Genomic DNA, 49,759 nt, shown 5'->3' on the forward strand with positions numbered 1-49,759 from the left:
CAATAAAGCTACATTATTTTATTTACTTTTTATTGCTAAATTAAGCTTTTACTATTAATACTGAGTGATTAAGATACATCAATTTTTGTTGGTGCAAGATGTAAGTATAGCAAAATTGGGTATTGTAGGGTGTTCTAGACGGAAGTATTAACGTACCAAAAGCTTTAAGGATAGTGCGTTACGCTGTCGCTAACACACCCTACGCCTACTTAGGGCTTGCTGAATAAAACTCAAACCTATGACAGACAAGGTTTTTAAGCTTTTTTGTGTCAAACAAGTGCAAGGAAATAATGTTTATAGTCTCAAAAACCTTGCACTTTATTCCCTGATATCCCTAGGTAAATTAGAAACCAAAGGACGAAACTAATATTTTGCAAGCTGTGTGGCTTCTAGATTCGCGAAACTCTACTTTTTCAGCAAGCCCTACTTATTTCAAGCGCAAAGTCGCAGGCTTACGCCAACAAAAATCAAATATTATTCCTATACATTAATGAAAATCTTTCTTAGCAAGATATATTTGAATGAGGAAATTTTTGTCCCCTATTTTCTGTTACCCATAGCAATCATATTTAATTAGCGAACAGATAAATTCTGTGAAGACATGCAGAGTCTAATACCTACACCGTAGGTTCTGCAACATCTCTACAAGATGGTTTTTATGAATGATTTGGGATTGCTATACTCCCTGTTTAAAATAATAATTAAACAAACTTTTGACTGAACTCTTGGAGTAAATCTACTCTTCCTTTACGCAACATTGCTGGGTCTAATCTTTCAGTAGTGTTACAAGTCATCAAAACCACTAATCTTTGTCGCATTTGTACACCGGAATCATCAATAACACTCTGGTATAGGGTTCCATCAAGCAAACTCAAAATATGCTCTGTTTTATTACTATATTGTGCTACTTCACTAGCGCGATCTTGAGCTAAATTATCTGCTTCGTTGATAATCAGACAAATTCTTTCCAAGTAAGATGGTGGAACAAAGTTGGAAATAGCATCATGATCCAAGATGAAAATAACATAGCCCAAAGGTGCAAGGATTTCTTTGGCAACCGCTTGAGTCCAAGCTGTTTTCCCCGTCCCAGGTTCTCCGTGTACCAGAACAGCTAACTGGTTTTGATTAAGAATTGCTTGCTGTACTGAGTCAGTAAAACTTTGGATGTTTGCTCCAAAAGTTTTGATTGGGAATTGACTATGAATTTTTCCCACACGACTTTGGTATCCACTTAGCATCACGGCTAAGTTATAGGTTGCTTTATTGATTAGTGGCTGTATATCTTTCGCCATTAAAGTATATTGTCTTCGACCTCTGTCATAGGGATCGATTTGGAGCCAAACATCATGTTGAGACCAATAAGCGTACACGCTGTTGACAACATCTAAACGCTCCCAACCATTAAATTTTTCTACTGGGAAATAAAAGTCACGTTCTAAATAATATTGGGTAATAATATCCGGACAACCTAATAAATCTAAAACTCTGAATACAGCAATCTCTTGAAGACGGTTAAGGACATAGTCAATTGGAATACTGTTACGACTTACAAACTGAACGATGGGAGTTTCAGTGCTTAGAATGTCTTTGTAACGATAGTCCGGTGATAAAGGTTCCGGTGTAATGTAATTCCAAAACTTTTCAACTTCATAACGCGTATCTTCAGAGAAAACATTTAATAAGTTTGCCCACCAAGCATAATTATTTCTACCTAAGTTTTCTCCAACACGACTTGCTAAATTTAAACTTTTTTGAGTTAACTCTTGCGTGTCTTGATGAAATAATTGCCACAAAAAATCCCAATCAAATTCACGATTAAATGGTCTCCAACCACTAGCAAGTAGGCTAGGTTGATTTTTGTTGCGATAGTCGTCACTTTTACCAAAATAATCAAATCCCATATTTGAATTTATGCAGCAATCAAAAATTAAGGAATCAAGATTTACAGATGATAATCTATTTTTAAATTTAAATGTTATGTATCCGAGTATTTTTTATCAAATTTGAAATTACATCAAACAAATTTGAAAGATTACTCGAAAGATATTTACGTATAAAAATTTTGCTAAGTGCAGTTTACTATCGTTCGGTTGTGAATAAATAAGCCCTTAATATGGTAAAAATTTTATTACTTATATTGAAACTGTTACCGCTACGCGGAAGTAAAAAGTAAAAAGTAAAAAGTAAAAAGTAAAAAGTAAAAAGTAAAAAGTAAAAAGTAAAAAGTAAAAAGTAAAAAGTAAAAAGTAAAAAGTAAAAAGTAAAAAGTAAAAAGTCATTAGCGGATCAGTAGGTAGCAGTTCCGGATCCGTAGGTAGCGCAGCTATATCAAGAAACATAAAATATTCGTATTTGGCTCGTAGTAGCACTGTAGCGCTAAAGCGCTATTACAAACAAGTTATGATTTTTCTTATTAATCTACTTAGTAACTGGGTTGTAAAGTTCAAGTAACCTTACAATTAAAGACTTATATTTAAATATTATTGGGATTCAATATTTTTGAGATTCAATATTTGATCCACATAACATGTATTACAATGTAATGCAAAATACTGTAGGTGTCAAGGTACTAAACTATCTATCGATCAATAGTTAGGGAATTGGTTTTCATATATTTAATCTCCAACTATTTTATTTAGATTTCTTGTGACAAAACCGTTCGAGTAATAATTAATATTAAAATCTGACACAAAAAATTTGCATTATCTAACTAAACACAAGAATAGTATCGTAAATTAATAATTTTTAATCTTTTCTTAAACCAGTTACTACTTAGTTTGATCTGTAGTTTTTTTAGTAACTTTAGTAATTAGTTAGAGATTTTACAACAAAAACTACCTATTAATATTTTGCTTACGACTAATTTAAGGATTTGATTTAAGGATTTAGTTTAAGGATTGACATTAACTGTCCCTTTACATGCAAGTATTCCTTTACTCAAATTCAAATATTGAATATCTACATCGTCTCCTAAATCGATATCTTCTGTATGATTTTTTATTATATTTTCATCGGATTTAGTGATATGGATCGGCGATAATTGTAACTTCTGAGAACCCAACAAACTTAAACCAATAACAATATCTACCTGCTCGTAAATACTTTGTTTACATAAATTTCCATTGAGCAATATTTTCCTTTCTTCAATAATGATTTTTTGCCAATTAGTTAACTTGGATTTAGCAATATATTCTGGTAAAATTTGAGTCATTACATCGTTTAAAGCAGTGGATAATAATATTGATGAAAGAGAAGCGTTTAAGTCGCTTTCTTCAATTCTCAACTCACCAAACACTCGGACTGTTTCTAGTAGCTGTAGTGCTTGACCTTTGAGTACTGAGCCAATATTAATGCGAATATTTTCTGCTATCAGCTGGACTTCGGTCAGGTAAATACCTTGATAGACTGCGTCACTAGCAAGAATTGATACCCAGGGTATGCAACCAGAAAGTATTTCACCATCGTTGGCTTTTATTTCCACTTCTAGTTGGGATATTTGGCTTACTTGCGATCGCAGCCATAATTTAAGAGCTGTTGTGAGTACTTTGGTGAATACACGAATTTTTCTGGAGTTTTTTTTCTTTGAGGTATTACGTGACATTTGTTTACTCTAGCTTTATAAATATGAAGTTACGATTTAAATGTACTCAAGCAGAATCTAAATGTAGCAATTATTGCTATCAATAATTCATAAGCAGTATATACACTAATTTTATAGATAAAAAATATACCAGGTATCACATGGGGGTGAAAATACAGAAAATAATATCACAGTGGGGAATTGCTTCGCGAAGAAAAGCCGAAGAAATGATTAGGCATTCTCGCGTAAAAGTTAATAATGAGCTAGCACATATTGGGCAAAAAATAGACCCACAAATTGACATAATTGAAATTGATAATAATCCAGTATTACCTAAAAACAATCCGGAAAAAGTGTATTTATTGTTACATAAGCCAAAGGGTGTTGTAACAACATGTGATGACCCACAGGGAAGACAAACGGTTTTAGATTTATTACCACAAGAACTGAGAAAAGGAAAAGGAATTCATCCTGTTGGTCGTCTAGATGCTGATTCTACAGGAGCATTATTATTAACTAATGATGGTGAACTAACATTTCGACTGACTCATCCTCGTCACAGTGTCCCCAAGACCTATCGAGTTGTAGTAAAAGGATTTCCCCCAGAAGAAGTATTAGAAGAATGGCGTCAGGGTGTGCTTTTAGATGGAAGGAGAACTAGACCAGCAAAGGTGCGTCTGCTGAGAAAATTGGCTGCGACTAGTGAACTCGAAATTATTCTCAAGGAAGGAAGAAAACGCCAAATTCGCCTTATAGCGAAACAAATGGGATACCCAGTAATCAAGCTGCATCGTACCGCTATTGGTCAAATCAAATTAAATACATCAAAAAAAGAGAGTCTATCTCCAGGAAAATACCGTTATCTCAAAGATTTTGAAGTTAATTTTTTGTATCAATAATTTGTATCAATAATTTGTGCCAGTAATTTGTGCAAATCATTCCCGTATATCCCCATTAATGATTAAGGTATTCCAAGGAGTCAAACCAAAGATGAAGTGGTTTAAAAAGCAGGAAAAACAGCAGTCGAATATATCACTAGAAGAGCAAAGAGCAGAAAAATTAACGGAGATGGGTGCTCAACTACGCACTTGTCGTGAAGAAAAAGGTTTTTCGTTGGATGAAATTGTTGCAATGACAAGGATTTCACGTCGGTTATTGCAAGCAATAGAACAAGCGAATTTAGCGGAGCTTCCAGAACCAATTTATACTCAAGGTTTGATTAGAGAATTTGCTAATGTCCTTGGTTTTAATGGAGCAGAATTTGCTAGTACTTATCCTTTAGGTTCGAGTAAAATTACGATTAATTCACCCTGGGTTGTCAGACCAATTGGACAATTAAGTTCGGTACATCTTTATCTTATTTATATTTTCTTAATTTTATTTTCCATAAGTGGTCTATCTACTTTCTTAAATACTGCATCATTAAGTGCTAATAGTAATGTAAATGATTCGCAGTTGCAATTATCTCAAAATCCTGAAAAATCTCAGCTAAATTCTGAAAAGGATTCTTCTATATCTAAGGTTACGACTCAAAAGAAGAATCAAGCATCCCCAAAACAAGTACAAGTAGGAATCACTTTAAAAGAGAAATCTTGGATTAAAGTAGTTGCTGATGGGAAAGTTGAGTATGAAGGTAAGTTAGATAAAGGAGCCAAACGTAGTTGGAAAGCTAATAAGGAACTTACTGTTCGCGCTGGGAATGCGGGGGGAGTTTTGGTAAGTGTGAATCAACAGGTGGCGAAAACAATGGGGAAATCGGGAGCAATTGAAGAAGTGAAAGTTGCTACTTCTAGATAGTAATTAGATGGTTTGTTTGTAATGACGACTATAAATGTAAAAATTCATTCCTCACTTCTGTAATACCAAAGTTTGTTCGCTAAGATTTTTGTAGAGATGTAATGATATAGCAACCCTAAATCATTTGTGAACATTAATATTGTAGAGACGCGCCACGGCGCGTCTTTATCTGTTCACAAATCAAATATGATTGCTACAACACCGAGCAAGACCCATTGGGATATTTGGAGTAGTCAAAATTCTTTTTACAATAATTTTTACAATAAAAGTAAGGTAATAAAATTATTTATATGTATGATTTATGACTGCATTTTCCTGCCACCGCCCCAAGTTTGCTCCCGTTTGGGTTTTCTTGGTTACTTTTTTATTAATTATTTCTTTGTCCATTCCTTGGGTTAGTGCTCAGGAAGAAAACAAGCCAAAACCAAAAGAGTGGCAAATTAATGGTATTGTTGCAGCCTTAGATGATGGCTATGACCAAGTTAAGGAATATGCTTTGAGTGAATTAAATAAATATTACATTAAAAAGATAAATAAACCAGAAAAGATTATTAAGAAAATTGCTAATATCCTTAAGGATGAAAATGTGAAAGGCTACGTTCGTTCTGGTGCAGCAGAGGCGTTGGCTAAATTTGGGGAACCTGCAGCCAAATACATCCCTAATATCCTCAACTTGCTCAAGGATGAAAAGGTGGATTCTAGTGTTCGTTCTGGTGCAGCACAGGCGTTGGGGAAATTTGGGGAATCTACAGCCAAATACATCCCTGATATCGTCAATATCCTCAAAGATGAAAAGGTGTCTTCTAGTGTTCGTTCTGGTGCAGCAGAGGCGTTGGCTAAATTTGGGGAACCTGCAGCCAAATACATCCCCGATATCCTCAACTTGCTCAAGGATGAAAAGGTGGATTCTAGTGTTCGTTCTGGTGCAGCACAGGCGTTGGGGAAATTTGGGGAATCTGCAGCCAAATACATCCCCGATATCCTCAACTTGCTCAAAGATGAAAATGTGGATCTTCATTTTGTTCGTAATAGTGCAGCACGGGCTTTGAGCACATTTGGAGAACCTGAAGCCAAATATATTCCCGATATTCTCAATTTGCTCAAAGATGAAAAGGTGGATTCTTACGTTCGTTCTCTTGCAGCACAGGCGTTGGGAAAATTTGGGGAACTTGAATTAAAACAAGCTGTTGTTATCCTCAATAATCTTTACGATCCTAGTCATTCAGAATATAAACAATGGCGCTTTTTAACTTACTTCACTGGTGGTGGGACTAAAGAGGTAAAAACTTTACTGACATGGTTGGGTTATTCTCAAACAGTTCCTCAACAAATAAAGTATGATGAAGCAAAGGAAACACTAGAAATCTTCCTGGAAGTATGGAAACCTACCAAGGATCTGAGAAGACTAAGAAATGATTTGGCAGATAAGATTGGAAGAATTGCCAAAGATAAAAGTGTTACTTGGAAAGCCTTAGATATTTCTTTGTTGCAAAAACATCACGATAATTTAAAAACAGCAGGCTATAACGAAGCTGACACCATACAGCGCATCATTAATAATCTGCAGTTTTGGAAATGGTTCTTCATTGCCAAAGATATAATCCTGATTCACCTTGCGATTTGGCTTATCCTGACCCTTATTTACCCCACATTTACTCCAGTTCTTGCACCTTTGTTCTGGAACCCTTGGCTGAGACGAATTCTCGGTTTTGGTTATATTGGCTTACTGCTAACTTTGGTTCCTTGGTCCCGTGAGAGATTGTTACAACCATTTAAACCTTTGTTGTTAGGAGATGCAGGATTAGATAATTTTGTCGAGCAAGGTTATTTTGGCGAATCTTATGTGAAGGTTCCACCAGGTAGTATTCCAGTTTTAGATCAAAATCAGAACTTACTAGATAACACAATTACAGTAGTTGCAACGACAGAAAGTAATCCTGAGATATTCCGACCACTGTCTTTGATAAATGCTTTTAGCAAACGCAATACTTTTGCTTTCGTCACAATCATAAATATATTTTTGCGAAATAGACTTTGGCGAAAGCGATCACCACAAAAAACAAACTCATTAAATAAATATTCCCCAAAATATATTACGTCACAAGTTCAACCAATTACTCAAGCGATCCCAAGTCTCCAAGGACAAATAGTTTTAGAAGGGGAATCGGGTTTGGGTAAATCAATGTTTTTGCGACATTTAGCGAATAATTCCCGGCGTATTCTTGTTTACCTCCCCGCTCAAAAGTGTGATAAAGGGGTAATCAAGGCAATTTATGCCAAATTAAAGGAGCAAGTAAATGACTTCAAGTTCCTAAAAAACCTGATTTACAATGGTGCTTTAGATATCTGCATCGACGGACTCAACGAAGTTACAGCGGACACCAGAGCGAAAATCTCCCAGTTTGCAGAAAGCTATTTTCGGGGCAATATAATTATGACTACTCAGCCCCTCGACTGGATACCGCCTTCGACTGCGAAGAAATACGAATTGCAGCCTTTAGAACGCGAACAAATTGAGCAATTTTTGCTGTTGCGTGGTGAGACGATTGGGGAATGGCGATTGGGGACTGGCGAAGACAAAGGAATTAACGCATCATTTACACAATACGACCAAGCTTGTTCTAACTATCTTGCGGAAGCTTTCAACGAACAGCAATCACCGGAAGATTTAGCAGTAACCAAGCGCATCCTTTCTAATCCGATGGATTTAACTTTGGTTGCCCTGATGCTATCACAAGGACAGCAACCAAATTTATTTCGCCTGCAAGAACAACAATATCAACTGATGGCGGCTGAATATCAGCGAGAATACCAACGGGAATTTCCTTTAAAAAAGTTTTCTGAAGCTGTTTATCAAATGCGATTGTATGACGAAACCATCATACCCAGTGAGGAATTTGGATCTGAATTAGTATGCTTGGGAAATGAAAAATATAAGATGGTTATCAGTCGTCTGTGGGAAAATGACAAAGGGGAACCAGAAACAACCTGGTATTTTCGTCACGATAAAATTATGGAATTCTTCCTAGTACAAAACTTTCGCGGTGCAGGTGAAGCAATTCAAGAACGGATTCAAAAACATATTAACGACCCCAGATTTCGCGGTGTTTATTTATTATTAGCGAACTTACTTCCCTTAGATGATGCAGTAGAACTGCGAGAAAGAATTATCGACTATGCTGCTAACAGCAAAGACCATACATTAAGCGATAAATTTGTTCAGTTGTTACAGTTGCGCTTACCGCTAAAATGGACGCAAGGCGCAAAAGTAAAGTCATTATTACAACAACACGAACAAAAAACCCAGTATTTAGATTTAGTAGCAAAATTTTTAGAACAGGTCGATGCGACGGTCAAACGGGAGCAAAAACTATACCTGACCATTGAAAATATTGAAAGCAGTTTGAGTAATTATGCGCCGTTTCCTGTTGTGATCGCGATCGATACCCCGACAGATGAAGATATCAGTCATTTGGTAAAACTTTCCCAACAATTGAAAGCAGAATCGACAACAGAAACAGAAATAACAATAGAGCGATCGCCCAAAGCTGGCTTATTAATCTACAAAATTCCTCCAGATCCTGCAGCCAGAATGGAAATTGCTAAGGTGCGGTTACGGGATAATTTTCTCTTAATTCCCATTCCCATCACATCCGTGGAAAAAGCCTTAAGCGATAAAGAAAATTGTATTGGCTTGCTGGATGAGTATATTGATCGATATTTCCAACATGCTGACTTCTTTGACGATCGCAATGCCATTACCGACACATTATCATTTTTCGGTCGTACAGAAATCTTACAACGCTTGGGAGAAGAACTACTAAGACATCAAGCATTAGGGCTTTTTGGACTGCGTAAATCAGGTAAAACCTCAGTTTTGATCCAATTGGGTTTTATGCTGCGGGAATATCCCATTATCCATATTGATTTGCAAAGCTACGGCGGTTCTCGTTACGCTGTGGATTTATTTAACAAGATTATTGATGGTTTATCTAGCTTAGAAAGTGAAACTCCCTTTCCCCAATTTGCACCATTTCCTCGAGAACAACCTGCTGCTGAGTTAACAGCTGAATTTATTCAACGGGTGAATGAATATGTCAGTGTTATCCAGAACCAAACAAAATATCACAACCAAAAGAAATATAAACTACCCATCCTGTGCTTCTTAGATGAAGTAGAAAGAATTATTCCCACACCAGAAGACGATCGCGAAAAAGCTGAAGAATTCAATGCTTTTTTTGGAGCGCTGCGGGTATTATGTCAAGAAAAGAAAATGTCATTACTGGTTGCTGACGTACATCCCGATTGCAATCGGATTAATTCCTGGACACAAGCAGGAGTTGCAACAAATCCAGTTTTTAGCTTCTTCAAAGAAATCTTTTTACCACCTTTCTCAGAAGAAGAAACCCAAGACATGCTGGTAAACCTTGGTAAACTAATGGGTTTAGAGTTTGACACCGCAACACCCCAACAAATCCATTATCAAAGTGGTGGACATCCCTTCGTTTCTCGTCAAATCGCCCGTTTTCTCACACAAAAAATAAAAGATCAATATAGTTCAGTTAAGAATTCTTTTGAAACAAATAACACTGTAGAGACGCGACATGTTTCCCTACGGGAACGCTTTGCTAACGCGTCTCCACCAAAAAATTCAGGTTTATCTGAACCGTATTTGATTAAAAATAAGCAGGACTTACCTCATCAAAACAGTAATACGCTCATTGAATGGGGAATGGTAGAAAAATATTTAAAGAAAACCTTAACCCAAAGAGGTCAGTTAAAAAATTATCTAGAAAAAAGTATTTGGGAAGACTTAGAGAAACGCAACTTCCAAGTTGCTATTGCTGTGCTGCAATGTATCGCCTGTAACGAAGATTCACAGCGAAAAATAACACAAACAGCCTTATTTAACCAACTAAAAAGCAAATTTAAAACCAACCAGTTATTAAATGCTTGTAATTGGCTGATAAATGTTGGATTGTTATATGAGGAGGAAGTTGAAGAGCAAAAAGTTGAAGATTCAGAAGTTCAAAATCAAGAAGTTCAAACCCAAGAAGATAGAACCCAAGAAGTTCACATTCAAGAAATTCAAACCCAAGAAATTCAAAGTAACGAACTTTACCATATCCGAATTCGTCTCTTATCAAGGTGGATCTACATGCAGATGACAGAAGAGGAAATTGAGCAATGTACGATTCTGTAGGAGAACGTCCCTTTGATAATTACCGCACCCCCATAACAGAACCCTCCTACTTCTTTGGACGTAGTGAATTAATTCATACCATGCTCAAATTCCCCTTTCAGGTGCGGATACTCTTAGGTGGAAGACGTTTGGGTAAAACCAGCGCTTTACGTGCTATCGAATGGAACTTGCTCGATCCTAATAATAATCCCGATCGCAATCCCAATTCTAAATATTTTCGTCGTGCTTTCCCGGTATTAATCGATCTCAAGTTAGAACAACCCAAAGACTTAGATAATCTACGTTATATCCTGATCGCCAGACTCCGAGAAGCAATGGAACGCTGGCGAGAAATTCCTGTAACAAACATTAACCAAATGTACCCCGAGTTTCTCAATCAAGTTAAGGGTGCTGAAGTTACTTTGAATTTCCTCTCAAGTTTAAATATTAATTGTAATATTAATAATCCCGACACCGAAAAGCGGTTAAATAATGATAACTTTCGACTCGCTTTCTTAAAAACAAAAGAAGAACTACGAAAACAAAAAGAATTAAACTTTCAAGGCGTCTGCTTCCTGATTGATGGTGCTGAATTCATTGTCCGTCAAACTTGGGCTACTGATGCTTGGTCTTATCTACGGGGTTTAAAAGATACCGACATCGCCATCAAATCAGCTTTAGGTTTGTTGCTTTCCGGTTACCGAGACTTAAAAGAATATCAGCAGCGCGTCGGTTCGCCATTATTGAACATAGCAGAAATTGAATGGTTAACTACCTTAAGCGAAGAAGATACCAGAAAACTGATATGCGATCGCGTTTCGCACATGTCGCAGACTTATGAAGCCGAAAAAGAAAATATTTTTTTGAGTGAAGATGCGATCGCGCAAATTATTGAATGGTCTGGATGTCATCCCTACCTGATCCAACAATCGCTCAACATGATTTTTGACTCCAACCAGCAATGTGAACTTGAGCAGCAATGCTTAGACACTCATCTCATCAACAAATTATTACAGCATCACGATAAAGATTTCTCTTCCTGGTGGAACGCCGAACACCTCTCTGGTTGCTTTAGTGAAGACGAACGCAAAATTTACTGTACCTTAATCAAACAATGCCAAGCGACCCCCAAAGATTTAGCAAAAAATACAAGTTTCAGCCGATTCAAAGTGTCAGAAGCATTAGAAGTAATGGCTGGTACCGGTGTAATTCACCTACTAGATGATGAATCTTACATATTAGGTTCTCGTCTATTTCAGGAATGGGTGAAAGATTTAACTTCTAATACTTTAAGTCCTACTACATCTGAGTCAGACCCTGAAAAGCAAGCACAACAAGTTTTATTAGATAAACAATTATGTAAACAAAATCAAACTCAAATTAATTACCAGGATTTTCAAATCATAGTTGATAAAAATTATTATATTCGTGCTTCCTCAGAACAAGGGGAAGTTAAAAACCAATTATTATTAGATATCAATAAAATCAAACTGACATTAAAACTGATCGAACTCAATCAGACAGATACAGAACTGCTCAAAGCACTAGGTCACGAGCTTTACCAAGCACTGTTTCCCGATAAAATTAATGCTCGATTCCACGCTACATTAGCAAGCGCACAAACAAACCAAGAAAGCGTCCGCTTACGTCTAATATTTGAATCACCCGAATTAGCTTCCCTACCTTGGGAATTCCTCTACGACGAAGATACCAACACCTTTTTAGGAAACAACACCGAAACCGTTCTTTCTCGTTATATTGATATTCCCTTAAAAAAAAGCGATCTAAAAGCTGTTAGTTTACCTCTGAAAGTCCTATTAGTCATTTCCACTCCCACTGACTTAGCCACATTAGACATTGTTGGAGAAGAAAAACTAATTCAAGAAGCCTTAAAAACACACATAGAAACAAAAAACATTGAGTTAGATATTTTACAAACAGCAACGAGACGAGAAATCCAACAAAAGCTGAACGAGAAGCATTACGAGGTGTTTCACTTCATCGGTCATGGTGAATTTGAGAATAACAAAGGCTACATCGCCTTGATAGATGAAGCAGGAAAAGCGAAATATATGGACGATGAAAACTTCGCTAACTTCTTCTTAGGTAGTCATAATGTAGGATTAGTTATCCTAAATTCCTGTCAAGGGGCAAAAGTAGCTTCAAACCAAGCAATGAGAGGTACAGCACCAAACCTAGTGCGTCGGGGAATACCCGCAGTAATAGCAATGCAGTATTCTATTTTTGACAACACTGCCAAACTTTTCACAGACGAATTTTATCGTACTTTAGCACTGGGTTATCCCATAGATGCAGCAATCCAGAAAACTCGGAATGCAATTTCTATGGAATGTGGACTCGACAGACGGGACTTTGCAACACCAGTGCTTTACATGCGAGCCAAAGACGGAATTATTTTAAGTGGGTTTACAAGTCCCGAAAAACTTGATATTTCGTAGTCAAAAGTAATGCGATCGATTTGGTAGTGCTATGGGCTAGTATTTTGACCTAAACAATTTTTCCTAGATGTTTATCGAAAAACTCAGTCAGTTCCCGCCAAGAGTCTTCTGCTGCAGAGGAATTATAGGAAGAACGCTCTTCGCAGAAAAATCCATGGTCGGCATCAGAATAAACCTTCAATATATAATCTTTACCAGCTTCCTTACCAACTTCTTGGAAGCGGGACTCGATTTGTTTAACTCGTTCTAGGGGAATATATGGATCGACACCACCAAAAAACAAGTATGTGGGCACAGTGATATTCTTTACAGCCTCGATCCACTCATCAAGAACTACACCATAGAAAGGTGCAGCAGCAGCTATTTCAGATGATAACTTGCAAGCGGTAAGAAAAGTTAATCCACCACCCAAACAAAATCCAGTCACTCCAACCTTGTCGGGATAAACATCTGGTAGTGATTTGACATAAGCCAAAGCCGCTCCGATATCTTCCTCTACAGACTTATCAAAATCAAGACGCCACATCATCGCCTTAGCTGGTTCAAGTTCGTCGTAACCAAACTTATTATTTGGTAGTTCGCGATAGTACAGATCTGGAGCCAGCACTACATAACCTTCCTGAGCAATTCGGGCTGCTACATTTTGGATATGGGATGTTAAACCAAATGCTTCCATAAGGAGAATGATTGCTGGTTTGCGATCGCCTTCTGTAGGTGTACACAAAAATGCAGGCATTTTTCCGTCAGGAGTGGAAATCATTACTTCTGTTTGTTTGATTTGCATATTATCACTCCTATGAAAGCTTTTTAGCTGACGGACTTTCAGATTTTAGATTTTATCATGCTGTTTGCAGGCTGAGAAAAGAACTACTTTTAATTTTTCAATCTTTTTATTTTTCTGAATGTAGAAGAGCCGATGGGGGTCATGCAACCCCAGACAATGCACAATTAATCCACCCATACTGCAACACGAAATAAACATTAACTCACCATCGGCTAGAAAATTTCGCCTGTTGCTGCTAAGGAATGAGAATTTAATAAACTGCAACTCTGAAATTTGGAATGGTGCGTTACGCGATGCTAACAGCACACTACTTTTGTACTTTATTTAATCTACATTTCTAACCAACCTTACTTGCTGCTTTATTCGCTGGATATTGCGCCAAAACCTGTTTTACATACTTTCCTGTATATGACCTCTGATTTTTTGCAACATCTTCAGGTGTACCTGCAGCAATCACTTCACCACCTCGATCACCACCTTCTGGTCCAAGATCTATTAACCAGTCAGCACAACGAATGACATCCAAGTTGTGTTCGATGACCAAAACTGAGTTACCTTTATCTACTAGTCTTTGCAAAACGTCTAGTAATTTGTGTACGTCATAAAAAGATAGACCTGTGGTTGGTTCGTCAATCAGATAAAGTGTTTTACCTGTCGCGCGACGTGATAATTCGGTTGCAAGTTTCACCCGTTGTGCTTCACCACCCGATAAAGTTGTCGCAGGTTGTCCCAATCTCATGTATCCCAAACCAACATCAAGTAATGTTTGTAGTTTATTAACTGCTTTGGGAATATTTTGGAAGAATTCCAATGCTTCCTCAATTGTCATGTTGAGGACATCGGAAATAGATTTATCTTTATATTTAACTTGTAAGGTTTCGCGATTATATCTAGCACCTTTGCATACTTCACACTGCACGTAAACATCGGGTAAAAAGTTCATCTCAATTACGTTTACACCCTGTCCAGCGCAAGCTTCACAACGTCCACCTTTGACATTAAAAGAAAATTGTCCCGGCTTGTAACCCCTAGTTTTAGCTTCAATTGTTTCAGAAAAAACTTGGCGAATTGCATCAAAAACACCCGTGTAGGTTGCGGGGTTGGAACGGGGAGTTCTACCGATGGGGGATTGGTCAATTACAATGGCTTTATCAACAGCTTTAAGTCCTTGAACACTTTCTATATCTTTAGGAAATGGAACTCTTTTGGTGAGATGATGTTGCAGTGCGGGATAAAGTAACTCATTTACTAAGGTAGACTTCCCAGAACCAGAAACACCAGTGACAGCAACGAGTTTACCCAAGGGAATTCCCACTTCAATATTTTTCAAATTGTTGCGACTGGCATTTTTGAGAATTAAACTAATTCCATTTCCTTCCCGACGTCGAACTGGAGTTTCAATTACTGTTCGTCCCGATAAGTATGCCCCAGTTAGGGATTCTTCCGCATCTAATAATGATTGTAAATCGCCTTCGGCGGTAATTTTTCCACCATGAACCCCTGCACCCGGACCAATATCAACAATGTAATCTGCTGTACGGATAGTTTCTTCATCATGCTCGACTACGATTAAGGTATTACCTAAATCTTTCAATCTTTTCAGGGTTTGTAATAAGCGACCATTATCCCTTTGATGTAAACCAATACTTGGTTCGTCTAATACGTAGAGTACTCCAGTTAAACCAGAACCAATTTGTGTTGCTAACCTAATTCGCTGAGCTTCACCACCAGACAAGGTCATTGCTGGGCGATCCAGTGTCAGATAATCTAACCCAACATCGAGGAGAAACTTTAAGCGAGCGCGAACTTCACGTAACACCAGATCGGCGATTTGCATTTGACGCGGACTCAGTTTTAGATCGTCTACCCTTTGTTGACATTCTCGGATGGAAACACTAGTTAAATCTAGTATCCCGTATTGTCCCAACTGAACGGCCAACGCTTCTGGTTTTAAACGCTTCCCATGACAAACCGGACAGGGTTGATCAACTAAATACTGCTCTAATTTCTGCTTAACTATCTCCGTACCGCCCTCATACTGGCGCTGCAATATGGGAAGTACCCCTTTGAATATTCTTTGTGCTTTTTGTTCTTCTGTAGTTTTTTTCTCCTTTTCCCCGTGGAGAATTACACTTTGTTGTTCTTCATTTAACTTGTTCCACTGTGTTTGTAATTCAAACCCATATTCTTGTCCCAAACTGTAAAGCAATTCTAAATAATAAGAATTATCTTTTTCTGACCATGGAGCGATCGCAGCATAAACAGGTGCGTCTGGATCTGGGACTACCAATTCTCGGGAAAACCTCTTGAGAGTACCCAAACCATGACAGTTAGAACAAGCACCATAAGGTGAATTAAACGAGAATAAGCGCGGTGATAGTTCCTCCATCACTGCACCATGCTCGGGACAAGCAAAATTTTCTGAGAATACTAATTCTTGTTTTTCCTTATTTTTCTCTTCTGGCTTTGATGAGGGGTTGATATCAATGACTGCAATTCCATGAGATTGCTTCAAGCAAGTAGAAAGGGAATCAAACAAACGCTCATTAATACCATCTTTTTTCACCAAGCGATCGATAACTACTTCAATGGTATGGGTGTATTTTTTATCTAGCTCAATGGAATCAGACAATTCTCTGATTTCACCATCAACCCGAACTCGGACAAAACCTTGAGAAGCAAGACTTGAGAGTAATTTGCGGTGAGTACCTTTCTTACCCCGGACTACAGGTGACAAAATTTGGAAACGGGTGCGATCAGGTAAAGCCATTACTCGATCTACCATTTGATCTATGGTTTGTGGAGCAATAGAGCGACCGCAAATTGGACAATGGGGTTCCCCTGCTCTCCCGAATAACAATCGTAGATAGTCATAAATCTCTGTTACTGTTCCCACCGTTGAACGGGGGTTATGGGAAGTAGATTTTTGGTCGATAGAAATTGCCGGACTTAAACCCTCAATGGCTTCCACATCCGGTTTATCCATTTGTCCTAAAAACTGCCGTGCGTAAGCACTCAGGGATTCTACATAGCGACGCTGTCCTTCTGCAAAAATCGTATCAAATGCTAAAGAAGATTTACCAGAACCCGATACGCCTGTAAAAACAATCAGACTATCTCTTGGCAATTCTAGATCGATATCTTTGAGATTGTGTTGTCTCGCACCACGAATGCGGATAGTATTTTGACCGTTATGATGCAGATGGGGAAGATGTCCGTTCAAGGAAACAATAGGCTTAGTTTCTGACATATCAACAGAGTGAAGGAGCAGCGGAAAATAATCCTTAATAATACTACTGTTCAACCTTTAAATCCAGAACAATAGTACTACTAATTATATATATATTTATATCGTCATTGATATAGAACAATAAGTCCTGAAAAATCTTTGGGTTTTATATAATACTTTAAAAGACAAATAATATTAATCTACTCAAATAGAAACAATATCTAATAAGTTCGCATAAACTACTCTTAAACAGCAAAATTCAATAAAAATTCATATCATCAAAAATTTTAACAATGGGGTTAATCACGATAAATTCCTAGTTCTAAGATTTATTGCTTGATATATGACTAAGAAATAAATGTGATGATTTTGTAAATGAACTAAATTACCTTTACATTTTAGGATTTATATTGCCATCCTGGAATAGAGGTAGTCTAAAGCACATTAGTTATTTATCTGTTCAGAGTTTTTATTGATATTTTATCCGAGTCAAGGGTGTACTTACTGTAGTTTTCGTTTGCTTAGAAGTAACCTATCTCACAATATATTTATTATAACTAGGCTTGTTATTGCTTACTAATTGTGTGGGATTTTCTTTTCTCCCTGTGATCCATCATATGGAAGTCTTTAGTGAAGCATATTGCAAGACATAATAACTTCTCTACAAGGATTTTTCAGGCATATTTTCATGCATATCTATCAGTCTTAGCTGCTCAAGCTAGCAGAATACTTTGCTATATCTGCATACTTATCTTTCAAATTTGAATCAAATGATGAATCTCAAAAATATTAATACTACTTTGAAGAGTTTTAGTAAGCAAAATTTAACTATTGCTGTTTATTTTGCGAGTTTTTGCAGTATACAAACCCTATCAGTACAAGCTGCACAAATCAACTTCGAACAAGAGTTTGCTTCTGAGAATAGACAAGATATCACAGAACTAGTTTTGCAGTTACAAGAATATTCTTTAAATCAAGATTTTCAATCGCAAAAACAACTGTCCCATGATCGCAAGGTTAACAATAATATCAAGCAAGGTAGTAAAAATCAAGAGAATGCAGCTGCTAAAGATTTAGTAAAAAATCTGCAAAATTTTGGTGATGATGGTGGTACAAGTTTGGGTACGATTCTTCCAGTAGGAGCGATGATATCCTTATGTTTGTATGCCCATGCTTCTGAAGACGATGATGATTCCGATGCTAAAAAATCTTCATTGCTGTGCTATATGCCATTGCTAATAACCCTAGCAGATCTATTTAAAGATGGTGACACAAAGCAAAATTTAATTGATAATGGCTTCCAAGGTGGAGATAAAAAGAATGATATACCTTTAGACAAAAAAGCGGTACCTGAACCTCTGAGTCTAGCTGGTACTGCAATAGCAGGAATTATGGGATATTCGATGAAGCGCAAATGTAATGAGAATAAAGTTAAGGCTTAAAAAATAATAGTCACTCTTTATTGAGCACTGTTTACAAATTTAAATAATTGCTTACCAATTACCAATTATCAATTACCAATTACCAATCATTGGAATAACTACCTTGCAATAATTGCACCATCTAAATTAGCACCATCTAAATTAGCACCATCTAAATTAGCACCCGTTAGATTAGCATTTTTCAAATTTGCACCCTTTAAGTTTGCATCCTTAAGATTCGTTCCCCACAAGTTGGAATTCCGAAGATTGCTATTCATAAGATTAGCTGCTTCAAGGTTAGCATGTACCAAATTGGAATTTTCCAAGCTAGCACCTTCTAGATTTGCACCTTGCAAGTTTGCATCTACCAAATTATTCAGTGCAAGGTTTGCACCTTGAAGATTCGCACCTTCTAGGTTTACACTTCCAAGATTAGATGATTTGAGATTAATCTTTTTCAGATTGGCATTTTTTAGTTGTGAATTCTCCAAATTAGAGTTTTCTAAATTCGCATTCTCTAAGTTTGTACCATTTAAATTCGTAGATGCTAAATAAGCAAATGATAAGTTACAAGCCTGACACTCTCTAGTTTTGTATAGTTGATTCAAGGGACGATTCTTCTCATACTTGAAAGTTGTAATATTGCTGGCGATTATAGCTCCAATTGCCATAACTGCAAAAATTATTAGTCGTTTTTTATTATTTATGATGCGAGTTAATATTCTTTTATCTTCAGTACGAACAACAGTATTTATAGAATTTATTTCTTGTAAAGCTTTTGCCGCATTTGGATAACGACGTTCGACATTTTGTTCTACCATCTTTGTTAACCATCTAGCAAATTTATTAGTAATTTTTGGTAATAGTTTTTCAATGTCGAAACGATAATTGCTATCCATTAATTTACCGATTTCAAGTGAAGGAGTATTACTTAATAAACAAATTAAAGTAACTCCTAAACTATATAAATCTGATGCCTGAGTTAGAGTATAACCACAAATACTTTCAGGTGCCATAAAACCTGGAGTTCCAACTAAAATACCACTTAGAGGAACTTTTTCATTTTGTAGGCGTGCAAAGCCAAAATCAACTAAATAAGCATTACATTGCTCATCAACTAAAATATTTTCTGGTTTAATATCTCGATGAATAATTGGTGGGTTGAGTTCCTGGAGATAAACTAATATTTCTAAAACTGAGATTGCTATTTTTTTGATTTCTTCAATAGTAAAACTATGTTTTTCTTCTAAGGAAGAAGCATTTCTATATTCTTGAACAAGGCAAAAACCCTCCGGAGTCTCAAAAGAATCCAAATATCGAGGTATCCGTGGATGGTTGAGTTGTTTTAAAAGTTCTATTTCGTGTTGATAAGCTTTAAAACCAGACCAATTACTATCTTTTTGGACAAAGCGAAATTCTTTGATTATTACATCTGTCCCAGATGTGACCGTCTTTCCAATGTAAGTAATACGTCCTCCTTCTCGGTTACAGCCTACTTCTTGAGTCACTTCATAACCGTTAATAGAGAAATATGGATATTTACGAAAATTTCCATCTATTTTACTTTGATTTTGGTTTTGATAATTTTGATTTTTGTTTTGATAATTTTGATTTTTGTTTTGATTTTGATGATTGTTATTGGAAAAGTTATGATAAGATTTATCGGACATATTATTGAATTATTTCATTTTTACAAACAAAACTATTGACCATAATTAATATTCAAATAAATTTTAATATTCTTTCTGTCTGAGCTATATAAATTATTTTCAACGACAATGTGAATCTAGCGCAAAGATGTATAGATAATAAAAAAATTCTTACATCTTTGCATTTTTTATGAGTAGTTTACAAAAAAGTTATAAAGATTTCAGCCACTCTGTAATTTGGTGGTTGACAATATCTGGAACTTCGTCATGGGGACAATGACCAGCACCAGAAATAGGAACAATTTTAATCTGCTTTCCAGCTTCTTTTGCTTGTTCATAAATCTTGGCTCCAGTAATTGGCGTCCAGGGATCTTCTGCACCCCAAATAACTAGCAATGGTACATCTACTTTTGGTAGTAAATCATTAGGAGAAGGTCCAGGAGGTGCAGTAAGAATCGATGCAAAAACCTCTCTTGCTCCAGGATCGCACGAAGGCTGATAAAGCATTTCTACAAGTTCGTCAGTAACAGCTTCTCGGTTACGATAAACTTGGTAAAGAGTACGACGAATTTGAGATTTACGACGAATATTATTAAAAACAACTTGGCCTGTTATTGGATGGCTAACTAACTTATTAAAAGCTCCCATGACAAATCTTAAGGGTGGGTTTAATTCATGGGGGCGATGGCTCAAACCTCCTGCAGAATTAATAAGTACTGTAGCTTCAGTAATTTCTGGATGTTCTGCAGCTACAGTTAGGCTTAAAAGTGCACCAATAGAATTACCAATAAATACAGCTTTTTCTTGAATATGTTGCTCCCAGAAATCCTTCAGTAGTTCTACCCATACTTCTACTGAATAATCAATTGCTGCTTTTTCCGAACCACCAAAACCCAGAAGATCCAATACAAAAACTTGATAACCAGCATTGGCTAGTACTGGAATATTTTTTCGCCAATGTCCAATAGAAGCACCAAAACCATGTACTAAGACCAAAGGTTGTCCGGAACCCATTACGGTGTATTGAATTTTGTAACCTTTCCAAATCCAAAATAGTTTTTCAAAGGAATTTTGTGTTGAGAGGTGCTGTGTAGTTACAGTCATTGTTAAGATTCATAAAGCTTTTTTAATATCTTAGTATTTATTGGGGGTTGGGGATTGGGGATTAGGGTGAGCCCGCGCCTAACGGCGTTAGCATAGCGTGGCGTTAGCCATATGGGATTGGGTAATATCAAATCCTAAACTTAAGCTTCAATTGCAATTTTTAGTATTTACCCTTACGCTACTTCCCACGCTTCACACACTTCTCACACTTCCCACACCTCCCACACTTCCCACACTCACTCCCTGCCATCTTGATGTCATATTCATCCCTCAATATAAAAATTGTCAGGCTCAAAGATATTTGAGGTTATCTCAAGATGAAATCTAAGCTGCTACCAATTTTGGCTGCATCTGCTGCATTGACTTTTATTTTTCCTATTTCAGCTTTTGCTGGTAATCAAGCGAAGAAAGCAAACTTAACCGAAGCCCAGAAAACTCAACTGGAGCAGGTGAAAAACAACGCACGTTCTGAAATTGAAGCTGTTTTAACAGCCGAACAACAAACAGAATTACAAAATGCTTTGGACAATGGTCAAAAAATGAAAGCTGCTGTCCGCAATTTAAATCTTTCTTCCGAACAGCAGTCGCAGCTAGATCGAATTATGCAATCTGCTAAACAGCAGAAACGTGCAATCTACAACAGTCAAAATTAAATCAAACAAAGTTTAAGACATACAAAGTTCAAACAGGAGGATATCGTCCCAATACAAATTACATTACAGTTTTTTCCTTCAAGTAGTTAATTACTACTGTTACTTGATAGTAAATATGTATTGCTATCTTGTACCCACACCTAATTCCTTAGATAGGACTGTTTGGTTCTGTCTGTTCCTTATACTCTTATACTCAAAACAGTGTTTAAAATCCCGCCTACTATCCAGTATTCGGGATTTTTTGTAGTTGATTTTTAGTAATTGATTTTTTGTTATTTAATTACCAAATACCAAATACCAAATACCAATTACCAATTACCAATTACCAATCATATCGTTTCCGTTTGCTTTGGAATGATTTAAAAGGTGATTGAGAAAACTCTACACCTCTGTGCGTACAAAATATATAATTCCGATGCTCACGGATTTGATATCACCCATCAAACCGTTCAATAATTCCACCACCAAGCACTTTTTCTCCGTCATACCATACTGCAGCTTGTCCGGGGGTGATACTGAACTGCAGTTCGTCAAATACTACACGGGCGCGAGAATTTTCTAAGGGAATAATTGTGACTGGTACGGGCTGAGAACGATAACGAATTTGTACTTCTGCTTTAATGGGAGCACATGGTTCAGCCATGGAAACCCAGTTTACTCTCTCTACATTACATTCTGGCAGTGTAGCCTTGGTGCGATCGCCGACAATCACTTTGTTATTAATTGCATCTAGAGCAATCACATATAAAGGTTCTGGAGCTGAAACACCTAAACCTTTACGCTGTCCAATGGTATAGTGATGAACACCATCATGTTGACCCAATACTTTACCGTTTGCGTCAACAATTTCGCCCTTCTTTGGAGCTAGATATTTATCTAAAAATGCTCGCATTGAGCCATTGCTTTCTACCAAGCATAAGTCTTGACTTTCGGGCTTGTCAGCGGTTTTCAACCCATATTCGCTAGCAATTCGCCGAGTATCACTTTTTTGTAATTCTCCCAAGGGAAATATGGAAGCAGCGAGTAAATCTTGAGATAGATCGTACAGGAAATAAGATTGATCTTTATTGCGATCGGCAGCTCTTAATAGTTCATGGCGTCCGCTATTCTCGTTATAGCAGATACGAGCATAATGACCTGTGGCAATTTTTTCGCTGTCTAAGGTTTCCCGGGCGTAGCGCACCATGGGACCAAACTTAACAGTTTTATTACATTGAGAGCAAGGTAAAGGTGTGACGCCAGTACTATAACCAGTTAGCAAGTAATCTACAATGTTGGTCTGAAAAACTTCCCGAATATCAACTACATGATGGGGAATACCTAGCTGTTCGCAGATGTAAGCCGCATCAACCATACCTTCAGAGCAACACTGTCCTTTCCCTTTCATCAGCCAAAGGGTGAGACCAATTACTTCATAACTTTGATTGTGCAATATGGCGGCAGCAGTGGAACTATCAACGCCACCTGAAAGACCAACTACGACTTTTTTCATCTTGGTAAATGTGCTAGGCGACTCTATATAACCTAACAGCTACAAGCATAAATTGATTGGTCTTTATAGTAAATAGCTCATAATTTTTAAAGAATTAGGCATTAGTAATGGGAATTTGGGAGTAAGCAGCGACCAACAAGCAGATCGGTAGCTAAAGATAACTGCTAACTTTGAACTGATAACTCAGTACCAGAATCGATGCAGTACAGACAAGCAGCTATAGACCAATTTGTAGTAACAGCCCAGCAAATGCGGGACATTGAGGGACGAATTTTTGCCGCTGGAATCCCTGTAGCCGCTCTGATGGAAAAGGTTGCAGGGCTTATTACCCATCGCATTATGCAACTTTTTCCCATTTCTTTATCTTCACCTTTATCTTCCCATCGAATCGGAGTATTAGTTGGTCCCGGTCATAATGGTGGTGATGCTTTGGTTGTTGCGCGGGAGTTACACTTTCGTGGATATGAAGTTTATGTGTATCACCCACTTTTTAAACAAAAAGAACTAACCTCCCAGCATTTAAAGTACGTGGAAAGTTTGGGTATTCCTTGCTATCAATCCGTTGACAAATTAAAAAATTGCGATCTATTTATTGATGGGTTGTTTGGTTTTGGGTTGCAAAGAACAATTGCAGAACCTGTCGCCAGTGCGATCGATCTAATTAATCAATTGAATAAACCAGTTGTTAGCATTGACGTACCATCTGGTTTGCATACAGACACAGGTGAAGTATTAGGAATTGCTATTCGTGCTACATACACTTTATGTCTTGGTTTATGGAAACTTGGTTTATTGCAAGAATCAGCTTTGGAATACGTCGGTAAAGCTGAACTAATCGACTTTGATATTCCATTGGCTGACATAGAAGCAATTTTGGGAGGATCCCCGAAGATTAAACGCTTCACCACACAAATAGCACGATCCATTATTGGTAAAGAAAAAACATCTACAAATTCAACTTTATTACCTCGTAAACTTGTTACTCACAAGTATAAAGAAGGACATTTATTATTAGTTTGTGGTTCTCGTCGCTATCCTGGAGCCGCTATTTTGACTAGTTTAGGTGCCCGCGCTTCTGGTGTTGGTATGTTAACAGTAGCCGTACCAGAATCCCTTAAGCATTTAATGATATCAAAGTTACCGGAAGCTTTAATTATCGGTTGTCCGGAAACTGAATCTGGTGCAATTTCCCAGTTATTACCCGATAATATCGATCTAAATTCATTTACTGCGATCGCTTGTGGTCCAGGATTAACATTTGATGCAGTTTCAGTTGTTAAGCAAGTATTGAATAGTAATGCGCCTTTAATCTTAGATGCAGATGCTTTAAATATTCTGGCTCAAATGAAAAATCCTTGGATCGAACAAGGAACTATGGATAAAACAAGAAAAGCCACAACAATTTTCACCCCCCATCTTGGTGAATTCTCTCGCTTGTTTCCCAAAATAAATGAGAAAAACCAAGAGCGGATCAAAGCTGTGAAGAAAGCGGCTAAACAAAGCGGGGCAATTATATTGTTAAAAGGTCCAAGAACTGCGATCGCAAACCCCCAAGGTGATATTTGGATTAATCCTGAAAGTACTCCAGCCCTGGCTCGTGGCGGTAGTGGTGACGTATTAACAGGTTTAATGGGTGGTTTATTAGCGCAATCAATTTCTCGTGAAATTACACCCGATATCGTTACTGCACTTGCTGCATGGTGGCACTCCCAAGCCGGGATATTAGCAGCTGTAGAACGTACAGAGTTAGGAGTAGATGCATTTACATTGACTCAATATTTAATGCGGGTAGTAAGTTTTTGATCCTTACACTTAATAGTTACATTACTTACTTTATAGAGTCGTTCAAGCCCAATCCCTAATCCCCAGTCCCCAGTCCCCATATGCCGCTTGCGGCGGCACGCAGTGCTATCCCGATATGGCTAACGCCACGCTATGCTAACGCCGTTAGGCGCGGGCTCACCCCAATCCCCAATCCCTTCTCCAGGTAGACTTGAGAATTAGGAAAAGTTGTGACAATAATGACGGCGAATCTAATTTTTGAAGAATTTATTCTATGGATTTTGGTATTTTTGATTTATTCTGGATTTTCTTATTATTGTCTTCACTGCAACCGATTTGGCAAAAACGTCGAATAGAATATCGGCGCTTTAGCTCTATTCAAGAATTTCAAAAAAAACGCAAGAGTCGGGTAATACTTCTAATCCATCGCCAAGAATCTATTAGTTTCTTAGGCATTCCCTTATCTCGCTATATAACCATTGAAGATTCCGAGCAAATATTGCGAGCTATTCGTCTTACTCCCCCTGATGTGCCTATAGATTTAATATTGCACACACCGGGTGGTCTGGTTTTAGCAACTGAACAAATTGCTAGGGCATTAATCCGCCATCAAGCAAAAGTTACCGTATACGTGCCCCACTATGCGATGAGTGGCGGTACGATGTTAGCTTTAGCTGCTGATGAAATAATTATGGATCCCAATGCTGTACTAGGACCTGTAGATCCCCAGCTTGGTAATTATCCTGCTGCCAGTATTATTAAGGTTGTCGAAGAAAAACCCATTAGTGAAGTTGACGATCAAACTCTGATTATGGCGGATATCGCCCGTAAAGCAACCAAGCAAGTACAAGAATTTGTCCGTACTTTACTCAATGATTGTATCCCCAAACAAAAAGTTAAATCGGAAGATATCGAACGGATAATCGAAGCTTTAACAACTGGACAAGTAACCCACGATTATCCCATTACGGTTGAAGAAGCAACGAAAATGGGGCTGCCCATTACAGTCGGGCTGCCCCGGTCTGTTTACGACCTGATGGATCTGTACCCTCAACCGCAAGGTGGACGCCCGACAGTGCAGTACATTCCCATGCCTTATGATGACGGTCGTCCAACTCTACCGGTTCCCAAAGGAAGACCATTGGAGGAACCTAGTCATATGAACTAGAAAAGTTGCCATTAAGTGGCCAATTATTAGCTATTAATTTCTAGCTTGTATTTTCTATTCTGGTTTAGCCTTTGGTTTTGGGGTTGGGTTAGATGTAGCTCCTGGAGTTGGGCTAGTGGTTGATTCTGGAGTTGGGCTGGTTGTAGCTCCTGGATTTGGGCTAGTGGTTGATTCTGGAGTTGGGCTGGTTGTAGCTCCTGGATTTGGGCTAGTGGTTGATTCTGGAGTTGGGCTGGTTGTAGCTCCTGGAGTTGGAGCGGTAGTTGATTCTGGAGTTGGGCTGGTTGTAGCTCCTGGAGTTGGGGTAGTTGTAGCTCCTGGAGTTGGGGTAGTTGTAGCTCCTGGAGTTGGGGTAGTTGTAGCTCCTGGAGTTGGAGTGGTAGTTCCGGGAGCTTTATTAGTTGCAGCTCCTGGATTTGGTGTAGTTATTACTCCTGGTTTTTTATTAGTCGTAGCTTCTGGTTGTGGATTTGTTGTTGATTCTGAACTTGGAGTTTCTGTTGCTCCTGGTTTTGAAGTATCCAACATTTCCTTAACTTCTTTATCCAAGCGTTGTCGTAAAGCCAAATCAGCAATACCAGTTTGTTCTATTTTCAATTTTTCTTGATACTTTTTGACCGCAGCAGCAGTCTGAGGACCGTAAAATTGATTTGCTGGTAAGGGCGGTTTGGGCTTGACAACCATATTCAAATTTGTTTGAAGGATTTTGACAATATTGGCTGCATGATTTTGGGTTTTTTCTCCGGTAATATTGTCAACACCCAACTTATACCCTTTTTGAAATTCGCTGACTGCTTTTTTAGTTTGGGAATCTTGCAAACAGGTACTTGATACCTCGACTTCATAACCCAATCCACGCAATACACCACAAAATTCTGTAGGGGTATAATTACGTTTTCTCAATGCTATAGCAGTATTAGAAGTTACTACGCCAGCAACAACTAAACAAATAGCAGTTATTCTCGTGCTTGTGGATCGAATCCCACACCACATGGTTTAAACTCCTGTTGGTCAAATCGGTCTTAATCAAGACACATGTGCTTGGTAGCTGCATTCTAATTTTGTTTAACGTTTTTGTCCTTATTTATTAATTATTTTTGAAAAATTACTCATACTTTTCACCTGTCATCCTTCCTTGGTTGTATTTATAGAGTGATTAATAAGATTTTTTGCCAAAATTAGTAATTTATCGTAATGAATCAACATCAAGTCCCAAAGCGATATCATCTCTGGTTCGAGAGATTGATGGCAATTATAGCTGCAATGAATTTAGGTTTCGTTTTGTTCGATTTGAGTTATGTACCTTGGCGCACTTTTTATTTTCGTAATGTGCCAAAAGTAACTCAAATTTACGATCCAATCAAAGGAATTGAACCTCACAGAGACACGCAAAATTACCTTGAATTAGTTGATCGGCTGCAAAAGCAGATAAATAATACAGGCTTGCGATCAACTGAAGTCAAAACTACCCTTGAAGATTTACAGGACCTCAGTGTCGAAATGATTGAGGAAAATCCTTTTGCTGCTGCTTCTAAAAGCGGAACCTTAGAAAAAATTAAAAATCGGATGCGCAACCACATAGGTGATGATTCTGCGAAGCAATCTTTCCGTATATTTTGGTCTCAAGAGTATCTCTCAAAGCAAGGATTTTCCACAGAAATCGGTTTTTTCAACCGTAACATCAAGCCTTTGATTGCTAGCAACTATTACCGTCGTATTGGTGAAAATGGTGAGTATATTGATCGTTTTTGGCTATATGACTTACCATTTGTAGTTTTATTTGCTTTGGACTTAATACTGCGTACTTACTTAATTAAGCGGCGTCATAGCAGTTTCAGCTGGTTAAATGCAATTTTGTGGCACTGGTATGACGTAATTTTCCTTATACCTTTTTGGCAATGGCTGCGAATCATACCAGTATGCTTTCGTTTAGACAAGGCACAATTATTAAATCTACACGGCTTGCGTCGGCAAATAGAACAAGGGATTGTTGCTAACTTTGCGGAAGAAATCACCCAAATGGTAGTGGTGCGCGTAATCGATCAAACTCAACAATCAATTCAAAGTGGGGATTTGACTCGTTGGTTCAAACAAAGTCGCAGCGCAAACAGTTACGTAGATATTAATAACATCAACGAAATTGAAGCCATTAGTGGAATTGTTGTTAAAGCAACCGTATATCAAGTTTTACCAAAAGTCCAACCAGAGATAGTAGCTTTATTACAGCACAATATTGATAGCGCCCTAAATCAATCCCCTATCTATCGCAATTTGCATAATTTACCAGGGATGGGAGAAATGCAAAGTCAGCTTAGCAAACAACTAGCGACTGAAATTACCACAAACCTCCACAAAGCTTTAATTTCAGCAGTTGAAGATCCAGTCGCAGCACAACTCTCCAGTCGCCTCATACAGCGTTTTAGCGAAACTTTAGGAGACGAAATGCGACAGAAACAAATTTTAGCTGAAATTCAAAGTTTATTATTCGATTTTCTCGAAGAAGTCAAAATTAATTACGTACAGCGTCTTTCCCAAGAAGATATGGAACAAATATTAGAAAAAACTAGGCAGCTAAAAAATCAAGTATCTGTATCTGCTGTTGTTAAACCGAGTTCTGGTCTAGTAGAAATGAGAAAAATTAAGTAGCAGTGGATATAACGATAGCTACCTTCTGATTCTCACCATTATCTTTATTGTTTTAAACAAGGGATTTTGAGGGATATTAAAAATTAACGCCTGATTTTGTACTTTCCTTCTTCCTCTAGAAGAAATGCGCTAAACTCAGAATAGAAATGAATCAATACTGATTCGTGACAAGACTTCTTGGAAGATATACTTATCACCGGAAGTGGGTAGAAGCCCACTTTTTTTGTTGGAATTGTTGCATGACTCATCCCTTAGTTCCACAAATTATTGAATTAGCGACACCAGTGGCCCAAGAACTGGGATTAGAGGTCGTTGGCGTTGTCTTTCACACCAACCAACGTCCGCCAGTTTTGCGCTTAGACATCCGTAACCCCCAGCAAGATACCGGTCTGGACGATTGCGAACGGATGAGCCGTGCTTTGGAAGCTCGCTTAGATGCGGCACAAGTTATTCCAGATTCTTATGTTTTGGAAATATCAAGTCCTGGTGTTTCACCATTGCTAGTCACTGAACGAGATTTTATTTCCTTTAAAGGATTTCCCATAACTGTATCCACTTCTCCACCCTACAACGGAAAGCAAGAGTGGAGCGGTCAGTTAATTAGTCGTGACGAAAGCAAGTTGTATTTGAATCGTAAAGGTCGTACAGTTGGTATTCCTCGCTCTTCTGTGACTAAAGTCCAGTTGAGTGAAGGTTGAGAGATCGAGATATAGGGGTTATTACTTTCTTCTTATCTAAGTTCTGGGACAGGGTTTCTGGGGATAACAATTAGCTATTCCCTTGTGTTGGTGATATTTTAATCTTTTACCAACAAAACATTGTTTCATTCCCAGACAGAAAGGCAGACAAAAAAGTCTTGCCTCGATTTTGGAGAAAAAAATTGACTCTTATAGACCTCAAAGATCTAAGAAATGGGGGACAAAAGATAAGAGAACATACTAAAACATTGACGACTGATATGAAATCGAAAAATAAGTCAGTTGCGAATATTATTTCTTATTCTTTTGTTTTTCTACCTATTTCCTATTGTTTCAATGGAGATTAATTATGTCAATGGTTGATTTAAAAGGATTAAAAGAATTAATTGAAAGTATCAGTAAAGAAAGGAATTTACCCAGGTTAGCAGTTCAATCAGCAATCAGGGAAGCCTTACTTAAGGGGTATGAACGTTTTCGGCGCGCCCAAAATTTGGAACGCAAACAATTTGATGAAGACTATTTCAATAATTTCGACGTACAACTTGATGTGGAAGATGAGGGTTTTCGAGTTGTTGCGACTAAAACAATAGTTGAAGAAGTCACCAACTCAGATCATGAAATTTCCCTTAAGCAAGTCCAAGAAATGGGCGGCGATGAAGCCCAACTCGGTCAGGAAGTAGTATTGGACGTTACCCCGGATCAGGGAGAGTTTGGTCGAATGGCTGCGATGCAAACCAAACAAGTGCTGGCGCAAAAACTCCGCGATCAACAGCGTCAAATGGTGCAAGAAGAATTTCAGGATTTGGAAGGAACTGTCTTGCAAGCCAGAGTCTTACGATTTGAAAGACAGTCAGTAATCATGGCAGTGAGTAGTAATTTTGGTCAACCAGAAGTGGAAGCTGAGTTACCAAAACGCGAACAGCTACCTAATGATAACTATCGAGCGAATGCTACATTTAAGGTCTATCTCAAAAGAGTTTCCCAGGGACAGCAAAGAGGTCCACAACTACTAGTATCCCGTGCTGATGCTGGTTTAGTTGTTTACTTGTTTGCTAATGAAGTCCCAGAAATCGAAGATGAAGTGGTGCGAATAGTAGCGGTGGCGCGAGAAGCTAATCCACCATCACGTTATGTTGGACCTCGCACCAAAATTGCTGTTGATACCCTTGATCGCGATGTAGACCCAGTTGGTGCGTGTATTGGGGCAAGAGGTTCGCGGATTCAGGTAGTAGTAAATGAATTACGGGGTGAGAAAATCGATGTCATTCGTTGGTCGCCAGATCCTGCAACCTATATTGCCAATGCTTTAAGCCCAGCACGGGTAGATGAGGTGCGTTTGATGGACCCAGAAACCAGACAAACTCATGTCTTAGTTGCTGAGGATCAACTCAGTTTAGCCATTGGTAAAGAAGGACAAAATGTTCGCTTAGCCGCTCGCTTAACGGGGTGGAAAATAGACATCAAAGACAAAGCCAAATATGATTATGCAGCAGAGGACGCTAAGTTTGCAGAAACAAGAGCGCAACATGCATCAGAAGAGTTTGATGAAGTTGAAGAAATTTTAGAAGAAGAGGTAACGCCGACAGAAACACAAATTCATGAAGAAATTCCCCTTGAGAAATTTTCACCAGAACAGCTATCAGAACAAATAGTAAACTTAGAGCAAGAAAAAACGGAATTATTACAGGAGAATGAGATATTTGAGACCACTAAAGAAGAGTCGGTATAAACTTAAATAAATGAAATTTTAAAACTTAACTAGAATTACCAAAAATTCCACAACACAAAACTAATGAAACCAAATTATCGGCGTTGTATTAGTTGCCGCAAAGTGGGTTTGAAGGAGGAATTTTGGCGGATCGTCAGAGTCTTCTCATCCAGGCAGGTACAATTAGATAGGGGTATGGGGCGCTCCGCCTATATTTGTCAGAACCCTAACTGCTTGCAAGCGGCAGGGAAAAAAAATAGACTAGGGCGAGCACTGCGTGTATCTGTCCCTGATACGGTGTATCAGACATTGTGGGAACGCCTAAATCAAAGTAATTCCCATACTAAATGTTCATAATTTGAACTTATTTTTGCAGCAATCCATACTCCGAATAAAAATTACAGTCATTCTATGGCTGTCATTAAACCCTCTATGATGGTTCATGTAGTGCCGGAGTAGAATGTATATGGGTGTTATACACCCCGCTCTAAATAATTTTTAGCAGCGAAATTAAACCTCCAACAAGTCTTACTTGCTTGTGTCGTGGAAAACTCAAAATCTGCAAAACAAAAACCTACACAACCAACAACGGGTAGCGCCTACACCCAGTTTGGCGTCAACCATCAATTTAGGTGAGATGCCAGCATTGAACTGAAACATCTCTCTTTCCTAAACCATAGCTGCCAAAATGAAGTTCTACGGCAACTATTACACAGTATCAAAGGATGGAGATGTCGCTTTAATCTGGCAACCATCCATTAAAGCTGTAAATTTAAGGGGAAGAGTGGATGAACAACGGCAAAGTTAGAATTTACGAATTATCAAAGGAATTGAATTTGGATAACAAAGAGCTATTAGCAATTTGCGACCAGCTCAACATTGCGGTCAAAAGTCACAGCAGTACGATTACAGAATCTGAAGCCCAGCGTATCCGGTCGGCAGCCGAAAAACTTCCACCAAATAGACATCACCCGTCACAAACTGGCTCCCGTTCTCGACCTGCTACACCTAAAAAACCAGAAATTTTGGAGATTCGTAAACCCAAAGTGGTGAAAAATTCTGCCTCCAACAACCCAGAGGCGTCGGCTGCTACCGACCAACAAGCTGCTCATAATAATAATGAGGCTAAACCTCTTTCTTCCCCCCGGCCTTTCGCTCCACCCGTTCCACCAATAAAGCCTGTGGCATCAACTAGACCAGTACAAAATCAATCAGAAAATCAACAAAAACCTGCTGTTGAAAATAACAATAGCAATCGCAATAACAATCAAACAGCGGATACTAGTAAAATAATACCCGAAAAACCGGCTGCAGTTGCTCCAAAGCCAGTCAGCCCAGTAGAAAAACCACAGTTGGTTGCTCCTCCCCAAAGACCGGCAGCACCCAAACCTACGGCAAACGTTTCGGGTGTTAAAGTTGAGAAACCAATACTCAGACGCAATAAAGATCAACAAGGGCAAGGCAAGCAAAAAGTTAATAAGCAACAGCAAAAACAAGCTGATACAGCCAAACCTTTGCCGCAGAAGTCGGTGCGTTCGGGATCGTCTGCGCCGAGTAAGCCAGAAATTAGAACAAATAAGTCTGAAAAGCCGGTATCGCCTCAGCGTCCGAGCAAACCTGGGCGTTCGACTGAATATCCTGCAGCTTCAGCAGTTCCTGCACCTGTCAAAGCAATTCCACCGAATAAGCCAGAAGTATCTAACGAAGAATACGATGACAATGATGTTGTCGTTGAAACAACAATAGAACTTAAGCGTCCAACACCACCGCGTTTGAATAGAGGTGGTAAAAAACGTCATTCGGAAGTAGATACCTTAGATGAGGTTAAAGAATCAAGTAAGGTTGGTAAGGGTCCAGCTAAAAATAAACGTCAAAAACCAATCGTTGATGATTTTGAAGATGACGATCTCCTAGATGATGAAAATCAAGATATAGTAGAAGCAATCCAAGTAAGTAACGCGATCGCTCGTCCGCCTAAACCAAAAAGTGCTAAACCTGCACAGGCAGTTCCTAGAGCGACCCCAAGCGCGAGAACAAAAAAACCTTCTACATCTAGAGGCGAACAAAATCAAAATCGCCGTCGCGAAACAGAGCAGAAGCCTCCGCGACCTGAAAAACTAGAAATAACCGGCACCATGACTGTGCAGGAATTATCAGAAGCATTGGCGATAGCAGATACAGAAATTGTCAAAATTCTGTTCCTCAAAGGCATGGCGGTAAGTATTACCCAAAACCTGGATGTTCCTACAGTGATTTTGGTTGCGAATGAAGCAGGGGTTGAAGTTGAAACCCAAGAACCTGAAGCTGAAGCTCGCAAAGTGACAGAAATGATCGACGTGGAAGACTTAGAATATCTTCATCGTCGTCCGCCAGTTGTGACAATTATGGGTCACGTTGACCACGGAAAGACAACGTTACTTGATTCGATCCGTAAAAGTAAGGTCGCAGCCGGAGAAGCTGGCGGTATTACCCAGCATATTGGTGCATACCACGTAGACTTAGAGCACAATGACAAACAAGAACAGATTGTGTTCTTAGATACTCCAGGTCACGAAGCATTTACAGCGATGCGGGCGCGCGGGGCAAGAGTTACAGATATTGCCATACTGGTAGTGGCTGCTGATGACGGAGTTCGTCCCCAAACCATTGAAGCTATCAGCCACGCTCAAGCTGCCAAAGTACCAATTATTGTGGCAGTTAATAAAATTGATAAGGAAGAAGCACAGCCAGATAGAGTTAAGCAAGAATTAACCCAGTATGGTCTAACCCCAGAAGAGTGGGGTGGTGAAACCATTATGGTTCCCGTAAGTGCAATCAAGGGTGAAAACTTAGATACACTTTTGGAAATGATTCTGTTGGTAGCAGAAGTAGAAGAACTTAATGCTAATCCAGACCGTTTGGCGAAAGGAACCGTCATCGAAGCCCATTTGGATAAAGCCAAAGGCGCAGTCGCTACGTTATTGATCCAAAATGGTACTTTGAAAGTTGGTGATATCTTGGTAGCAGGCTCGGTATTTGGTAAAGTACGGGCTATGGTTGACGACAGAAGTGAAAGAGTAACAACTGCTGCTCCTTCTTTTGCTGTAGAGGTTCTTGGTTTAAATGATGTTCCTGCTGCAGGTGATGAATTCGAAGTCTTTAATAACGAAAAAGAAGCACGAGCACTCGCTAGCGAGCGCGCTGAGAAACAACGTCAATCTCGTTTGATGCAGGGGCGCGTTACTTTAACTGGAATTTCTGCGCAAGCACAGGAAGGCGAGTTAAAAGAACTCAATCTTATTCTCAAAGCTGATGTTCAAGGTTCTATCGAAGCTATTCTCGGATCGCTTCAACAAATTCCGCAAAACGAGGTGCAAATTCGCTTACTATTAGCTGCGCCAGGAGAAGTAACTCAAACTGATATTGACTTAGCTGCAGCGAGTGGTGCTGTAATCATCGGTTTTAACACTACTTATGCTAGTGGAGCTAGACATGCTGCAGATGAGGCAGGTGTAGACGTAAGAGAATACAATATTATCTACAAACTGCTAGAAGATATCCAGGGAGCTTTGGAAGGATTACTAGAACCAGAACTAGTAGAAGAAGCTTTGGGTCAAGCCGAAGTACGTGCTGTTTTCCCTGTGGGTCGAGGAGCAGTTGCTGGTTGCTACATTCAATCTGGAAAATTGTTGCGTAACTCCAAATTGAGGGTTCGCCGTGGCGATCGGGTCATTTACGAAGGAGTTTTAGACTCACTCAAGCGGATGAAGGAAGATGTCCGAGAAGTGAATTCTGGTTATGAATGCGGTATTGGCATTGACAAATTCAATTCTTGGCAAGAAGGTGACATCATTGAAGCCTACCAAATGGTTACTAAGCGCCGGACTCTATCACTTGCAAGATGATTCCCAAGGTGAGTATCAGGGAATGGGATGAGTTGACCCTCTCATCTCAAGATATTTACGCGTATCCCCTAATGGGATATCGCCTATCTAAGGTTAGCTGCAAATAATTTTATGTTTGCAAGCTACACCAAAAACTGGAGATTTCTGCCTTCAGAACTCCAGTTTTTTGATTTGAGTTTTTTGATTTATCAGTAGCAACATATAGCAATAGAAATGTTCCTTAGGACATCATAATTTTGTTTCCAAGGGGAGTCCTAACATTTGTGACAACTGCTGTAATTAAAATTTTTGTAAGTCTAAGTTAAAAAAGCTTTTGAATGAGACATAAAGAGAGTTTTTTAAGTCCCAAAGTAACTTATATTTTTTCATCCTTGTTTTAATTTATGACTTCTGAGTCCTGACTCCTCTTCTACAAAGCGTTAAAATTAATGCGGTAGATATAAAGAAAACACCTTAGAAAAGTAAATTTAGTTGCCAATGAAACAGAATTTGTTACTGTAAAACTATTACCTTGAGATTGTATTAAGCAATATTTAATGCTGGAGATACGGATTATGGATCTACCCAAGTCTTGTTCTCCTTGATTCTCCAAAAAAATACAAGGATCAAAACTATGACTCACACTTTAGCTTCTAGCGAACAACAATTCTCTGGTGATAATGAAACTTGGTATAGCCTCAAATCTGCTATTGCTGCTACTTCTGGGTTCCAGCGCTGGTTACATGATGGAGATAATCAGCTAAAAAAAATGCCTTTAGAGGAACAGGTACAATGTTACTTACGGGAAACTTTAGAAGCTTTAGCTTACTAAAAATCTCATAAGCTTCAACACTTATCTTGTTTACAGTACAAATGGAAATATATCTCAAATACAAATTATTTCTTTCTATGGCTGCTTCCTGAGTAGTATGTTTCTGGATAGTACTTTTGGATGACTTCGATCGACTTTACTTGTCGGTCGTATTTTGCATTGAGCACTAAACTTAGGGAAATACTTTTGGTCTTTTGTTCTAGAAGGATGCGTGTAAAGAAACTCCGAGGATCGGTCTAAAAATAATTCTTCAACGTTATTTTCTATTCTTAATTTCTTAGATACTTATAATGATTAACGGCAATTTGCTGGTTAGCAAGTAATACAGTGTATTGCAGGTTTATGAGGTACACCAAAAAATCTCTATAATCCCTCTACCTCTTTCCCTCTCCCTTAGCGCAAGCGTGGCGTCAGCCATAAATTGGGAGAGGGATGTCCGTCAGCACAGGGTGAGGGCATACCTCATTTACTTACAAAGTGCTGTATCTCATAAAAATTAATTAAAATTTATTCAATAAAATTAGTTTGACACGAAAAATTATACTGATTTAGTGCTGTTTATCCGGTATAGTTTTGCATAGTTTTTACAGGTGTATTACTGTAATCATAACTTTTTAGTGTAATTTAGAACACAACAAATACGAAGCTAAGATGAATAGTCAGGGTTTAGATATTCGAAACCAGCAATATTTTTGTCTTAATACAGGTAAAAATCTGAAAAATCTTCTGAAATCACCAATTTGGTTATCTACTTGTTTGGTGTTATCTGGTAACTTTTTGCTACAACCAATCGAAGTAAATGCCCAAACTCAATTACTACCAGCTGGTGCTCCTGTAACTCAGCAGGCTCAAGTACCTGTGCCCGTAGGTGCGACTGTTATTTACGTTAATCCACAAACAGGTTCAGATACCCAAGGTGCTGGAAATACGGAAGCAGCACCATATAAAACTATTACCTTTGCCCTTCAACAGGCACAACCAGGAACCATTATTCAACTAGCCCCTGGAAGTTACAGCAGCGAGTCAGGAGAAAAATTTCCTCTCGACCTGAAGTCTGGCGTAGCATTACAAGGTGACGAATCAACTCGGGGACAAACAACTTTAATTACTGGTAGCGGTCAATATACTAGTCGTACTTTTGCCCGTCAAAATATTACTATTTTGGCAGGTAAGGATAGTATTATTAATGGTATTAGCGTTACTAACCCCGAAAGCCGTGGAACTGGAATTTGGGTTGAATCAACTAATCCAATCATCAAAAATAGTACTTTTACTAACAGCAAACGTGAAGGTATTTTTGTAACTGGTGATGGAAATCCAAAAATAGAAGGCAACATCTTTTTCCGCAATGTAGGTAATGGAGTTTCAATAGCCAAGACCGCTCGAGGAGAGATTCGCGGAAATCTATTTCAAAATACTGGCTTTGGTTTAGCTGTTGGTGGTACTTCTGCTCCCCTTATAGCCGAAAACCAAATCGTTCAAAATGTAGATGGGATTTTTATTTCTAATTCTGCTCAGCCCAAGCTACGTAAGAATGCAATTGAGAAAAATACTAGGGATGGTATTATCATTATCTCCAGTGCTTTGCCCGATCTTGGTACCCAGGCAGAACCAGGAGGCAATCTAATCCGTGACAACAAACGTTATGATGTCAATAATGCCACTCTCAGTAATACCATTTCAGCAGTTGCTAATGATATCGAAGTAGAGAAAATTTCTGGTCAAGTGGAATTCGTCGCAGCCCAAGTTGATAGACCTACTGGCATACCAGTTGCTTTTACAGATGTACCTCCGGGTTATTGGGCAAAAATTTATATCGAAGCTTTATCATCTAAGGGTATAATTGCTGGTTTCCCTGATGGTACTTATAAACCTGATGAACCTGTAACTCGCGCCCAATTTGCTGCAATTATCAATAAGGCGTTTGTAACGGCAGCCAAACGGGAAGCAGTTAATTTTCGCGACGTAAGCCAAAACTTCTGGGGTTACCAAGCAATTCAAACTGCTTACCGGAGAGGTTATTTGAGTGGGTATCCCAACAGAATTTTTAAACCTCAGCAAAAAATTCCCCGCGTTCAAGTCCTAGTATCTCTTGCAAATGGTTTGGGGTTAAGTGCAGCAAATCAAAACTCTCTTTCTATTTATAATGATGCGGCCCAAATTCCTGGCTATGCTAAAGATCCAGTGGCTGCAGCAACTACTCGACAGTTGGTAGTAAATTATCCCACACCCAAACAACTCAATCCAAATCGTCAAGCAACACGAGCAGAAGTTGCAGCTTTTGTGTATCAAGCTTTAGTAAATGCTGGTACCGCTCAAGCACTTCCCTCACCTTATTTAGTAACAATTCCTCAGTAGTATAAAAAATATCTACGAATCGACCGTCCGGGATTTATGAGGAGATGGTATTTATGGTTTTCTTACCGTTAAAGTGAATGTCTTGGGTAGATCGCCAAACATGACCTTTTTGAGATCGCAGGTCAATACAAATAAAAAATATAAAGCGCCAAACATGACATAGCATCAGTTTGGCGTTTTGCTCTTTATATAATTGGGGTTTTTAAATTTTTCAACAACCCCTTATGTATTTTCAGAGTCTTTATATAAGCTGACCCCGTTTGAGATATACACAAAGTCTTTATATAAGCTGACTTTGTTTCAACTATTATTAGTTTCTCAACTTTTGCCTCATTTCTAGATTTTCTAATATTTTCTTAATTTTTTATGTAACTAAGTAAATATTAATGTTTTTTCATTGCTTTTTGTAAACAAAAGGTTAATGGTGCTCCATCATACAAATTTTTTTGAGTGAATTTGTTAGAGTTATGGCTCTTGCTGTTGATTTTCTTCCCTGCGCCAGAGGAATATCATTAAGGCGACTACTCCTAACTGAAGAGCAAAATTAGCCAAAGAAGAGGCAATTTCTTTACCAGCTAAACAGCGGAACATAAAAACTACTGAGCCAATGAATCCAGAGGCTCCCAGACCAAGATAGATAAATTTTCGTAACCCCCTGTAGGGAGCTTTAATTTCTGCTTTTAAGCGAGAATACTGCTCTGGTGTTAAACGATTTTTGCTATTTTGTTCTACCATGATCTATACTCTTTAATTGTGTACGCCGATGTGGCTCAGTGGTAGAGCAATTGATTCGTAATCAATAGGTCGCGGGTTCAAATCCCGCCATCGGCTTGGAAAACAAATTTTTGTTTATATAGTTATTGATATTACAGGTAATAGGGAATAGATAACAGAAAAACATTTGCAAATTGTGGTTATACGCGATCCCTGGACACACTGATTTATTTAAGGGTATTCATGTATAATTTTAGTTGTTTTGAGCTAAGGTTATACTTGTAATAAAGTATTTATTGATATCAACTTATCTGTTTAATAATGATTCTATTTCGCCCACTAGCCTTTGCTTGATAGAGCCCTTCATCTGCCTCTTTTATGAGACTTTGAGGCGAGTATTCTAGTGATGGTACAACTGTAGATATACCTAAACTAAGAGTTACATATTTACTAACATGAGATTCAGAATGTGGGATTTGTAATTCTCTAACACCAGATTGCATTGCAGCAGCGACATGAACTGCTCCTGTGACAGGAGTATTAGGCATAATTATTGCGAATTCTTCACCACCATAACGGGCTACTAAATCATGTTTTTTTTGCGCTGCTCCCTTAAGAACACTAGCTACTTTTTGTAAGCATAAATCACCTGCAGGATGACCGTATTCGTCGTTATAGCGTTTAAAAAAATCGATATCACACAAAATTAGTGACAAAGGGTGTTCTTCTTCTATTTGATTGAGCCATTGAGTATTAAAGTATTGATCGAAGCAACGGCGATTAGCTACTCCAGTGAGACCATCCATATTAGCCAGTTGTTGTAATGCTTTATTTGCAGCTTCTAATTGTTTATAGACTTGCGCTTGTTGCAATAAGCGTTTTACTCTTTGACGCAAAACAGCCCAATGAATCGGCTTGGTAACAAAATCGCTTGCTCCAACATTAAAAGCCTTGTCAACCGAGTCCGGATCGTCTAGACCGGTAATCATCAATATTGGAGTTCGCTCCCATAATTTTGAAATTACGTTATTAGTAACTAAAGAGTCTATATCAAAATTTGCGATCGCTAATGCCAGATTTTTTCTCGCAATCTGCATTAACTGTTGACAACAGGTAAAGCCATCCATAATTGGCATAATTGCATCTAGTAAAACTAAATCTGGTTTGACTTCGAAAAAGGCATCTAAACATTGTTTACCATCTTCAACTTCAACAACTAGATACCCCTCTTTTTCCATCGCTTTACGCAACATTAATCGCACAATTTTATCATCGTCAGCTACTAATATTACGGGTTGTTGTTTTGAAAGAGAATAGGAACTGATGCCTGACATGAGTTATGTCCCACAAAAATTATATTTCACGCAAGAAAATACTTATTTATAATAAATCCCAGCATTAACTGGTGAGATTGCTTTCTATAGAAATTTGATTAAATTATTTTAGTTTTCATTTCTATAATTATTTAACAATCAAACTAATTACAACACAGCATTTCACTTGGTAAAACAAAAAACAATAAAATACTTTTGCTAATAAACATTTCTTCAGATGCTTGCTGTACAAATATTATCAATCTAAAAATTTATCTTAAGCGCTACCATCAGAAGAAATGGATAAGTTTATTTTCCAAGCACAATATATCTCAGGGTAAGTTGTCTTATATTGCACAGCAAAATTATATTTTGTATAACGATAATAAAATCTGACAATGTAAGTATCTGGATTTTATTATTTTCATAAATACATATTTACGGGATGCAGAGAATAGCCTCATAATCAGGCTTCGTATTATTGGGTTAAGAGCCAGGATTTTTGGTAGATGACAGGATTTCATAAAAGTAGCTTTTAAAAGAACAAAATTGGGTTTCTTCTTTCAGCTGATATATGCTGACAGGCAAATACTGTTTACTATTTATATTTCCCAATAGTGAGCTTATAATTAAGTTTTTGTCTAAAAGGGCAAACAGAAAATACAAAATAATATGATAAATACCTCAGTTATCAAATAAAATTGTATTACAATTATCTACAATCAATCATTTAAATATTTTTATTTTTTATTGATCTATAAATTTACATAAAAGTACTGAGGACAAGTTTTAGCAATATGTAAAAGGTATAGAAAAGAGATATAACTTAAACTATCGGAGTTTAGAAATTAGAAATTTCTTATGCCACACCAAATCATAAAACTTATCCTCCCCCAAGGGAAAGTTTTTATCGCAAGAATTATTTGGGATTAAGTATAATCCTTCAGGAATAAGACCAAAACAAGATATCTGTAAGTTAGAAATGGTAGCTAAGAGTGTCCAAAGAGGTAACAAAGGAAGCGTTGTTGAAATACCCGCGCATATTATTATTTGGGCTGGAGTACGACACTATAAGTTGGGAATTAGCAAACTTAATAAATGGTTTCAGAATAATCAAAATGCTCTTACCTCACCAGAATTGGATTGGCTTGTACTAGAATTAAGCAACTGGTTGGGATTGCCGATTAGTAAAAGTTAATCTATCTGCCGTTGACAATTGCTGAATTTCTTGATTTTGAATCCTAGTGATTTTGAATTCTAGTGATTTTGAATTCTAGTGATTCTGAAGTCTAGTTCTTTTAAATTCTGATTATTTTGAATTCTGGTTATTTTTAATAATAAAATTTGTTTTGCGACAATTTAACGAATAATTATGTCTATTCAAGTTTACGGTATTCCCAATTGTGGTACCTGCAAGAAAGCTTTTAAGTGGCTCGAAGAACATGGTATTGAATATGATTTTACTAATACCAAAGAAGATCCACCAAGCAAAGAGATGATTGAAAGTTGGGTTAATTCTTTAGGCTCCAAGCCTATGCGCAACACCTCTGGTTTATCTTATCGAGCATTAGGTGAAGAAAAGAAAACCTGGACAGATAAACAATGGGTAGAAGCTTTTGCTAATGATGCTATGCTCCTAAAGCGACCTCTATTTATTAAAGATGGTAAAGCCATAATGGTCGGATTTCGTCAAAAAGAAGAGGTGATGGTTCAAAAGTTAACCACCTAGGAATCATTTATGCTGCTCCTAAGCAAGGGGAAAATGCAATAAAATATACTTCTGCAGCTAGTTAGAGAAATATGACAATATGGGAAAAGTGTTAACAGCAATTATTACCTAATGTCTATCAATAACTTCGAAGCTAAGCTAGAACACCTCAAAAAAGTACGTATGGCGTTGCTGCGGCTCCACAAAGCATTGCTAGAATCAGAGCGTACTGTTTACGAACAAGTTAATGGACGCATTCAATCGAATGGTGAATTTTTACGCTTAGTTATTGGACATGAGTGGTTTGCTTGGTTGCATCCGATTTCCCAATTCATTGTTCAGATTGATGAACTAATGGCTGCAAAAGAACCTATTACTCTCGAACAAGTAAATGAACTTGTTGCAGAAGCACAAAACTTACTTCAACCCGAATTGGAAGGTAACTCTGTAGAACAACGTTACTATCACGCCATCCAACGTGACCCGGGTATTGCAATGATGCACGCAGAGGTATCGGAGTTATTGAAAAGTAATGCTTGAATTAAATGAAATTGATGTTTAAAAAAATTTTTGCGCCACAACATTAAATCATCTAATAAGGGGACTGATTCGATTGTCCCCACTACAAATCATTCTTACTGTAAAATTGTTTGATAGACTAATTTTTACGGTATTCAATCCATATTGTAAAATTTAGCGATCGCTTGTGCAAAGCCTGCGAAGGAACTATAGTCTTCAGCAACAATAGAAACATCCAAACCAAGTTTTCTAGCATTATTGGCTGTATAAGGACCAAAGCAGGCGATCGCAGAGTTTTGATAGTTATCTGGATTGTCGTCAAACATTTTCAAAAAAGCTGCGATTTCTGCAGTACTGCTAAAAGCAATTAAATCTATTTTGCCTTGACGAATTAAATCCAATTCTACTGGATAAAAATTTTTATCTAGACAGCTTGTTTTATAAGTAGGAATGGGAGTAACTTCCATCCCCAATTTTTTTAATCCTGCAATAAAATTAGGCACAACATCTGGTTCTGGTACGCCAACTACTTCTGGAACTGGTACAAGTATGCTTTGTTCGGATATATCAGGAATTTCTGCTAACTCCGCAATAATTCCAGAAGGGCTTGGTTCTGTTGGAATCAGATCAACTTCCAATCCCAAAGTAGTTAATTTTTCTGCATCTTTACCAATTGCACATAAACAATTATTTTTTAAAACTGAGGAGTTGACCCCTAAATATTCTAAACGTTGAAAAAAAGCATCGATTCCATTTCTGCTAGTAAAGGTAATCCAATCAAATGTATTTAATTTATGAAGTATGGGATCTAATTTAGTAAAATCTTGTAACAAAATAATTTCAATAGTTGGCATTAGAAATGGCAAAGCACCCAACTTGACTAATTCCTGAGCTAATCTATTAGCATAATTACGTGGTGCTGTGACAATAATTCTTTTATTGCACAAAGGAAGTTTTAGTGTTGGAGTTAGCATATTAATTTTTCCCCTAATTTATCTATTATTTCAACACACCTGTTTTGATTAAGTTGATTAGGGTAATTTATGGCATATATTAAGTTTCACTATAGAAAGTGAGTTCAAAATTTAGGGTTATATAGATTAATAATAGACAAGTTTTTTCATACATCTGTGAGATTTTACTTGTATAACAAGTACTTTTAAATTTATCTGCTTGATATAGAAGTTTAAAGCATGACAATAATTGTTATTTTTTGTGCCATATGGGAAAGTAAAAAGAATGCAAAAATGGAGGCACCAATATGGAACACAAAGAAGGATTTTTTCAAGGTGCCGGAGGTTTAAATCTTTATTATCAAAGCTGGCATCCCCAAACCGAAGTGCGTGGAGTTCTAAATATTGTCCATGGATTGGGCAGTCATAGCAGTTCGTACGGCAATATTATAGAGCATTTAATACCTAGAGGTTATGCAATATATACTTTTGATTTAAGAGGACATGGGCGTTCTGATGGTCAAAGGGGGCACATTAATTCTTGGGAGGAAATTAGAACAGATCTGAAAGCTTTTTTACAGTTAGTTGAAACTCAATTACCCAACCTTCCTCAATTTATTCTAGGTCACAGTATGGGGGGTGTTGTAGTACTAGATTATGTGATGCGCTTTTGCGTATATCGATCGCCGTTATTTGGTGTGATTACTTTAGCCCCAGCAGTAGGAAAATTAGGTATATCACCATTTAAACTAACTATTGGTAAAATTTTGTCCCGAACATTACCCCGTTTTACATTAAGCACGGGTCTTAAACTTGATACAGGGGCACGAGATGAGAAGGTTTTAGCTGCTTATGCTGAAGATAAATTACGTCACACTCGTGGTAGTGCAAGATTATCAACTGAGTTTATTGATACTGTTGATTGGATCTATGCTCATATTGAAGATTTGCAAATTCCTCTATTAATTATTCAGGGTGGTGCAGATACGGTTACTTTACCTGAAGGAAGTCGTCAGTTTTTCCAAAAAGTTAGTTTCCCAGATAAAGAACTTCTAGAATATCCAGAAGCTTATCACGAGATTCAAGACGACTTGGGCTATGAGCAGGTGATGGCTGATTTGGAGTCTTGGTTAGAGAGACATTTATTTCCAACAGAATAATATTAGAGAATCTAAATATTAAAAAATACAAATATTAAAAATTAAATAATAAATAATATAGACAGAGATTAGATACAAGTGTAACTCTAATGTTACTCTTTTATTTGATGATTATTGATTACAAGTAATTGAATAATGAAGTAAATAAATTAGCTTTTTTATTTAATAAATCTACTCAAAAATGAAAAGTTAATTGTTGAAGAAAAGCAAAAAGCCAAAACATCAGTAAAACAGTTAATCGACAAAGCAAGGCTGGAAGTTAAAGATGCAGCTATTCAAAGAAAAGTTTTAGAATTAATAGAAGCGATTTTAGTTAACAAGTTTCCTAATTTAAGTCGGGAAGAGGTAAAGGAAATGTTAAGCATGGAACTCATTAAAGGTACTAAAGTATACGAAGAGCTCAAAGAAGAAGCAAGACAAGAAGTTGAAGAAGAAGTAAGAAAAGAAGCTAAAGAAGAAATAAAAATTTCAATGATAACTAAACTTATGCAACGTGGGATGAATAGCAAAGAAATTGCTGAACTCCTAGAGCTAGATATAGAAGTTGTGAGAAAAGTAGTAGAGGGTAAATAAACAGTTGCTAAATATTCCCACAAAAGCTATTGACTTGTTACGGCAAACAAAATAATGGAAATAAGTGGTAATAAGTTAAGTATGCGGATGAGTAATCGTTAATCAAGTTAAATCATAGCGCTACGCGCAAGTAAAAAGTAAAAATTCAAAAGTCATTAGCATCTAGCGTGAGGGGCACCGGAGGTGAACGGCTTTGCCGCGTTCTAAGCGTAACGTAGTTTATGACGCTGTCGCGTCACACTGCGTTAATGCGTGTCCTACGGACATAAGCCTAACACGTATGGTTTTTAGGGTTAATATATGTCCTAACGTAGCTTCATAGTGCTATATTACTCATCCTAGTTGCTAGCAACTAAAAAAAATTATCGTTCTAAGCAGAAGATAATTAAAATTAAAATAGTTTTAAATTTTTATTTTTAGACTTTTCTTTCTGTAACTAAAGTCAAGCTTACCCATTCACCTTTTTCGTTGTAACTGCGAATCAGTCGCTGACGCAAATTAGGTTCTATTAACCAACCAGATTCAAGAAAAATTGGTTTTCCCGATTGAGCTTCAACTGGGAAAGTTGCAGAACTCCCACCAGGTAAAAGTAAAACATTTACTTGGTTTTCTGGGTCTTTATCGAAGTGAAGAACTGAACCTTTAACAGTTGCGCTAGAACTAATTGTCCGATTCCCAAAACTTAATTCTTGTATTAAACGCCCACTTCCATCAAGTTGCAATTGCATTTTGGTTGTGTAATTGTCTGGCAATCGCAAATCAGGATAGATTATAATTGCTTCACCTTCCCATTTCCCTAGTAAATCATCGACACGAAGTAGAGGACGTTCTTTTTTGTTAGTTCCAGCTTTATGTTCGCGAATAACAGTTATTTTACTAATGCGAGAATTACTATCAAATATTTGTACTAAACGCGAGCGATTATTCTCGTGAATTAAACCAAACTCTCCCCCAAACAAAGAAAATCGGCTAAAGTAAATTGGACCTTGAGAAAACGCTCCATTCTCAAAAAACATGATACCGCCAATCCCTTGGGGACTGAATTCCAAAACGATATCTCTTTCTCCTTCCATTTGAAGGGTCAAGCGAGCATTCTGATTATTGTTATAACCTTCCAAGGTCAGACGACTGGGAGTGTCTTTGAGAAGCTCACCTTGGGGAGAAAAAGTAGTAAAAGAACCTTCCCAAACAGCCAGGTTTTCTAAAAAACATTCCCACTGAGATTTCATAGCCAAGAATTTTTAATTTTATAAGAGTAATTAATCGCTATCATCAATTACAAACTCCTAGAGATATGATAAGTCTTGATGCGAATAAATAATTTTTAGACTTTGGGATTTTAGATTCTGGGATTCTAGCTTTTGGCAAACCGACCTACAGCAAATATGCTACCCATAAATCCTACAAACATACCGAAACTAAAAATAACTACAGGTAAAAATAAAGTTTGAGCAAGAGAAAATTGTAAATTATTTGCCAGAAATTGGATAAATTCTGGTTGCTGAGCAGCAAAATTAGAGACTAATTGCTGGAAAATACTAATAAAACCCCAAGCTATAGTTCCTCCTGATAGACCAAAAGCCATACCTTGGAAGATAAATGGTAAATATATCCAAGCAGATGTAGCTCCTACTAATTGCATTATTTCTATTTCTTGACGTCGCGCCATAACTATCAGGCGAATTGTGGTGTTAATGACTGCAGTTGCTGTCAATGTTAAAGCCAAAGTAATACCCAAAGAAACTCTATGTAAACCTTGGTTTAGTTGGGTAAGACGTTTTAAGGCTTCATCTACATATTGGACAGTATCAACACCTTGTAATTTAGCTAATTTAGTCGCCAAGCTCGGCATAATATCTGAATTACGGGCTTTCACCTCAATCTCGTCTACTAAAGGATTTCCGTTTAGCTGTGTTGTTGCACCTTCAAGATCTGAAATTCCCAATTCTTGAACTAGAGAATTCCAAGCTTGTTCTTTATGAATTGTCTTTATTTCAGCGACATCCGGTATTTTTGCGACTAAAGGAATGATTCTATCTGCACTTATATTTGGTTCCATATAGACTGATATTTCCAATTGATTGCCAAATTGGTTGAGGATATTTTCCATTAACCAGGAAGTTTGCAGGCTCATACCAAATAAAAATAGTAGTACGGTAACTGTACTGAGCGCCGCCCAATTCATCCATCCACCACGTCGTAAACCCAAAAAAGTTTCTTTGAGCAAATAATCCATTTGAGTTAGGACTTTCAACATTGTTTTTCCCCAAATAAAGCAAGGATTTTGAATTGTTTCGGAACAACTCATTGTAAATATCTCAACTTGAAATGTCTCTATGTTTTTGGTGGTTACATATTTATGTCTAATGTTTATGTCAAAAATTTTCGTTCTGTTGAAACCTAATCCTTTAAAAAACTTTACTTATAAATTCTTGGCATCAACTATAAATTTGTAATTTTTACTTCTAATTAAACTTGTAAAATTACTTAATAATACTTAGGCTAGAACATCCAACAAAAAACATTGTTGTAATTTCTCTAATCTTTACCATTGAGAAACTTTCACCTGAAAGCCAAATAAATCCAAATCAAATTTTGCCTGTACGTGGACGATAAACTTGTATGTGTTGCTTCTAGCAATGAGTAATATTCTTCAAAGCAAGCTCTGTCCTGACTTTTGATATCGAAAGCCACAAAAAACTGCTATCCTACAACCTGTAGCAAAATGTATGTCCCGACCACAGGCATCTGAAAATGGCTCCAGACTATCATCGTGCAAAGCTAAGAGGCAAATCCTTTAAAGGTCAAGACTTAACCGGCGTAGACTTTTCCTACTCCGATATTCGAGGTGCAAATTTTACAGGTGCAATTCTTAGAGGTGCAAATTTCAGTCATGCTAAAGCAGGACTGCAACGTCGTTGGTTTGTGATACTGGTTATCTTTTCATTATTCCTATCCCTACTGTCCGGAAGTATTGCAGCAGTTGGTGGTTCTCTGGTTGGGTTTGTTTTAACCGAGCAGAACCAACCAAATCTGTATGTCGGTGTTGTTAGTTTAATTGTTTTAGTAATATTTTTTCTTTTAGCGATCCGTAAAGGTATAGTCGCCGCAACTGGGTTTTTAGCAGTTGCAGTCGCATGGGTCGCTGTTGCTGCAGTTGCATGGGCTGGTCTAGTCGCAGTTGCATGGGCTGGACTAGCAGCAGATACAGGAGCAATGGGTTTGGCTCAATTAGTCGCAGTAATTGTTACTGGTGCAGTTGGTGTTGTAGTGTCAGCAACCGGAGCTGTGATAGTCTCAGGCGCTGCAGCCTTAGCAGGTGCAGTTGCAGGTGTATTTGCTGTAGCTATGACTGTGGCGATCGCTGGATGCATTTCCGGTATGATAGCTGTTGCTGCATCAACCGTTGGCGTACTTGCTGGGGCGGTCGCAGCAGCTGTAGGAATTTCGGTTGTAGTACTGGCATCTTATGTTGGTTGCTCTGCCCTTGCTGGCGATGAAAAACAAAAATTAATTCGCAACATTATAGTTAATATCGCAGCTAAGTATGGCACTACATTTCAGGGTGCGAATTTAACTGATGCTGATTTCACGCAAACAAAGCTTAAAAATACTAATTTAACCAAAGCAAACTTAACCCGTACTTGTTGGTTTCAAGTGAAAAAGTTACGTTTGGCTGCTTTTGAGAATACTTACTTAGAAAAGGAAGATTTACGAGAGCTTTTAATTACTAAGCAGCTGCAAAATCGTAACTGTGATGGCTGGGATTTGCAAGGAATTAATTTAGCAGGAGCAAATCTCAAAGATGTTAGCTTGAGTGGAGCTAATTTGAGCGAATCTAACTTGCAAAATGCTGATATTTCTCGAGGTAAATTAGTACAAGCACATGTAGATAAAACTGATTTCCGTGGTGCAAATTTAACCGGCGCATATATTGAAGATTGGCGAATTTCACCTGACACTAAATTAGAAAATGTCAAATGTGAGTATATATTTTTGCGGGTTCCCACCACTGAAAATCCCAATCCCAACAGGCTTCCAAGCAACTGGGAAGAAACTTTTTCTGAAGGTGACTTTGCTAAATCTGTAAGTCCCTTATCAAAATTATCAAATTTATAGCTTAAGTATCATTTCATTATTAATAAATATTGATAATATTATTTCTATTTCCGAAATGAGCTAAATTTTTGCTGTAGGAAAAATAGGTATCGAGATTTTATTACAAGCATACGAAGTATAAAGTTTGTCTTGCAGCAAAGTAAGTATCAGGCTTTTGCTTTTACTATCTTTAATTGGTGAAGTAGTAATATAGCGGTTTTCATTTGAATCAAATACATTTTCTAATTCCCAAATGTAGAGACGTAAAATTTTACGTCTCTACGAGGTGTACTACACTCAACCGAAAACCGCTATA

Annotated in this window: 35 protein-coding genes, 1 tRNA gene and 1 pseudogene; 24 read left to right on the forward strand and 13 right to left on the reverse strand. The window is 37.7% G+C overall.

The annotated features are described in order from the left end of the window. Positions 1-238: 238 nt before the first annotated feature. On the forward strand, positions 239-367 hold the full coding sequence (locus QNJ50_RS10080; RefSeq protein ID WP_300634872.1) for a hypothetical protein: 129 nt from the start codon (positions 239-241) through the stop codon (positions 365-367). Positions 368-701: 334 nt separating this feature from the next. On the opposite strand, the gene QNJ50_RS10085 is transcribed toward QNJ50_RS10080, so the two are convergent. Both QNJ50_RS10085 and QNJ50_RS10090 read right to left on the reverse strand, forming a co-directional pair. Further along, the gene (locus QNJ50_RS10085; RefSeq protein ID WP_300634874.1) at positions 702-1,901 is read right to left on the reverse strand and encodes an AAA family ATPase; all 1,200 of its coding nucleotides are present in this window, start codon (positions 1,899-1,901) and stop codon (positions 702-704) included. A gap of 989 nt (positions 1,902-2,890) precedes the next feature. Then, entirely contained in the window at positions 2,891-3,601 is a 711-nt protein-coding gene (locus tag QNJ50_RS10090; RefSeq protein WP_300634876.1) for a DUF2993 domain-containing protein, read from the reverse strand. Between the two features lie 140 nt (positions 3,602-3,741). Here QNJ50_RS10090 and QNJ50_RS10095 point away from each other — a divergent pair, with 140 nt between their 5' ends. The 4 genes from QNJ50_RS10095 (at position 3,742) to QNJ50_RS10115 (ending at position 13,018) form a co-directional block, all read left to right on the forward strand. Beyond that, positions 3,742-4,479 (forward strand): pseudouridine synthase, encoded by a 738-nt coding sequence (locus QNJ50_RS10095; protein WP_300634878.1) that lies wholly within the window; start codon positions 3,742-3,744, stop codon positions 4,477-4,479. Between the two features lie 91 nt (positions 4,480-4,570). Then, the gene (locus QNJ50_RS10100) at positions 4,571-5,377 is read left to right on the forward strand and encodes a RodZ domain-containing protein (protein WP_300634880.1); all 807 of its coding nucleotides are present in this window, start codon (positions 4,571-4,573) and stop codon (positions 5,375-5,377) included. Between the two features lie 301 nt (positions 5,378-5,678). Continuing rightward, a complete protein-coding gene (locus tag QNJ50_RS28565; protein ID WP_366914243.1) occupies positions 5,679-10,580 on the forward strand; it encodes a HEAT repeat domain-containing protein in 4,902 nt (1,633 codons plus the stop codon). Beyond that, positions 10,565-13,018 carry a CHAT domain-containing protein gene (locus tag QNJ50_RS10115; protein WP_300634882.1) on the forward strand — a complete coding sequence of 818 codons (2,454 nt, stop codon included), beginning with the start codon at positions 10,565-10,567 and terminating at the stop codon, positions 13,016-13,018. Before QNJ50_RS28565 ends, QNJ50_RS10115 begins: the two co-directional genes overlap by 16 nt. Positions 13,019-13,067: 49 nt before the next feature. Here the strand turns inward: QNJ50_RS10115 and QNJ50_RS10120 are convergent, their stop codons facing one another. Beyond that, a complete protein-coding gene (locus QNJ50_RS10120) occupies positions 13,068-13,802 on the reverse strand; it encodes a dienelactone hydrolase family protein (RefSeq protein WP_300634884.1) in 735 nt (244 codons plus the stop codon). Positions 13,803-14,139: 337 nt separating this feature from the next. Continuing rightward, positions 14,140-17,052 (reverse strand): excinuclease ABC subunit UvrA, encoded by a 2,913-nt coding sequence (gene uvrA / locus QNJ50_RS10125; protein WP_300634886.1) that lies wholly within the window; start codon positions 17,050-17,052, stop codon positions 14,140-14,142. Between the two features lie 749 nt (positions 17,053-17,801). Here uvrA and QNJ50_RS10130 point away from each other — a divergent pair. Continuing rightward, a complete protein-coding gene (locus tag QNJ50_RS10130; protein WP_300634889.1) occupies positions 17,802-18,473 on the forward strand; it encodes a PEP-CTERM sorting domain-containing protein in 672 nt (223 codons plus the stop codon). Positions 18,474-18,571: 98 nt separating this feature from the next. On the opposite strand, the gene QNJ50_RS10135 is transcribed toward QNJ50_RS10130, so the two are convergent. Further along, on the reverse strand, positions 18,572-20,122 hold the full coding sequence (locus QNJ50_RS10135) for a pentapeptide repeat-containing protein (RefSeq protein ID WP_300634891.1): 1,551 nt from the start codon (positions 20,120-20,122) through the stop codon (positions 18,572-18,574). Positions 20,123-20,311: 189 nt separating this feature from the next. After that, a complete protein-coding gene (locus tag QNJ50_RS10140) occupies positions 20,312-21,205 on the reverse strand; it encodes an alpha/beta fold hydrolase (protein ID WP_300634893.1) in 894 nt (297 codons plus the stop codon). A 317-nt stretch (positions 21,206-21,522) separates the two neighbouring features. Between QNJ50_RS10140 and QNJ50_RS10145 the strand changes: the two genes are divergently transcribed. Beyond that, positions 21,523-21,858, forward strand: coding sequence for a hypothetical protein (locus QNJ50_RS10145; RefSeq protein ID WP_300634894.1), 336 nt, complete (start codon positions 21,523-21,525; stop codon positions 21,856-21,858). A 433-nt stretch (positions 21,859-22,291) separates the two neighbouring features. Here QNJ50_RS10145 and mnmA read toward each other — a convergent pair whose 3' ends face one another. Continuing rightward, on the reverse strand, positions 22,292-23,350 hold the full coding sequence (gene mnmA, locus QNJ50_RS10150) for a tRNA 2-thiouridine(34) synthase MnmA (RefSeq protein ID WP_300634896.1): 1,059 nt from the start codon (positions 23,348-23,350) through the stop codon (positions 22,292-22,294). A 198-nt stretch (positions 23,351-23,548) separates the two neighbouring features. Here mnmA and QNJ50_RS10155 point away from each other — a divergent pair, with 198 nt between their 5' ends. Together QNJ50_RS10155 and QNJ50_RS10160 are read left to right on the forward strand one after the other, a co-directional pair. After that, positions 23,549-25,153, forward strand: a complete 1,605-nt coding sequence (locus tag QNJ50_RS10155) for an NAD(P)H-hydrate dehydratase (RefSeq protein ID WP_300634899.1) — start codon at positions 23,549-23,551, stop codon at positions 25,151-25,153. A 253-nt stretch (positions 25,154-25,406) separates the two neighbouring features. Continuing rightward, a complete protein-coding gene (locus QNJ50_RS10160) occupies positions 25,407-26,300 on the forward strand; it encodes an ATP-dependent Clp protease proteolytic subunit (RefSeq protein WP_300634901.1) in 894 nt (297 codons plus the stop codon). 54 nt (positions 26,301-26,354) lie between these two features. On the opposite strand, the gene QNJ50_RS10165 is transcribed toward QNJ50_RS10160, so the two are convergent. Next, entirely contained in the window at positions 26,355-27,293 is a 939-nt protein-coding gene (locus QNJ50_RS10165; RefSeq protein WP_300634903.1) for a peptidoglycan-binding domain-containing protein, read from the reverse strand. A 201-nt stretch (positions 27,294-27,494) separates the two neighbouring features. On the opposite strand from QNJ50_RS10165, the gene QNJ50_RS10170 reads away from it, so the two are divergent. From QNJ50_RS10170 to QNJ50_RS10200, 7 genes are all read left to right on the forward strand, one after another. After that, the gene (locus QNJ50_RS10170; RefSeq protein WP_300634905.1) at positions 27,495-28,946 is read left to right on the forward strand and encodes a hypothetical protein; all 1,452 of its coding nucleotides are present in this window, start codon (positions 27,495-27,497) and stop codon (positions 28,944-28,946) included. Between the two features lie 239 nt (positions 28,947-29,185). Continuing rightward, entirely contained in the window at positions 29,186-29,644 is a 459-nt protein-coding gene (rimP, locus tag QNJ50_RS10175) for a ribosome maturation factor RimP (protein WP_300634907.1), read from the forward strand. A 355-nt stretch (positions 29,645-29,999) separates the two neighbouring features. Further along, positions 30,000-31,373 carry a transcription termination factor NusA gene (gene nusA / locus QNJ50_RS10180; RefSeq protein ID WP_300634935.1) on the forward strand — a complete coding sequence of 458 codons (1,374 nt, stop codon included), beginning with the start codon at positions 30,000-30,002 and terminating at the stop codon, positions 31,371-31,373. A 63-nt stretch (positions 31,374-31,436) separates the two neighbouring features. Then, positions 31,437-31,709: a YlxR family protein gene (locus QNJ50_RS10185; protein WP_300634909.1), complete on the forward strand. Its 273-nt coding sequence runs from the start codon at positions 31,437-31,439 to the stop codon at positions 31,707-31,709. A gap of 431 nt (positions 31,710-32,140) precedes the next feature. Further along, positions 32,141-35,236, forward strand: coding sequence for a translation initiation factor IF-2 (gene infB, locus QNJ50_RS10190; RefSeq protein WP_300634911.1), 3,096 nt, complete (start codon positions 32,141-32,143; stop codon positions 35,234-35,236). Between the two features lie 613 nt (positions 35,237-35,849). After that, positions 35,850-36,047 carry a hypothetical protein gene (locus tag QNJ50_RS10195; RefSeq protein ID WP_300634913.1) on the forward strand — a complete coding sequence of 66 codons (198 nt, stop codon included), beginning with the start codon at positions 35,850-35,852 and terminating at the stop codon, positions 36,045-36,047. Positions 36,048-36,698: 651 nt separating this feature from the next. Beyond that, positions 36,699-38,405: a DUF1565 domain-containing protein gene (locus tag QNJ50_RS10200; RefSeq protein ID WP_300634915.1), complete on the forward strand. Its 1,707-nt coding sequence runs from the start codon at positions 36,699-36,701 to the stop codon at positions 38,403-38,405. A 465-nt stretch (positions 38,406-38,870) separates the two neighbouring features. Here QNJ50_RS10200 and QNJ50_RS10205 read toward each other — a convergent pair whose 3' ends face one another. Beyond that, complete coding sequence (locus QNJ50_RS10205; RefSeq protein ID WP_300634917.1) at positions 38,871-39,140, reverse strand: DUF3493 domain-containing protein; 270 nt, start codon at positions 39,138-39,140, stop codon at positions 38,871-38,873. Between the two features lie 24 nt (positions 39,141-39,164). Here QNJ50_RS10205 and QNJ50_RS10210 point away from each other — a divergent pair. After that, a tRNA-Thr gene (locus QNJ50_RS10210) sits at positions 39,165-39,236 on the forward strand. Positions 39,237-39,421: 185 nt separating this feature from the next. On the opposite strand, the gene QNJ50_RS10215 is transcribed toward QNJ50_RS10210, so the two are convergent. After that, on the reverse strand, positions 39,422-40,453 hold the full coding sequence (locus QNJ50_RS10215) for a PleD family two-component system response regulator (RefSeq protein WP_300634919.1): 1,032 nt from the start codon (positions 40,451-40,453) through the stop codon (positions 39,422-39,424). A 961-nt stretch (positions 40,454-41,414) separates the two neighbouring features. Here QNJ50_RS10215 and QNJ50_RS10220 point away from each other — a divergent pair. From QNJ50_RS10220 to QNJ50_RS10230, 3 genes are all read left to right on the forward strand, one after another. Continuing rightward, positions 41,415-41,630 (forward strand): hypothetical protein, encoded by a 216-nt coding sequence (locus QNJ50_RS10220; RefSeq protein WP_300634921.1) that lies wholly within the window; start codon positions 41,415-41,417, stop codon positions 41,628-41,630. A gap of 174 nt (positions 41,631-41,804) precedes the next feature. Continuing rightward, complete coding sequence (locus QNJ50_RS10225) at positions 41,805-42,161, forward strand: Spx/MgsR family RNA polymerase-binding regulatory protein (protein ID WP_300634923.1); 357 nt, start codon at positions 41,805-41,807, stop codon at positions 42,159-42,161. A 111-nt stretch (positions 42,162-42,272) separates the two neighbouring features. After that, positions 42,273-42,680 (forward strand): hypothetical protein, encoded by a 408-nt coding sequence (locus QNJ50_RS10230; RefSeq protein ID WP_300634925.1) that lies wholly within the window; start codon positions 42,273-42,275, stop codon positions 42,678-42,680. Positions 42,681-42,814: 134 nt separating this feature from the next. On the opposite strand, the gene QNJ50_RS10235 is transcribed toward QNJ50_RS10230, so the two are convergent. Further along, positions 42,815-43,633 (reverse strand): uroporphyrinogen-III synthase, encoded by an 819-nt coding sequence (locus QNJ50_RS10235; RefSeq protein WP_300634927.1) that lies wholly within the window; start codon positions 43,631-43,633, stop codon positions 42,815-42,817. A gap of 287 nt (positions 43,634-43,920) precedes the next feature. On the opposite strand from QNJ50_RS10235, the gene QNJ50_RS10240 reads away from it, so the two are divergent. From QNJ50_RS10240 to QNJ50_RS10250, 3 genes and pseudogenes are all read left to right on the forward strand, one after another. Further along, positions 43,921-44,772 carry an alpha/beta hydrolase gene (locus tag QNJ50_RS10240; protein WP_300634928.1) on the forward strand — a complete coding sequence of 284 codons (852 nt, stop codon included), beginning with the start codon at positions 43,921-43,923 and terminating at the stop codon, positions 44,770-44,772. Positions 44,773-44,964: 192 nt separating this feature from the next. Continuing rightward, a pseudogene (locus QNJ50_RS10245) lies at positions 44,965-45,120 on the forward strand (DUF2887 domain-containing protein); the annotation flags it as partial. A gap of 15 nt (positions 45,121-45,135) precedes the next feature. After that, entirely contained in the window at positions 45,136-45,345 is a 210-nt protein-coding gene (locus tag QNJ50_RS10250) for a hypothetical protein (RefSeq protein WP_300634929.1), read from the forward strand. A gap of 416 nt (positions 45,346-45,761) precedes the next feature. On the opposite strand, the gene QNJ50_RS10255 is transcribed toward QNJ50_RS10250, so the two are convergent. Together QNJ50_RS10255 and QNJ50_RS10260 are read right to left on the reverse strand one after the other, a co-directional pair. After that, on the reverse strand, positions 45,762-46,574 hold the full coding sequence (locus QNJ50_RS10255) for a DUF3598 family protein (RefSeq protein WP_300634931.1): 813 nt from the start codon (positions 46,572-46,574) through the stop codon (positions 45,762-45,764). Between the two features lie 125 nt (positions 46,575-46,699). Beyond that, entirely contained in the window at positions 46,700-47,602 is a 903-nt protein-coding gene (locus tag QNJ50_RS10260; RefSeq protein WP_300634937.1) for an ABC transporter permease, read from the reverse strand. Positions 47,603-48,099: 497 nt separating this feature from the next. Here QNJ50_RS10260 and QNJ50_RS10265 point away from each other — a divergent pair, with 497 nt between their 5' ends. Beyond that, entirely contained in the window at positions 48,100-49,464 is a 1,365-nt protein-coding gene (locus QNJ50_RS10265) for a pentapeptide repeat-containing protein (RefSeq protein WP_300634933.1), read from the forward strand. The last annotated feature ends 295 nt before the right edge of the window (positions 49,465-49,759 follow it).

The organism is Mastigocoleus sp. MO_188.B34, from assembly GCF_030065675.1.
In the GTDB taxonomy this organism is placed as follows: Bacteria; Cyanobacteriota; Cyanobacteriia; order Cyanobacteriales; family Nostocaceae; genus Mastigocoleus.

Bases quoted from the DNA above. Each gene is read 5' to 3' on its own strand.
- QNJ50_RS10120 (WP_300634884.1), bottom strand. From the start codon at position 13,802: ATGCAAATCAAACAAACAGAAGTAATGATTTCCACTCCTGACGGAAAA.
- QNJ50_RS10185 (WP_300634909.1), top strand. From the start codon at position 31,437: ATGAAACCAAATTATCGGCGTTGTATTAGTTGCCGCAAAGTGGGTTTG.
- QNJ50_RS10085 (WP_300634874.1), bottom strand. From the start codon at position 1,901: ATGGGATTTGATTATTTTGGTAAAAGTGACGACTATCGCAACAAAAAT.
- QNJ50_RS10250 (WP_300634929.1), top strand. From the start codon at position 45,136: ATGGAACTCATTAAAGGTACTAAAGTATACGAAGAGCTCAAAGAAGAA.
- uvrA (WP_300634886.1), bottom strand. From the start codon at position 17,052: ATGTCAGAAACTAAGCCTATTGTTTCCTTGAACGGACATCTTCCCCAT.
- QNJ50_RS10100 (WP_300634880.1), top strand. From the start codon at position 4,571: ATGAAGTGGTTTAAAAAGCAGGAAAAACAGCAGTCGAATATATCACTA.
- QNJ50_RS10165 (WP_300634903.1), bottom strand. From the start codon at position 27,293: ATGTGGTGTGGGATTCGATCCACAAGCACGAGAATAACTGCTATTTGT.
- QNJ50_RS10140 (WP_300634893.1), bottom strand. From the start codon at position 21,205: ATGACTGTAACTACACAGCACCTCTCAACACAAAATTCCTTTGAAAAA.
- QNJ50_RS10205 (WP_300634917.1), bottom strand. From the start codon at position 39,140: ATGGTAGAACAAAATAGCAAAAATCGTTTAACACCAGAGCAGTATTCT.
- QNJ50_RS10170 (WP_300634905.1), top strand. From the start codon at position 27,495: ATGAATCAACATCAAGTCCCAAAGCGATATCATCTCTGGTTCGAGAGA.
- QNJ50_RS10145 (WP_300634894.1), top strand. From the start codon at position 21,523: ATGAAATCTAAGCTGCTACCAATTTTGGCTGCATCTGCTGCATTGACT.
- QNJ50_RS10090 (WP_300634876.1), bottom strand. From the start codon at position 3,601: ATGTCACGTAATACCTCAAAGAAAAAAAACTCCAGAAAAATTCGTGTA.
- QNJ50_RS28565 (WP_366914243.1), top strand. From the start codon at position 5,679: ATGACTGCATTTTCCTGCCACCGCCCCAAGTTTGCTCCCGTTTGGGTT.
- QNJ50_RS10230 (WP_300634925.1), top strand. From the start codon at position 42,273: ATGTCTATCAATAACTTCGAAGCTAAGCTAGAACACCTCAAAAAAGTA.
- QNJ50_RS10255 (WP_300634931.1), bottom strand. From the start codon at position 46,574: ATGAAATCTCAGTGGGAATGTTTTTTAGAAAACCTGGCTGTTTGGGAA.
- QNJ50_RS10095 (WP_300634878.1), top strand. From the start codon at position 3,742: ATGGGGGTGAAAATACAGAAAATAATATCACAGTGGGGAATTGCTTCG.
- QNJ50_RS10195 (WP_300634913.1), top strand. From the start codon at position 35,850: ATGACTCACACTTTAGCTTCTAGCGAACAACAATTCTCTGGTGATAAT.
- nusA (WP_300634935.1), top strand. From the start codon at position 30,000: ATGGTTGATTTAAAAGGATTAAAAGAATTAATTGAAAGTATCAGTAAA.
- QNJ50_RS10225 (WP_300634923.1), top strand. From the start codon at position 41,805: ATGTCTATTCAAGTTTACGGTATTCCCAATTGTGGTACCTGCAAGAAA.
- QNJ50_RS10130 (WP_300634889.1), top strand. From the start codon at position 17,802: ATGATGAATCTCAAAAATATTAATACTACTTTGAAGAGTTTTAGTAAG.
- QNJ50_RS10260 (WP_300634937.1), bottom strand. From the start codon at position 47,602: ATGTTGAAAGTCCTAACTCAAATGGATTATTTGCTCAAAGAAACTTTT.
- QNJ50_RS10155 (WP_300634899.1), top strand. From the start codon at position 23,549: ATGCAGTACAGACAAGCAGCTATAGACCAATTTGTAGTAACAGCCCAG.
- rimP (WP_300634907.1), top strand. From the start codon at position 29,186: ATGACTCATCCCTTAGTTCCACAAATTATTGAATTAGCGACACCAGTG.
- QNJ50_RS10080 (WP_300634872.1), top strand. From the start codon at position 239: ATGACAGACAAGGTTTTTAAGCTTTTTTGTGTCAAACAAGTGCAAGGA.
- QNJ50_RS10220 (WP_300634921.1), top strand. From the start codon at position 41,415: ATGGTAGCTAAGAGTGTCCAAAGAGGTAACAAAGGAAGCGTTGTTGAA.
- QNJ50_RS10235 (WP_300634927.1), bottom strand. From the start codon at position 43,633: ATGCTAACTCCAACACTAAAACTTCCTTTGTGCAATAAAAGAATTATT.
- mnmA (WP_300634896.1), bottom strand. From the start codon at position 23,350: ATGAAAAAAGTCGTAGTTGGTCTTTCAGGTGGCGTTGATAGTTCCACT.
- QNJ50_RS10265 (WP_300634933.1), top strand. From the start codon at position 48,100: ATGGCTCCAGACTATCATCGTGCAAAGCTAAGAGGCAAATCCTTTAAA.
- QNJ50_RS10240 (WP_300634928.1), top strand. From the start codon at position 43,921: ATGGAACACAAAGAAGGATTTTTTCAAGGTGCCGGAGGTTTAAATCTT.
- QNJ50_RS10160 (WP_300634901.1), top strand. From the start codon at position 25,407: ATGGATTTTGGTATTTTTGATTTATTCTGGATTTTCTTATTATTGTCT.
- infB (WP_300634911.1), top strand. From the start codon at position 32,141: ATGAACAACGGCAAAGTTAGAATTTACGAATTATCAAAGGAATTGAAT.
- QNJ50_RS10215 (WP_300634919.1), bottom strand. From the start codon at position 40,453: ATGTCAGGCATCAGTTCCTATTCTCTTTCAAAACAACAACCCGTAATA.
- QNJ50_RS10115 (WP_300634882.1), top strand. From the start codon at position 10,565: ATGTACGATTCTGTAGGAGAACGTCCCTTTGATAATTACCGCACCCCC.
- QNJ50_RS10200 (WP_300634915.1), top strand. From the start codon at position 36,699: ATGAATAGTCAGGGTTTAGATATTCGAAACCAGCAATATTTTTGTCTT.
- QNJ50_RS10135 (WP_300634891.1), bottom strand. From the start codon at position 20,122: ATGTCCGATAAATCTTATCATAACTTTTCCAATAACAATCATCAAAAT.